The organism is Corynebacterium sp. MSK074 (assembly GCF_030229735.1).
GTDB lineage: Bacteria > Actinomycetota > Actinomycetes > Mycobacteriales > Mycobacteriaceae > Corynebacterium.
In genome coordinates, this window is record NZ_JASPIX010000015.1 from 1 (window position 1) to 46,346 (window position 46,346).

Consider the following 46,346-nt stretch of genomic DNA (forward strand, 5'->3'; position numbering starts at 1 on the left):
TAGAAACCGAGTACTATCTCACCCAGCCCATCAACACAGGGCCGTAAAAGAAGCGGAACTAAACCCAGGACGCTTCAGTTGCGGAATAACCTGGACTGGAACTGCTTGACGACCATCAACGTACTCAATTACCTGCATAAGCCTGTTATACAGCGCCACATCCGGGCCAGCCGGGACAAAAGGCACACGCCCGGTGGAAAGCTTAATGACACCTTTGTCTATATCAGCAGCATTACGCGGATGAATGCCACAGGCTAAAGCGGCATCTTTGCGCCCTAAAGCATTCGCACGCAGTTGCAGATAACTACACCGGCCAGTTGTGGCCGCAGCTTTTCGGCCATGCGGATTGCGCTTCCACAAACCAAGCTCAATACCGATCCGGTACACCGGAGAAGAGCCTATAGAAAGCTGGCGCGCAATATCCATCGGTGCCACACCTTCCAGCCACAGGCGAGCTATTTCCTCACTGTCATCCGAGCTAGTAGTCCTGCGGCGCTTGCGCGGCAAGTCCAACTCGCCAGCAAGCCGATAAGCCACCGACCGCGCTAAACCAACCACCCCAGCAGCCGCCCGTATTGAACTACCAGCCCGAACCAACGACGCAAACCGCGCCACAACAGCAGAATCCGGAACCCATTTCGACTCCACACAATCACCTAACCCATGTCAGGTGTTTCCACGACCACTAGAAATCAAGCAATGAACCGCAGGAAGAAGTTCCTTAGCATTGAAGAGCAAGTCAGTTTAATTCAACGCCGTGGGTTAATTCTTCCTTCCGAAAAATCTGCTAAAGATTTCCTTGAGCGTCAAAACTATTACCGCTTTTCGGGCTACATGCGGTACTTCCAAGAAAATTCAGCCGGTGACGAAGCCAAATTCTTTCCTGTTACCCAGTGGGATGAAATAGTTAATATCTACCGGTTGGACATCGAACTTCGTTCTCTTCTTCTCCGCGGGCTCCAAGAAGCAGAGCTTGCGGCCAGAACGGCCTTTGCTCTCAGCGAAGGTGAAATCCATTCTCCTTACGAGCAGTACCTTCAGCCCACTGCTTACCGGCGCCCATCAAATCCGGCCATGCCGCCCACACACGAACTAATTATCAGTGAGCTCAAGCGGTCTAAGGAGCCATACCTCCACAAATACAAAAAGGACTCAGGGTCCGATACTGAAAGGTGGGTTTACGATGTGCCAATTTGGGTGGCCGTCGAGGCGCTGTCCTTTGGTACGTTGTCGAAAGCAATAAGCTTCCGAAAAGACAACAACCAAGTTTACGCAAAGACTTGTTCCATTCTTGGCGTAAAGAAACAATATTTAGCGCGCCAATTGCGCTCTTTTACCTTCGTGAGAAATAAATGTGCCCACTCAGCTCGGTTATGGAACAGTTTCGTTTTGGACCAACCTTCAGTTTCTAGTGCTACGAAACGGCGTGCTGAGAAAGTTTTAGGTCAAAATTACGGCGAGAACTCGCTACTAGCAGTAATTGTAGCCCTTGATAACTTTCTCTTTCTTACTAATTCGTGGGATGGATTTTTGGATGAGTATATAGAGCTGGTCAAACGAACTCCGGCTTTCCACCAAGGTATAGCGAATCCTCATCATTCATAGCTTCCTCGCTGTATGAACACGCAATGGTATTCCAGCCCTTTTCTTGCGACCCCAGACACACATTTATGTGGGATTGACCCCCGCCCCTAAAAGCAATCTTAGCGAGAGTTCTCACCAGTAAAAACGACAACAGAATTCTGATAACCCGACCGAAAGAAATTAACATGTGAGTGTGACTGATAGATTCCGCCAACTCCCGGCCCCTGGCCCCGCGTGGGGAGGCAGCCTCATGGGCACCTCCATCGTTTCGCGCCTGCTCGTGGAAGAAGGAATGATGATCCTGGCCGGCATTTTTGCCGCCATCGCGTGCGTCATCTTTGTCGTTCTCACCGCGGGCTTCTTGCGCTACCGCCACCCTAGTTTTGAGCGCACCACTATGGCGGAATGGTCGATGTTTTTCATCGGAATCTTGGCGCTCGGCGCCGCGCTTTCCGGTCTGACGGATATCCCTACCTTCCGCCTCGTGGGCTTTTGGATCGGTGGCCCGGTTACAGTTATTACGTGGGCTATCCAACTCACGCGCTTTGATGGCGAACCGAGGTTCACTTGGGGCTTGCCACTGGTCGGCCCTATGATTTCGGCTTCCGTTTCCGGTTGGCTAGCTAATGATTACGGCCCGCTCTACCACGTGATGGGTACGGTATTTTTCTTCATGTCCCTGGTGACGGCGGTGCCCACCTTCGCCCGCGTGTATTGGGCCGCATGGCACGGCAAGGTGGATTTCACCGGCGCGAAATCAGCCACCGCATGGGTCCCGCTAGGCGTAGTGGGCCAGTCCACCACGGCAATGCAGATTCTCTTCCCTGGCCCCGTCTCCATCTATTACGGCGTTACGGCGCTTATTATCGCCATTCCGCTGTCCATCTACGCGATGTTTACCTTCTATCCCAATGTGGCACGGTGGGTTCCGTACTCCCCGGCTTGGTGGTCCTGCACGTTCCCGCCGGGCACTGTGAGCATGGGCGGCCACCAGCTGGCATTGGTCAATGGCTCTGAGCTTATCGACGCCATTGCGCTCACCATTCCCGTCCTCCTCACCGCCCACTGGATGCTGTGCTCCACCCGCTTCCTCAGCTGGGTGTGGGAAGGAAAGAAGGAAACCGGCCCTGAAGAGCCACTCATTAAGACTGGGCCCAAGAGGTAGCAAGGAGGCGCAGCCACTATGCGAGACGCCAGCTTCGAACGAGGCAAGCGCCGCACACGCCGACGCACGCATGCAGCGCGACCGCGGCGCGAGCACTGGAGCAGGGAATACGCAATCTATGCGGAAGATTCCTGGGGCATCGATGACTTAGGGTCCGAGGGCGGCGAGAATTCCGTGCGCACCTATTCCGGTGGCCGCGCAGATGGCAATCGTCGCCGGCGCCGCTGATGCATAATAGCTCCCCTATCACCTTCATCGCCTGGGAGCGCGCCAACCTGGCTGCGGTGAGAGACGTACTCGCTGGCCTGCAGCGAGACGGCATCTATCTGCGCCGCGACCACCTGCTGATGGAGACGTCGTGGCTTGGCACAGGCGCGCGGGACTTCTACGCCACGGCCTGGCGCTGGGGCGCACAAGACTGCCCGCTCTTTTATGACTTAGCCCGGCGCGGACAGCTCCTACTTACTATCGGCGATACCGTGATTGCGTGTGGCAACGGAGCTGATATCGACGCTGCGCGCGATTGCATTGCACAAGAGCTCATCGCCGCCCAGGATCCGCAGCAGTTGTGCGGGCTGCTTGCCGACGCCCCAGAAGACTAGCCCTACAGTCCCGGTTGCTCGCTGCGCTTCATCCAGCCCATGCGCGGGGCAAAACCGCGGGGATGCTTCATCTGCGCTACGGCGTCGGCAATCATGAGGCGGTGGCGGCGCGACACGCTATCGGGAAGCTTTGCCACGGAGAACCACCCTGCCTCGGTATTTTCTTCGTCGCTGATGACCGGCTCTGCGCCATCCGCTACTGATACGCGCAGCGCCGTTCCCATAAAGGTGCACTCATCACCGTTGGGGTAGGTCACTGGTCCGGACTGCCCCACGCCCAATAGCGCTTCCACCTTGGCGTCAAGGCCGACTTCCTCTTTGACTTCTCGCAGCGCGGTGGTGGTGATTTCCTCGCCTGGCTCGCAGATTCCTTCCACCGGGGTCCACGTACCGTTATCGGAACGCTTTACTAGGAGCACGGAGGGGACTTCCCAGAGTGCGGCGTCTGCCGGAACATCGCGGACGATGATGGCGCTACAGGCCGGCACAAAGATCTGATCGTGTCCAATCTTTTCGCGCAGCTGAACAATAAAATCTGGAGTCGGCATGCCACCTAGCGTAGACCAGTGCGGCGCACTTAGGCCATGGGCCCCAAGACCTCTTTAGCTAGAAGCTGAATATCGGTGGCCAACGTGAAAGATAGCTCCATGTCCGTCAGCGTGGTCTGGCAGGTATGACCTTCTTCGAGGCGCTGCGTCGTTCCGGAAACCACGCCCACGATGGTTTGTTTTCCTTCTACTTCGCCATATACCGGGCCACCGGAGTCGCCTTTGGTACTGCATACGCGCGCCCTAGCGGCAAGCGAATCCCGCTGGAGTCCCTCCGAATTCAGCTGCGCCATCTCTGCATCATGGGAAAGCGTGCCGCAGGTCTCATCGGTCACACGGCCAAGCTTGCACACCTGATGCGGCAGGTGAGCCAGGGAGGTGGCGACGCTATTGTCCACCGCCCCGGGGACATAGTACTCAGCGCTACCAGTGATCTCGATAAAGGCCACATCGAGGTCGTGGCTATCTTCGGAATAGAAATCAGAGTAGATGACCTCGCCGATAGGTTCGGCGGGGTAGCTAAAGTCGCCGTCGGCGGTTCCGGCCCAGACCTTATCGCCGGGTTTGCCGCAATGGGAAGCGGTAACGGCGATCGTGCGGGCGTCGGCAAGCGTAAATGACCATGCCGCGGTACAAGACTGGTAGTTGAAATAGGCGCCCGGCCGCGGTTCATCGCCGGAGAGATCCAAGGCGGTACCCGGAGCGAGCGGCGCCGTGGCCGGAGAATAGGACTCATTGGGAATGAGGTTTTTGTACGACAGCGCGGAGAAACTCGGTTCTTCCCCTCCCCGCACCGGGCTGCAGGCTGCAAGGAACGCGGCCGTGCACACTACAAAGACGCTAGTTGCTCTCCGCGTCCGCATTCCCGGCGTTGTCCTTGTTCTCTTCTTCCGCATCCATCTCCGCCTGGGCTTTGAGATCGCGGATGAACTTTTCCGGATCAAACTCGGTGTAGTGTTCCGGGCCGGCAAAATTTTCTAAGGCCATGGTCTAAACCTCCGTTTTCTGAATCGACGTGGTGATGTAATCCTTGACCGCCGCGGCATCATTAGGCAAGTCCTTGACGTGCCGCTCAGCATCGAGGATGCCGGCAAAGCGCTCGGGTGGCTCAGGGGCAGAGCCGATGGCTTCCGTGATCGTCTCGGCAAACTTCACCGGCAGCGCGGTCTCCAGACACACGATTGGAGTCTTTACCCCCTCGCGCTGTGCGCCACGAGCCACCTTGATGCCGTCGGCCGTGTGCGGATCCGCCAGGTAATCAAAGCGCTCGTGTACATCCTTGATGGTGGCTAGGCGATCGGCATGGCTGGAGGAACCGGACAGGAAACCATAGTCCTCGCGGGCAGCAGCAATCTTGTCGTGGTCGAGGCTAAAGCCGCCCTCTTTCACCTTGGTGCCGAATAGCTCCGCGGTTTCGGCTGCATCGCGGCCGAGCAAGTCGAACGCAAAGCGCTCAAAATTCGAGGCGCGCGAGATATCCATGGACGGCGAAGAGGTTGCCATGGTCTCTGCGGCTGGACGCGGCCGGTAGTTTCCGGTGCGGAAGAACTCATCCAGCACATCATTTTCATTGGTAGCCACGATAAGACGATCAATGGGAAGGCCCATCTGGCGAGCGATGTGGCCGGCACAGATATCGCCAAAGTTACCGGTGGGAACGCTAAAGGAAACCTTCTGATCGGCGGTCTCGGTGACCTTGAGCCAGCAGGAAATGTAGTAGACCACCTGGGCCATCAACCGTGCCCAGTTAATGGAATTGACCGCGCCAATGCGGTAGGCGGCCTTAAAGTCAGCATCTCCCGATACCGCCTTGACCACATCCTGGCAATCATCGAAAACGCCATCTAGAGCGATGTTGAAGATATTCGGGTCATCCAGCCCAAACATCTGCGCCTGCTGGAAGGCCGTCATTCGGCCGGCCGGGGTGAGCATAAAGACGCGAATGCCGTGGCGCCCACGCATCGCATACTCTGCAGAGGACCCCGTATCGCCGGAAGTGGCGCCCAGAATATTGAGGGTCTCACCGCGGCGGGCGAGCTCGTATTCAAAGAGCTCACCCAAAAGCTGCATGGCCATGTCCTTAAATGCTGCAGTAGGTCCTTCAGATAGATGGCCGATAAACAGGCCCTCGCCTAGTTCGGTGACGGGAACGATTTCCGGGTCCGCAAACTTGGGGCTGGTATAAGCGCGCGCGGCGATATCCTCGATGTCTTGCGCTGGAATATCGTCAATGAAAAGCTTAAGTACCTCGGCCGCAAGCGCCGCGTAGCCTTTGTCCGCTAGGAGCCTGCGCCATGAATTTAAAGTGGCGGAATCTAGCTGTGGGTAGCTCTCAGGCAGGTATAAACCGCCATCGGGGGCAAGCCCACCGAGGAGAATATCTGTAAAAGATGCGGGCTGACGGGCGGTATCGCGGGTCGAAATGTACTTCACACAAAAGAATCTTAGTAGTTAAGGCGTAAGGTATCAGCCATGTCGCATCCGAATCCCCGAGAAGTCATTACCACTCAGGCTTTAGGCATTTGGGTAGCCGCCATGGCGGTCTACCTCGTAGCGATTACCGGCCGTACCTCTTTTGGTGTGGCCGGTTTGGATGCCATTGAGCGCTTCGATGTCGATGCCGGCCGTATCGCGGTCTTTACCTCTGTGCAGTTGGGTGTGTATGCCCTAGCCCAAATCCCCACCGGCATCTTGATTGATAAATTTGGCCCGCGCCTACTCCTCGTGGTCGGCGCCGTCATTATGGGCATTGGCCAAGTGGTACTGGGCTTTACCACCAGCTATGGCGTAGCCATTGCCGCGCGCGTTCTCATCGGCGCGGGCGATGCCACGGCATTTCTCTCCGTGATGCGCATCCTGCCCTATTGGTTCCCACTGCACCGCACCCCCATGTTCACCCAGGTGACGTCGTCGCTGGGGCAAATGGGTCAGTTCATTTCCGCGGTGCCCTTCCTGTGGTTGCTGGGTGCGGCCGGATGGACAGCTGCCTTCGTTACCCTCGGCGCGGTGGGCATCCTGGTAGCCATCGCCGCCATCGTGGCAGTAGCAGACTCACCAGAGAAGTTGGGGATTATTCCCACGGAGAAGGAACCACCCAACTCGCAGGCCACCAGCATCCCCGCCCGCTTGAAAACGGTATTCCGCTCCCCGGTGGCCTGGCAGGCTTACTTCATCCACTACATCGGCATGCTCCCGCTCATCGTCTTTGTCATGCTCTGGGGCATGCCCATGATGACCCAGGGCATGGAGATGTCCAAGGCCAAGTCCAGCCTGGTACTTACCTTGCTGGCGGTATTCTTGGTCCTCGTCGGCCCCCTGCACGGCAAAATTTCCTCCCGCGCGCAGCATGTCCGCCCGTGGCTTAGCCTCGGGTTCGTAGCAATTCACGTACTGACCTGGCTGATTTTCTTTACCTTTGGCACCGACAGCGGTGTGGTCGCAATTTTGGTGGTGTCCTTCGTTACCGCACTGTGTACACCGACGGCTAACTATGGCTTCGATATCGTGCGTGAGCGCATGGACCGCTCCGTGGTAGCCACAGCTACGGGCTTGGGAAATATGGGTGGGTTTACCTCCGGCATGTTGGGCGCGCAGCTCTTCGGCATGGTGTTGGACCATTCCTCCGACGCCCCTGATTACTCCATGCCGGATTTCACTGCCGCCGCGGCTGCGGTGCTAGCCGTTTGGGTAGTAGGCATGATTGGTGTGATCATCACCCACTTCCTTCGCCGTCGCGCGGGCGAAGACGGGCCTTCGGTCACCATCGTGGAGGTTTCCTAGAAACCCTCGGTTGATCACTCCGGGTTGAGGATAAAGCGAATGGTCCCCTCAGGGTCCGCCAGAAGTTCCCGGGTCGCCGCCACGGCTTCCGCCTCGTCGAAGGCGATGCGTTCAAAGCCAGTATCGTTGAGCTCCACAATGTCCGCACCAGGGCAGGCCAGAAGAATCGGCGAGTGCGTGGCAATAATGACCTGTGCGCCGCGGTCAACTGCTTGGGCAATTTCCCCTACGAGGGCCAGCTGCCGGATAACGGACAGCCCAGATTCTGGCTCATCAAGGATGTAGACGCCTTGGCCATTGATGTGCTCATAGAGCAGGTCAAAGACGGATTGCCCGTGCGAGCGGCGGGACAAATCCACGTTCTGAGAAAGAGTCGAACGACCACCACGTTCGGCCGCTGAATCCCCACGTCCAATCAAGTACTCGTGCTTTTCGGCGCGCAGGAAATAGGCACGCTGGATCACTTCCTCCGTATCGCAGCGAATGGGGCTGCGAGGAACGATTTCATCTGGGTCATCCATGCGGCCGCCCGCAGGTGAACAGCCCAAATCACTAGCTACGCCAGCGAGCAAGCTCGATTTGCCAATGCCGTTTTCACCTACGAAGACGGTGACAGGGCTTCGCAACTTGAAGCTGCCCAAATCAACTAAGTAGTCGAAGACAGGCAGCTCGGCACGGTAGTCATCAGGCTTAAACTTCAGGCTTAGGGCATCAACCAGCATGGACCCTAGGTTAATTCAGTTCATCGAGTACGCGCAGCGCATCTTCCTGCGCTGCCGCCGCGCCAAAGTTTTTCAGGTGGCCACCCAAGTCGCCGGCCGGAACTGACTGGGCGATGGTATCGGCCGGCACGGTATTGACGGCATAAGCCACCCCTACCCCGCCGGTGATGGGGATGGCAATGGCGGCGAGTACTCCCGCCGCGGTCGACAGCGTGGTCTTGAAAGTCATAGTCTCCTCCAGAGGCTTCGGCACCGAGCACCCTGCCCGTTACCAATTTGTGATGTTTTACCTTAGGAAGAGTTACTGCCAAGGCCATGCCGCCTAGCTGCGGGTTGCCTGAATTTTCGCGCCCAGTTCGCGAGGAAATAAAGGGCTAGTTTGCTGGATAGCTCTCGGCCACGATGCCATCGCTGGCCGGCATCACAAGGCCTCGCTCAAATGCGACGAGGACTGCCTTTTCATCGGATTCGCTGATGTCACCAGACTCCACCGCACTGTTGAGCTCGCGCTCCAAGTAGACGCGCACATCGGATTTGCCGTTTTCCGTCTGGGTAATACCCCGCGGGACGGAATTGAGCGGGATGCCCAGCGCCTTCGCCAGGGAGGTCACGCGGTTGGCGTCGGTGGAATCATCGGCCTTGATGTCACCATTGACCTGTGCGGGCATGTCTTCTTGGACCACGCCACCTGCCACGGCCTCGCCCACCGTCTTCGTCCCCTTGGGGGGATTATCGCGATTGGTGGCCCACACCCCGACAGCGATAGCCACGATGACGGCCACGGCTACAAAGGCCCACAGGTAGATGAGCTTATGTCGATACACTCCGCTGATTTTAGCCATGGTACCCAGCGCTATCGCCGAAGGAACCGTAGTCATTGCCGCGAGGGTTCTCGCCGCGATCATTGAGGGCGTCGATGATGGAGCGGATGGTGGCCTCCCCTATGCGGTCGGCGCGCCCCCACGAGCGAGGGGCCTGGCGAGAATTGTGCGGTGCTGATTCTGGGCGCGGCGGCGCTGGCTTTTCCTCCCGCGGCGTAGAGACCTCGATGGTCAAGGTGGTGCCATCAAGGCGGAGGGCGTCACCATCGCGCACGCCCGCGGCGCGCGCTGCGGAAAGCAGCGCGGATAGTTCGCTCACCGTGGCGTTGTCCACATCGAGTTGCAGCTTAAAAGACATAACTAGCCAGTCCTTTCTTGTTCCCATCCCACTTTAGAGCCCGAAAGTGCAAAAAGTAAGGCCACAATGCGCGCATCGGGGACTTTCAAGGCTAACTCTAAGAATGCTCGAAGGATTCCTCCTCGCCCCAGAAGACCTCATCTACAACCTTCCGGGCATGGCGGGTAAGTTTCAGATAGTTTTCTAGAAACCCTTGGTTATCCTCCGGCGGCCAGCCAGCGGCACCGGCTACCTGGGCCAGCTGCGGACCGGGCCCGGGCAACTGGTCGACGCGCTTGCCGCGCACGAGCACCAGTGCATTGCGGGCGTCGGTAGCCATAAGCCAGGCTTCGCGCAGGTCCGAGACCTGCTCGGCAGAGAGGATTGCGTTTTCCTCCAAGGCATCGAGCACGCGGAGTGTGGACGGATCGTGCAGTTGGGCATACTCGTGAGCATGCATCATGGTCAGGAGCTGTACGGTCCATTCAATATCTGAGAGCGCACCGCGCCCCAGCTTGGTATGAGTATTGCGGTCCGCGCCGCGCGGCAGGCGCTCATTGTCCACGCGCGCCTTCATGCGCCGGATATCGCGAATGGTCGAGGCGCTCGCGCCGCCTTCTGGGTAGCGGAAGCTATCGACCATGGACATAAATCGCTCGCCTACTTCCTTGTCACCAGCCACGAAGGCCGCGCGCAACAAAGCCTGCAGCTCCCAAGACTCGCCCCACTCGCGGTAGTAACGCTCATAGGAGGAGATGGTGCGCGCCACCGCACCAGAGCGGCCCTCTGGGCGCAGGCCCAAATCGACGTCCAATGGTGGGTCGCCCGAAGGCTTAGACAGGCGGCGCCGAAGCTTATCGACGATCCCGATGGCCCACTTCACGGCCTCCCCTTCCGCACCAGAGTCACCGGGCGGTTCGCTAGGTTCTGCTACGACGAGCACATCCGCATCTGAGCCAAATCCCAGCTCCATACCTCCCAAACGGCCCATGCCAATGACGGCGATGCGCGCTGGCGGCTCTGCGTCCTCGTTAGCCAGGCGCCACGCGCGCACCTCAGCGCGAAGTGCGGCCTCAAGGACGGCATCCCAAATTGTGGATAGCTCGTGACACACCTGCTTGACCGGCATGAAGCCCAGCAAATCCGCACTGGCGATGCGGGCCAGCTCAACCCGGCGCAACGAGCGCGCCACCGCCACCGCTTTATCCGGGTCGGCGTGTCGCTTGCTGGAATTGACCAGCGCCTTGGAAACCTGTTCGGGCTTGGTTTCTAGCAGTTTGGGGCCAGTGGCGCCGTCGGAAAGCTGCTTAACCGAATCCGGTGCGCTAATAATCAGATCAGAAGTAAACGGCGAGGTACCCAGAATGTGCATGAGCCGCTGGCCCACAATTCCTTCATCGCGCAGCATGCGCAAGAACCACGACCTATCGTTCGCGGCCTCCGAGAGCTTGCGATAGTTCAACAGACCCATATCGGGGTCTGCGGTATCAGCCAGCCATTCCATCAAGGTAGGCAGCAAAATCGCCTGGATGCGTGCCTTGCGCGAGGTTCCCGCCGCCAAGGAGGTCAAGTGCTCGAATGCGCGGTCGGGGTGGTTATAGCCCAACGCGGCCAGCTGCAGCTTGGCGGCCTCCGGCGACAGCTTGAGCTCATCGGCGGACATGGTGACCACGGAATTAAGCAGCGGCCGGTAGAACAGGCGCGAGTGCAGCTCGGAGATCCGCAGACGGATTCGGCGCAGGTGCGAGAGCATGCGCTCGGCCGCCGACTTGGTGCCCTGCGGATAAAAGCCGGCGATGCGCGCCAGCCACTTCATCCCCTCTTCATCGTCCTTTTCCGGCAGCGTGTGTGTGCGGCGGAAGCGCTCCAATTGCAGGCGGTGCTCAAGCAGGCGCAAAAACTCATAGGCCTCAATGAGCTGGGTGCCGTCCTCGCGGCCGACGTACCCCGCTGAAATCAGTGCCTCCAGCGCCTCCACCGTGGAAAGCGCACGCAGCGTCTCATCGGAGCGCCCGTGCACCAATTGCAAGAGCTGGACAGCAAATTCGATATCGCGCAGGCCGCCCACGCCTAGCTTCAGCTCGCGATGCTTGAGTTCTGCGGGAACATTGGCCAGCACGCGGCGGCGCATGGCCTGTACGTCCTCAACAAAGGACTCGCGCTGCGACGCCGTCCACACCATCGGGCGAATCTGGTCCAAATAGTCCTGGCCTAGTGGGAGGTAGCCCGTCATGGCGCGCGCTTTAAGGAGCGCCTGGAATTCCCACGTCTCCGCCCATCGCTTGTAGTAGGCCACGTGGGATTCCAAAGTGCGCACCAACGCGCCCGACTTTCCCTCCGGGCGCAGGTTGGCATCCACCTCGAAAAAGGTGGTGGATCCAATGCGATTAAACTCCGCCGCCAGCCGCGTGGCCCTAGGGGTTGCCTCGCTGCCGACGAAGATGACGTCCACATCGGAGATATAGTTCAGCTCGCCTGCGCCACACTTGCCCATCGCCATGACGGCCAGCTGTGCATCCAAGGGTTCATCGCCGTAGATGGTGCGCACAGCGCAGGCAAGGGAGGCGGTTAAGGCGGCGTCGGCAAGCGCGGTGGTCAGAGCCGTAATCTGGCGGAATCCTATCTCCGGCTGCAGCCTGGTCTGGCCCTTGCGTGAATGGAAGGTGCCCGCCACATCACAGGCGGCAATGCGCATCATCAAAGTGCGGTAGGTCGTGCGCAGCGCCTTCTTATGCTCACCCTCGCCGGCACGGTAAGTACCCGCCGCGCTCAAGTCCTCGCGCGCCGGATCGGGCCGGTCCACGTCGTGAGCAAAGTCCGCAGGCTGGGCATCGACCGCACCAAGCAAGCTTTGCAGCATCTCTTCGGGCTGAGGAAGGGGTTTTTCTAATTCTCGCCACAGTTCAGGGTGTGCCGCGAGATGATCGCCAAAGGCGGTCGACGCCCCCAGTAAGGCGAAGAGGCGCACGCGCAAGGTTTCATTGGACCGCACGGCATCATCTAGCTCTGGGGCTTGCTCATAGATGCGGATCAGATTATTGAGAGCCAGGTCTGGGTCACCCACGGCAGCGAGGGTCCACAACAGATCCGCTGATTCCGGATTCTTCCACCCCAGCTGCTCAATATCCTGCGCAGCATGCGGGCGGGTAAGACCTAGTGTGGCCGGTGAAGGCACAGCAGCAGGACGCATTATTCTCCTAGAAGTTCAAGTTATTGCGCAGCTCAAAGGTGGTGATTTGGCTCTGATAGTGATGCCACTCATCCCACTTGGAGCGCAGGAAGAACTCAAAGACGTGCTCGCCCAGGACTTCGGCCATGAACTCGGATTTTTCAAATTCTCGCAAGGCCTGATCCAGGCTGGTGGGTAGATCCTTATAGCCCATTGCCCGGCGCTCGCGGCGGGTGAGCTGGTGGACATCGTCCTCGGCCGGTTCATCGAGCTCGTAGCCCTCGCGGATGCCTCGCAGGCCTGCTGCTAGTAGCACCGCATAGCCCAGGTAGGGGTTCATCGAGGCATCAATGGAGCGGATTTCTACCCGGCGCGATTCTTCCTTGGTCAGCCGGTAGGTGGGAACGCGGACCAGCGCGGAGCGATTCGATACTCCCCAGGTGGCTGCGCCCGGCGCCTCGTTGCCGAACATCAGGCGCTTATAAGAATTGGTCCACTGATTCACAATCGCGGACATCTCCGTGGAGTGCTCCAAGATGCCGGCGATGAACTGGCGGCCGGTCTGGGACAAAGAGAATTCATCATCCGGATCGTGGAAAGCATTGGATTGGCCTTCAAAAAGGCTCAAGTGGGTATGCATGCCAGAGCCCGGCAAATGTTCGAAGGGCTTAGGCATGAAGGTGGCGCGCACGTTGGAATTGGTGGCCACCTGCTTGATCACGTGCCGGAAAGTCATGATGTTATCGGCCATGGTGAGCACGTCCGCATGGCGCAGATCAATTTCTTGCTGGCCCGGCGCGGTTTCGTGGTGGCTAAACTCCGTGGCAATTCCCAGCGATTCCAGCGCTAACATTGCCTTCCTGCGGAAAAGCGGGGCGGTATCGTGCGTTGCTTGGTCGAAGTAACCGCCGTTATCCGTCGGTACCAAGTCAGTGAGTTCGCGGCCGCGCTCGAAAAGATAGAACTCGATTTCAGGCGAAGCCATGCAGGTAAATCCATCGTTGGCGGCCTCGGTGACCTGGCGGCGCAGGATATGGCGCGGGTCCACCATAGAGGGCTGGCCGTCTGGCTGTGCGATATCGCAAAACATGCGGGCCGATTGCAGGTCCGGCTCATCCATATCAAAGGGCAGAATCTGGAAGGTGGAGGGATCTGGCAGGGCGATCGTGTCAGACTCAGAGATGCGAGAAAAGCCCTCTACGGAAGAACCATCAAAGCCAACACCTTCTTCAAAGGCCGATTCCAGCTCGGACGGGCTCATGACCACGGATTTAAGGGCGCCCAGAATATCCGTAAACCACAGGCGGATAAAGCGGATATCGCGTTCCTCAACGGTGCGCAAGACAAATTCGTGTTGGCTATTCATGCTTTAGACCTTACCGGCTCTCCCCCGAGGGATGTGCAGTTCATGCGACAGTTTTTCCGGGGCGAAACGCGCAGGTCGCAAGAGTATCTAGGGGGTGGCCAGTGGGGGATTTTCCGGCAGGAGCCAGCTCCAGCGCATGCTTTGCTAAGTGGGCAAGCGAACACACGTACACCTCTTAAAGGACGAATCTTTATGACCACCCACTGCGATGACGGTCAAGTCCTGGGTAGTGGTGTATCTGTTTTCGAATCTGGGGTTAGTTTCATGGCGGTGGTTTAGGGGCCATCTCGGGGATAAGGGGTGAGGGTATTCACGCGGCGATCTCCTGGTTGTTGTCGCGGTCCTCGTCGATGACCCCAGCGGCGATGATCTCTTTGGTCTGTGCCAGGCTGGTCAGTGACATATAACGCTTCTGTTGGATCCAGTCATCGTGCTGTTCGGCCAACACCGCCCCAACAAGGCGCACAACAGCGTCTCGGTTTGGGAAGATTCCTACGACATCGGTACGCCGGCGGATCTCCCTATTGAGCCGTTCAGTGGGGTTATTCGACCAGATTTTGGTCCACACCGCTCTCGGCGCAGCGGTAAACGCCAACAGCTCGTCGAGACACTCCTCGAGGTAGGTGGCAACGTGAGGGAATTTCTGCTGGCAGAATTCAATAACCTCACGAGCTTGGGCCCACACACTAGCGGCATCGGGTTGCTGAAAGATTGTGTGAAACATCGCTGACAGAGTCGGCCATTGGGTTTTGGGAACCTGGGCCGAGAGGTTCTTCGCGAAGTGCGTTCGACACCGCTGCCAACTAGCCTGCGGCAGGCAGTCACCCACGGCTGCTTGAATACCAAGATGGGCATCACTAGTAACGAGGAATACCCCGGTCAGGCCACGGGCGATGAGGTCCCGAAAGAACCCGGTCCACGACGCGGTAGATTCCGCGGTGGCAACCTGCATGCCCAAAAGCTCTCGGTAGCCGTCAGCGTTGACACCTGTGGCCAGCAACACGCTGGTCTTTACGACACGTCCTCCTTCCCACACCTTCATTGTCAGCGCGTCGCAGGAGACAAAGTGGTAGGGGCCTTGGTCAAGCCGGCGGGTGCGGAAGTCATCGACCATGTCATCGAGTTCTTTGGCCATCTGGCTGACCTGAGACTTCGACAAGTTGTTGATCCCAAGGGTGGCCACCAGGTCGTTCATCCTGCGAGTGGAGACTCCTTTCAGGTAACAGGTGGCGATGACTGTGGTCAAGGCACGCTCGGTGCGGCTGCGGCGCTCTAGCAGCCAGTCAGGGAAAAATGCGCCGGTGCGTAGCTTCGGGATTGCCACATCAATGCTGCCGACTCGGGTATCAAGTTGGCGATGACGGTAGCCATTACGTGTGTTGGTGCGCTCGGCTGACACGGTGGCGTAATCAGCCCCGCAGACGGTGTCTGCTTGGGCGGAAAGAATCTGGTTGATGAAGTCAGTGAGCATTTGGCGCATCAAATCTGGGGACGCTTGAGTCAGCAGCTCTTCGAGATACGCGGTCGGATCGATATGATGAGGGTCAGCGGCCATCGCAGGGTACTTCCTTTCGAGGATAGGTAAGAGTTGATTCGAAAGGTACCCGCGATGGTCGCCTTCATGCACACCGGCACAAGACTTACCGCGGGCTACAGATACACCACGTTAGGGGACGCAACCTGCGATGACCTTTCTGCTCACGTAATCGAACGCCTCGTCACCGCCGCACAACAAGGCTGGGCGCCGGCGGACTTAGAACACGTCTTAGGCCCGCACGCCTACCCGATTATTTACCGTGCAAGCCCCCATGTGCCGGCACGAATTACCTCCCCTGCGCTGCGCAAAGCATGGCTACAGATGGCCCCTCCGCAGGAAAACTTCATTCCCCGCGATAAGTTGCGCGCCATTATTAAAGAGCTCATTCACCTACCGAAGCTGCGCGATACCGAGCTTTTAGCCTCCGGCGAATCCTTGCGGGAGGACGGGCTCAGCGATAAGCAACGCAAAATCCGCGAGAAGGTTCTAGGCCTTTTACGGAAAGCGGAATCTACCAGCTTTGAGGATGAGGCCGAGGTTCTCATTTCTAAGGCGCAGTCCCTGCAGCAGAAGTATCGCATCGAAGACCTGCTTACTTCCGAGCTGCCTCATCTCATTTCCCACCGCGTGCACATCCACCCGCCGTATATCAAGCACCAGGCTTCCCTATTAAGCACCATCTCTGACGCCAATGGATGCACCACTCTCCTGATTCATGACAAGGGTTTAGCCTGTGTGATTGGCGCTCCTGCCGACGCCGCCCATTGCGCCGACCTTTTTGCCTCCCTCAACCGTCAATGCGATTGGTTCATGCGCAATGGTGACGGCGCAGAAATTGCCCGCGCTACGGGCTCTACCGCCGCTTATCGCCGTAGCTTCCGGCTCTCTTATGCCGCCCGCATCGGTGAACTGCTCACTCAAGCAAATGAGGATGGAATCGCAGATAACCTGCGGGAATCCCAGTACTGCTCACACCATGCAGAGACTGTAGCTACCCAAACCCTTCCGGCGTTGCAGGCGCGCACCGATCATGCCATCGACACTCGCAATCGTCTTTTCCCCAACCTGACGGAAATGTCGCTTTCCATGAACAGCATGCACGGCATTAACGATGGCATTGCCGCTGCCGATAAATCTCACTTTGGCGGCGATGCTTCCGGGATCGGTTCGGTTCCAGAAATTACGCAGTAATTTTGCCCTGCTCAAGGCCATTCTTCCCTCCCGTTCCCTGCTAGCGAACGGGGGCGAGGAGCGACACCGAAACGAATGCTTAACGGGTAGGATCACCGGTGAGATATTGGTCTAGAAAGTAAAAGGTACGTGAATGTCTACACAGTCTTTTCTCGAAGTTGAAGCGAAATTCTCCGTAGCCGAGTCCACTCAGCTCCCTGAACTGACCCGCCTCGAGGGAGTTGACCACGTTGCAGACACGCGCCACCACGCGCTTTCTGCCATCTACTACGACACCGAAGACCTCCGCCTCACCCATGCAAAGGTCACCCTCCGCCGTCGCACCGGTGGTAATGATGATGGCTGGCATATCAAGATTCCTAGCGAGGCTGGCCGCACTGAAATCCACGCCGAGCTGGAAGAACCTGTAGATGGCCGCTACGAAGTACCTGAGGAGCTTCTCCACCAGGTCCGCTCCATTATCCGCCACAACGAACTCACCCCGATTGCTCAAGTAGACAACAAGCGCACCGAGATGGTCCTAGCGGATGCCGACAATAAACCGGTAGCAGAATTCTGCGATGACCACGTCACCGCCTTTTCCTTCCTTCCAGGTGGCCAGCAACAGTCGTGGCGCGAGTGGGAAGTAGAGCTCGCCGGTGAGCTTCCTGGCACTGAGGAAGGTACGCAATTCATTCGCCGTGCCACTTCCCTGCTCATCGGTGCCGGTGCGCGCGTTTCTTCCTCCCCATCCAAGCTGAAGACCGCCCTGGGTGATTCCTACGCCAATGCTCCGCTGCCTCCAGCCCTGGTATCGCCGGATGTAGACCCAGACTCCCCTGCCGCGGCCGTCATCACCGCACTCCAAGCCAACCGCGACAAGCTAGTTGATTATGACCCGCGCGTGCGCCGCGATGAGTGGGACTCGGTTCACCAGATGCGCGTCGCCACCCGCGAGCTGCGCAGCCACCTGCAGACCTTCCATGGCATCGTTGTCGGCCCAGAAATCGACAAGATCGAAGCCGAGCTCAAGGAGCTTGCCAGCATCTTGGGCGTTGCTCGCGATGCGGAAGTTGTGGAAGAGCGCTGGCAGAAGCTGCTGGAGTCCGAGGATTCTGACACCTTGGATGACTCCACCCGCGAGCACATTGCGCACGATATGGGCAACGCCTACCGCCGCGCGCACCGCCGCGTTATCGCAGCCCTAGATTCCGAGCGTTACCTCGAGCTGCTGGAGTCTCTCGATCGCCTGCTCGCAGACCCGCCAACGGCCGATAAGCAACAGGAGTCCGCCCCGGCAGCAAGCGATGCGGAGCAGACAGAGGAGCAGTCCTCTGCAGAAGATGACGCCGCTACCCCTACCGAATCCAGCGAGGACAGCGCACCTGCTGCAGAAAAGGCCGAAAAGAAGCCAGAGAAAAAGAAGTCCAAGGACAAGTCCGCCGACATGGATACCGTGATGGCGCAGCACCTTGAAAAGGCCTATAACAAGCTGGTCAAGCGCCATAAGAAGGCCGTGGAGAACTGGGATAACCAAGAATTGTCCCTGCACGAGCGCGAGGATTATTTCCACGATATGCGCAAGGCAGCAAAGAAGCTGCGCTATGCAGCTGAAGCAGCCGGTTCTGCCACCAACCTCAAGACCAAGCGCCTCTACAAGGCCTGCAAGCAGATGCAGTCGGTGCTCGGTGACTTCCAGGATTCCGTGACCTCGCGCGATAAGCTGCTCGAGCTGGCACAGTCCGCTCGCCGCCGTGGGGAGAATACCTTTGGCTACGGCCTGCTTTACCAGCGCGAGCGAACCCTTGGCCTAAAGGCTCTTGATGATTACGCCGAGTCTTTCAAAGACATCAAGGCCGCGTTTAAGCCGCTGCGCAAGAAACTAAAGTAGCCGCGCTCCCCGGGTAGGTGCCGGGAAACACGGCTTTAAAAGAGATGGCTGGGAGTTAGTTACTTCCAGTCATCTTCTTCGTCTGCGGCATCTGCCGCATCATTGCGGGCTTGGGCGATTTCGATGGCGTTTTCTGCCTCTTCGCGGGTGTCATACGGGCCCATTCGATTTTCCCAGCCGGAGGTTTTGCCTTGGCTGACTTCCTTAGTGGTGGGATCAAAGAACCACTTCTGGTCTGCATCGCTCATGAAACTATCCTCTCAGTCGTTGCATCAGCGGCACCGGCTAAGTGCTGCCGCTGATATGGTTTGTGCCCACACTACCCACGCTGTCCCATTGATGCCCGCTAGAATGTGGGGCAGCACAATTCTTTTATACGAATCCATGTCGTATTCCCCGCCACCGCGCACATAGGTGGCGGGCGTTCGTTGCTTTAAACGCGCCACCGCGTGTGTGGGGCAACGAAGACTACTGGTCCCAGAACCTGGAAAAGGAGCTTTAGCACCCATGCCACTGTGGTCAACGCCTGCAGAGCCCGTAGCCGAGCGCGCCGCCCGAGCACATACCGAACTCACAGGCAGCGCTCCAACGCATACCGCCAGCGCGCCGGCAACGTGGTCCCTCATTGGTGAACACATTGATCACTTCGGCGGCATTGTCGCCATGTGTGTGGGAAAGTTGCGCGCTGCAGCGGCGGTAAGCCCGCGCACCGACGGCGTGGTGGCCGTACATTTCCACCCAGCTCAGGGCGAGACTGCCCATGACTCGATTAGCCTGCAGGCGCTTGCAGAACTGGCAACGGCGCAACAGCCCACCACGGATGCGGAAGGCCAGCCAGTTATTCCGCCGGCACCACAAGGTGGGTTGGCGGCCCGTGTGGGCGGCATTGTCCACACGATGATTAATCGTCAGTTGCTCTCCCGGGAGACGGCCGGTGCGGATATCACCATCGCCTCCGATATTCCAGAAGGTACGGGTTTGGGCGCGGATGCCGCTGCGGACGTCGCGGTGGCGCTAGCGCTCATGGGCGCGGATGCGGACCTCGATGCGCCGCTGAGGGCCCGAGTGGCGGATGTCTGCGCCCAGGCCGTTTCCACCTTCGCAGCGCGGCCGCCACTGCGTGCACGCCACAGCGCAGCGCTGCGCAGCACGGGTGAGGGCGTGTGCATCATGGACTACGCCGATGGTTCTGTCACCCACGCCCCGCATGTGGTGGGCCGCGAGATGTCCGCCTTTGCGGTAGCAGTGCCGGAGGATTTTTCCGCGCAGGAGGAAAAGGCCATCGCCGATATCCGCCAGCGCCAGCGCTTTATCGATGATGCCTGCCACTCCTTTGGCACCGATTCGCTGCGCTTGCTTCCCGACGCCCAACAGCGCGTCCTCGACTGGCTCAAGGCCGTGCACAAGGTCTACGGCGAGGACGGCCGCCCGAGCATCAGCGCCGCCACGGAGTGGATGGCCTTTTATGAGGAAGAAACTGAGCGCGTAGAAAAGTTTGCGCGCTGCCTGCGCTCGCACCGCGGCGCGGAGCTCTTCCCTATCCTGTTGCAGTCACAGTCTTCCTTGGCCAATATCTACGGCTTGGATTCGGCAGAAAAACTCGCCGAATTGGTCACGGTTCGCGGTGCCGTAGCGGGTCGATCGGCGCATGCCGGCACCTCGAACGCGGTCATCGCTTATGTTCCGGCGAAAAGCGCGCACAATTTCGCAGCTGACTTGGCTGAAGACGGGCTGCTCGTCGTCGAACTGCAGCCAGGCGAGGCCGCCCACGGCGAAGGCTAGAAGCCCCGCCGGCTAGTCGGCCGGCCAGGCAAAGAGAACCTCGCGCGAATCGGTATTCGCCGTCACCAGTGAGACAGTGGTTTCACTTCCGGTTTCCGGTGCGCCCACGCATTGGGCGAAGACGGGTGGCTCCGGTACGAAAATCCGTGCCTTGTCCCGCTTCGGATCGCCGCGGACCACAGTGGCTGAGAAATTGGTACCGAGCCAAGGCCGCAGCACGGTGGCCTCAGTCAGGTTCAGGCAGGCCTTATCCACTTGGGAGGCGAGCTGCGACGTCGAACGCATCGCACCGATGACCTCCGTGGCGCTGCCCGTTACCCACTCGGGAACCTCATAACCGCCGCATAGCGCTAGGCAGACCTCCGTGGCGAACCTATCGGAAAGGCGCCGCAGCGGCGCGGTGACGTGGGCGTAGTAGCCACCAATACCGGCGTGTACCTGTGCCTCCTGCTCGCCGAGCCAGGCATAGTCGGCTCCGCGCAAAAGGCTTTGAGCTTCGCGCATGACGGCCATGCCGCGCGGGGAATCGGCGTCGACGGTGAGCAGGAATTGGGGAATGGGGGCGTCGCCAAGCGCAAAGCCTAGGGCCTGCGCCTCGGCGCGGAATTGGCGCTCATGCTCCGGTTCAGCCCCGGGCAGGGTGCGCAAGAAGCCCACGCCAGCTTCCTGCATGAGGCGCCCGGCGCACATGCCGGCGAGCAGCGAAATTTCGGAGTTATAGTCCATGACCTCATAACGCGGCTCGATGATGAGCTCAAAGGTACCGTCCTCGTTGTCCACCACCCGCTGGGAGGGCAGGCGCAAGGAAATGGCCTCGCGGCGCAGGGAGGATTCCTGGCGCAGCCGTCCGACCACTGGCAGCAGTGCAATAGATGGGTGGAGGTTGCCGGCCGCAAGATCCGCATGCGCGCCTTCATAATCCAGGCGGGCCTGGGAGTAAATGAGCGCGCGCTCGACGTGGAAGGACTCCACCTCGCCATTGCCATCCAAGTCAAAGGTCCACAACACGGCCGGCTTATCGGTGCCAGGCAGTAGCGAGGCTCGGTCCTCGGAAAGCTCTGGCGGGTGCAGGCGCGCGGGTTCATCGGGAAGATAGATGGTCTGGCCGCGGCGGAACGACTCGCGCTCCAGCTCGCTGCCGGGCTCGATGAAAGCAGCAACGTCCGCGATGGCATAAAAGACGCGGTACCCGCCCTCGCGTTCTTCGATGTAGACCGCCTGATCCAAGTCCATGGAACCGGCGGGATCCAGGGTCACGAAGGGAATGTCGCGGGCGTCGCGGCGCGAGTCGGCGTAGCGGTCCTGCGCGCGGGCGGCCTGGGCGGTGACCTCTGCCGGAAAATCGGTGGCCACCGAAAATTCTGTGGCAATGGCGCGGAAATCGAGCGGGGCGGCGTAGAGCTTCATGCCCACCACCATAAACGTAGTAGGGCGAATGAGCCGGCCTATAAGCCGGATTCTGTCTAACCGCGGCACTCCCTGGGAAGCACCGCGCGGTGAACATCCATCTAGACCAACCGTTGCCAGTTGGTTCCAGCAGCTACCTTCAGGCTCGAGCGAGCAGCCTTAAAACGCCTGATCGGGCCCCGCAACGTGGCGGGGCCGTGATGCCTTGCTCCCGGTGGGGTTTACCCAGCCACCGCCATCACTGACGGTGCTGGTGCGCTCTTAACGCACCGTTTCACCCTTACCTTGTGGCTCCAACTCGGCCGAAACCAAGTGGAGGTACAAGGCGGTCTACTTTCTGTTGCACTTGCCCGCGGGTTTCCCCGGGTTGCCGTTAGCAACCACCGTGCTCTGTGGAGTCCGGACTTTCCTCGGCGCCCACGCGGCAGCACGCGGCTGCCCGTATGAAGCGACGCGATCACCCGGCCGGCTCATTCGCGTTCCTTATTCTAGCGCAGGCCTGCCAGGTGGCCCACATCGTTAAATCCGTGCACCATAGAGCCGCCTTCCCAGAACTCCACCTGCGAAATGGCAGCCAGGTCGAGGAAGAGGTGCCCAAAGGTGGCTGGGCCGGCATCTAGCGCCTGGCGAATGAAGGACTTAATTGGATTGACGTGGCTGACCACCAGCACGGTCTTTCCTGCGAAGCGCTCTTGGAGCTCCTTGCGGGTGGTGCGCACGCGGCGGTTGACCGCCTGCAGCGATTCACCGCCCGGACAGGCGACGCTCGCATCATGCAGCCATTCCTCGTGTAATTCCGGATCGCGCTGGTGGGCCTCGGCTGCGGTCTTGCCTTCCCACGCACCGAAGTCCACCTCGATGAGGCCTTCGACGGTCTCTACCTCGATATCCCGGCCATTGGCCACGGCCGCCGCGGTCTCTTGGCAGCGGCGCAGGGGCGAGCAGACGATGGCGTCAAAGTCGGCGTCGGCAAGCGCTTGCGCCGCGGCGAGCGCCTGCTTTTGGCCAAGCTCGGTAAGGCCCGGATTGGCGCGCCCCGAGTACTGCTTGGCAGCCGACATCTCCGTCTGCCCATGGCGCAGCAGGATAAAGCGGGTGGTAGGTCCGCGGTCCCCCAGCCAATCGGTGGGGTGCGGCGCGGTGGTGTCCTGCTCCGCGGCTGGTGCTGGCTCGGAGTCTTCTTCGCCGGCAACGATGCCTTCGGGGTGCCCGGCGGCCGCGGCATCCATGGCGTCATTAGACAGGGCGTCTGCCACCTTGTTTTTGGCGCGCGGCACCCAGTCCAGGCTGAAAGAGGAAAAGCCGTTGATGTACTCGCGGGCGCGCAGGGCCAGCTTCTGCATATCGGGGTGCTTGATCTTCCAGCGGCCGTTGATTTGTTCCACCACCAGCTTGGAATCCATGTGGAATTCCACCTCGGTAGCGCCCATCTCGGTGGCAGCTTCGAGCCCGCGCAACAGGCCGTTGTATTCGGCGACGTTATTGGTTGACTTGGTACCTACCACGTAGACAATCTCGCGCAGGATGCGCTGCCCGCTGCCGTCATAGATAACGGTGCCGGAACCGGCTACTCCGGGGTTGCCGCGGGAGCCGCCATCGGCGTAGATGATGACCTTCATTAGACCAAGCGCACCAGGTAGGAGCCGCAATCGCCGCACTGCGGCAGCTCATCGGCCGGGGCATTGCGCACAGCGTTTTGCTCGGCCGGCGGCAAGACGATAAAGCAGCCGCCGCAGGCGCGGTTGGCCTTGAACTGGGCGGCGCCTACGCCATTTTCCTCGCGCTGGGTATCGTACTCGCTGAGCACTCCGGCGGGCAGTTGGTCGCGCAGCTCGCCGATGCGCACGGCCGGGTCTTCTTGATTGGCGGCCGCTTCCTTAGCAGCCTCGGCCGCACGGCGCAGCTTTTCCAGCTTGCGCTCGGAATCAGAAACGCGCGCGCCGTGGACGTCCAGATTGGAACGCAGCGCGTGCACCTCGTTATGCGCCTCCTGCAGCTCGCTCATGAGGTCTGCGATGCGGGACTTGGCCGCGTAGAGATCGTGCTCCAGATCCTTGCGGGTTTCTGGGTCCACTGCGGCGCCGAGCTGGCGCTTATCATCGCGCTCGCGCTGGCGCAGCTTGCGCTCATCGGCCTGGATGCGCAGGATTTCAGTCTCCATGTCATCGACGGCCATCTGCGCAGAACCGGAGGCATCTAGCAGGCGCTTGTGCTCCTCTTTGGCCTTGTCATACTCGGCTTGTTCCGGGATTTCCTTCTCGGCGCCATGGCCCTGCGAGCGTTCCAGGTTGGCCAGTTCCAGCAGTACCGGCTGTAGTTCTTGCGATAGTTTCACTTATGACTCCTTTGGGTGCGCAGAGATAGTCCACGGGTCGGTGCGCAGGCTAATAATTTCCGTATCCAGTTCTAAAGCATCCTCTACGATATCGCGCGCCTGGGCCGTCCACGGAAATTCGCTGGCCCAGTGGGCGGTATCGATAACAGCGGGGCCGCCGGCGCGCAGGTGCTCATCCACCGGGTGGTGGCGCAGATCCGAGGTAACGTACACGTCCACGCCTAGCTTCGCGGCCGCAGAGAGGAAAGAATCTCCCGAACCGGAAGACACGGCCACCGTACGCACTTTCCGGTCCGGATCGCCGGCGGCGCGGATACCCCAGGCGGTCTCCGGCAGGGCGTTGGCCACCTGCTGGGTGAACTCGCGCAGGGTCATCTCCTGCGGCAGCTCTCCCACACGGCCCAGGCCGAGCGCCGTATCCAGGTCCTGGTGGCCGGCGGTTTCCGTGATGTCGTAGGCCGGCACCTCATAAGGGTGGGCGGTGTGCAGGGCCTTCAGCAAGGAGGAGCGAAGTGCGGCTGGGGCGACGAACTCGACGCGGATTTCCTCGCCGCGGTGCAGCGCGCCGATCTCGCCCTCGGTGGGGTCAGCGCCCTCTTCCGGCTGGAATTGGCCCGTGCCCGCAATGTCGAAGGAGCAGTGAGAGTAGGCGCCGATGTGGCCCGCGCCGGCGTCGAAAAGCGCCTGCTTTACTTCCGCGGCCGCGGCGACCGGCACGTGCACGCCCCACTTATCCACACCCTGGGGTTCCGGCACGATGGGCCGGCCGGGGTTGATGCCTACCAGCTCCGCGAGCTTGTCGTTGACGCCCGGCCGCGCCTTATCCGCGTTGGTATGGGCTGCAAAGAGGGCAACGCCATTGCTGACCAGCGTGTGTACGACCTTGCCCTTGGGCGTATCGGCCGCCACGGATTCCACCCCGCGCAGCAGCAACGGGTGGTGGACCACGAGCATGTCCGTGCCGAGCTCCACCGCGCGCTCGGCCACCGCCTGGGTGCAGTCCAGAGCGAAGGTCACCCGCTTTACCTCCGCGGCCGGATCGCCGCAGATAAGCCCCACGGCATCCCACTTTTCCGCCAGGTGCGGCGGATAAGCCTCATCGAGTACGCGGCGGACATCGCCCACGCTCACAGCGGACATAGAGGTGCTCCTTTATGCTCGTTTCATGGAATAGTTACTACTGCTATATCCTATCTTCCGCACCACAGTACTATTCGCGCGAAGGGGTTTTCCGCATGACCGAATCCGATACCCGCTCCGGCCTTTACCTCGTCTTTGTCTGCACCGGAAATATCTGCCGCTCCCCCATGGCAGAAATCATCGTGCGCGATGAAATGGAAAAGGACATGCTAGACCTCGTCGCCACCGTAGATTCCTGCGGCCTAGGCGGCTGGCATGTGGGCCAAGGCGCAGATGAGCGCGCGATTGCCGAGCTGCGCCGCGGCGGCCACGATGGCGGTTCCCACCGCGCGGCCAAGCTAGGCGCCGAGCACATGGACGCTGATCTTTTCATTGCTATGGACAAGGGCCACCGCGAAGCCCTCATTGAGCACGGCATCGACCCAGCCAAGATTCGCTTGATGCGCAGCTTCGACCCCAACTCCCCGGAGGACGCGGACGTGGCAGACCCCTATTACGGTTCCACGGCGGATTTTGAAACCACACGCAAGAATATTGAGGCCGCCGTGCCTGGCCTGCTGGATTGGATTCGCGCTAACCGCGACTAAACTAGGCCCCATGCTAAAGACGTTCCTTAAGCCGGGTTGGGTTCTACTGCTGCTGTTCGTCGTGGCTTTTTCCTACCTGGCTTTTACCGTCCTTGCCCCGTGGCAGCTGGGCAAGGACGATGACATTGTGGAACGCAACGAGCTCATCACCCACGCCTACGAGGCCGCCCCACAGCCGGTGGAAGACCTCGTGGATGGCAACGGCGCCATCAAGGGCGATGAGTGGTCCCGCGCCACCCTGCACGGCCATTACCTGCCGCAGGATGAGGTGCTGCTGCGCCTGCGCCCGGTCGATTCCGGCCCGTCCTACCAATCCCTGGTTCCCTTCCGCACCGATTCCGGCCTGACCATCTTGGTCAACCGCGGCTGGGTCAAGGCCGGCGAGGCCAACGCCGTGCCGGATATCCCTGACGTTCCCTCGGGCGAGACCACGCTTACCGGCATGATCCGCGCCGATGAGGCCAAGCACCAGTCCGCCCCCATTAAGCAGGAGGGCTACCAGCAGGTCTACTCCATCCATACGGAGCAGATTGCCTCGCTTATCGACGCCCCCTTGGCCCACGACTACATCCAACTCTCCGCCGACCAGCCCGGCGTGCTCAATCCCATGCCTATCCCGCAGCTCGACCGTGGCAACCACCTCTCCTACGGCTACCAGTGGATTGCCTTCGGCATCATGGCCCCGCTGGGCTTGGGCTACTTCGTGTGGTCCGAAATCCGTGAGCGCCGCCGCCTGCGGGAGGAGGAAGAGGTCTTGGCCGCCCTCGACGCCGATGCCTCAACTCCATCCGAGCCCGCCGATGCCTCCAGTGCAAGCTCCGCACCGGTAGAAGCCCCGTCCCCCGCGACCTCCCGGCGCGACGCCCACGCGGCCGCTGACGACGCCACCGATACCGCCCCAGCCGTTCCCGCCGCGTCCTCCTCGCATGCCGCCAGCCGCCGCAATCGCTCGCGCTACGGCGACTCTAAGCCGGATCACTACGCCAAGCTGAACAAGCGCCGCCGCGAGCGCTACTAGGGCCTCTGCCTGCCTAGGCTATTTCTTGAACATCCGCCCAGGCCCCGAATCAGCCACGTTAATGCGTTATGCCCTCCCCTCTTGGGGCATAACGTGGCCACAAGTTGGCTATCGAGGTTTTAACTCCTTAACGCTGCCAGCCACCTAAGCCCACCAACACAAAATGTCGTTTAACTCGACACGCCGCAAAACAACACAAGCTGTCGTTTAGGCCTCGGATGTCGTGGGGGTTAAGGGTCAGAAAGTGTGTCTGGAAACGGGGATTTTTAGGCTCTGACCTTTGAGTTAACGTCAAATATACGCTTCGGGAGCATATATCTGGCCTTGGGACGCTAAAACCCCGGTGTGGCTGCCAATCTGTGGTAGAAGACGGTCGTTCGACCACACTGCTACTGCGGTGAAGATACAAAATGCAACAAATCGGACAGCCGAAGCTTCGACCGATGGCGGTTTTAACCAGGTGGCTCTCCGCCATCAAGATTCACTCCCGATGCCCCCAATGCAGCAGTATTTGCCCAGCCCATCGCCTGCTGCGCTGCGCCGACAACCTGAACGGAACTAGCTCAAAGAATTGGCTCTAGTGCCGCGCACGTTGGGACGGTTGCGTAGTAGAAGCTACCTAGCCGGTGTTTCCTAGCGCACCGTCGGCCGTACTGATTATCCCAACGACTAGGACTTCACTTACACCGTCTACGCCCAGTCAGCCGGCCTGGAAGCTGGCAAATCTAACCCCACCGACACGCCGAACCAGACACACATTTTGACCCTTAACCCTGTCGTGGCGTTGTCGTGGGTATATGAAAGAGCCCCTTTCCGATTTCTCGAAAAGGGGCTCTGACCTTGTGCGGCCTGAGGGGATCGAACCCCCGACCTATTGGGTGTAAACCAATTGCTCTTCCAGCTGAGCTAAAGCCGCATGCGCTCTTGCGCTGTTAGAAACAGTAGCGCAGGTTGCTAAAGCAACACAAATCGGCAGGTAAAGCCCTACTTCTTGGTGTAGCCGCGCTGCACCAAGCACGAGCCTTGCCACTCGCCTAGGCGCTCCGCCTTGGTCTGCACCAGGCCTGCCAGCTGAGCGGACTCAGAGATGAGCCCAGGCTCTACGGTTCCCGGCTTGCCGGCACCTGGAGTAAGCAGCCAGACTGCACCGTTATCGGCCAGCGGGCGGCTCGCGTCCACCAGTCCATCCACAAGGTCGCCGTCTTCTTCGCGCCACCAAAGAAGGACTACATCGCACAGCTCGTCATTTTCTTCTTCCAAGAAGTCATCGCCGAGCACGGCCTCGATCGATTCAGAGATTGCGGTATCGCAATCCTCGTCCCAACCAAGCTCCAGGGCGATTTGCCCTTCCTTGATTCCGAGCTTGACTGCAGCGTCAGCCACTATGCATTTCCTTCCTATTTTAGTGAATGTCTGGTCCGCGTATCACCCGCATCCTGCGGGTAAATCGCGGCTTAATAGAAGTATTTTAACGCCCACCGGCCCCTTTTACCCGCCTAAGGCCCGCAATTCCCCCATTTTGCAGGCCCTACCGCCAGCGCAGCTGGCTCCACAGAGTTAGCAAACTACCCTCTTTTACCCCACCGAATTTTACAAAGATACTGGTTATGGCGATGTAACGTACCGCACGTCCCCTTAAGTCGGACTTCACAACGACTGTGGATCTGTGAGCGCGTATCCTAGTAGGCAAACTGTGCAGACCCTTAAATAGGAGGTTTAAATGGCCGAGAAGGACGCCCACCAGGGCGACTCCAACTTCCCCCTCATCCGCGACGGCGTTGCATCGTATCTTCACGATAATGATCCAGAAGAGACCCGCGAGTGGATGGACTCCCTCGATGGTCTGCTGGACCACTCCGATCCGGAGCGCGCACGCTACTTGATGCTGCGCCTGCTCGAGCGCGCCACTGCGAAGCGCGTTGAGATGCCGTCGTTGACATCTACGGACTTCGTCAACACCATCCCCACCACCATGGAGCCGGAGTTCCCAGGTGATGAGGAGCTGGAAAAGCGCTACCGCCGCTGGATCCGCTGGAACGCAGCCATCATGGTGCACCGCGCACAGCGCCCGGGCATTGGCGTGGGCGGCCACATCTCCACCTACGCAGGCGCTGCTCCGCTGTATGAGGTCGGCCTGAACCACTTCTTCAAGGGCAAGGACGATCCTTCGGGCGGCGACCAAGTCTTCTTCCAAGGCCACGCTTCCCCAGGCATGTACGCGCGCGCATACATGGAAGGCCGCCTGACCGAAAAGGATCTGGATAGCTTCCGCCAAGAGGTCTCCCGCGGTGAGGGCGAGGGCCTGCCGTCCTACCCGCACCCGCGCCTGATGCCATGGTTCTGGGAATTCCCCACCGTGTCCATGGGCTTGGGCCCGATTAACGCTATCTACCAGGCACGCTTCAACAAGTACCTGGAGACCCGCGGCATCAAGGATACCTCCAAGCAGCACGTCTGGGCTTTCTTGGGCGATGGCGAGATGGACGAGCCAGAATCCCGCGGTTTGCTGCAGATCGCATCCCTCTACGAGCTGGATAACCTCACCTTCGTGGTCAACTGCAACCTGCAGCGCCTTGACGGCCCGGTTCGCGGTAATACCCAGATCATCCAGGAGCTGGAGTCTTTCTTCCGCGGTGCTGGCTGGGAGGTCATCAAGGTTATTTGGGGCCGCGGCTGGGATAAGCTGCTGGAAAAGGACACCGAGGGTGCCCTCGTCAACGTCATGAACACCACCTCCGACGGTGACTACCAGACCTTTAAGGCGAATGATGGCGCCTATGTGCGTGAGCACTTCTTCGGCCGCGATGAGCGCACGGCCAAGCTGGTAGAAGACATGTCCGATGATGAGATTTGGGCACTGCGCCGTGGCGGCCACGATTACCGCAAGGTCTACGCTGCCTACGCTCGCGCGCTGGAGAACAAGGGCACCGGCAAGCCAACCGTCATCCTGGCGCACACCATTAAGGGCTACGGCTTGGGCCACAACTTCGAGGGCCGCAACGCCACCCACCAGATGAAGAAGCTGACCCTGGATGACCTGAAGCGCTTCCGCGATAAGCAGGAGATTCCGTTCTCCGATGCGGAGCTGGAGAAGGATCCGTACCTGCCGCCGTACTACCACCCGGGCAAGGATTCCCCGGAGATCAAGTACATGCTGGAGCGTCGTAAAGAGCTCGGCGGCTTCCTGCCGGAGCGCCGTGAGGACTTCACCCCGCTTGAGGCACCTGCGCTGGATAAGCTGCGCTCCGTGCGCAAGGGCTCCGGCAAGCAGGAAGTAGCCACCACCATGGCCCTGGTGCGCACCTTCAAGGAGATCATGCGCAACAAGGAGCTGGGCAAGCGCGTTGTGCCGATCATTCCGGACGAGGCCCGCACCTTTGGTATGGACTCCTGGTTCCCCACCATGAAGATCTGGAACCCACGCGGCCAGAACTACGTGCCGGTTGACCATGACTTGATGCTGTCCTACCGCGAGGCTACCGACGGCCAGATCATGCACGAGGGCATTTCTGAGGCCGGCGCCGCCGCCTCCTTCACCGCGGCAGCTACGTCCTATGCCACCCAGGGCGAGGCCATGATTCCGCTGTACATCTTCTACTCGATGTTCGGCTTCCAGCGCACCGGCGACGCCTTCTGGGCGGCCGGTGACCAGATGGGCCGCGGCTTCATTATCGGCGCTACCGCCGGCCGCACCACCCTGACCGGTGAGGGCCTGCAGCACATGGACGGCCACTCCCCTGTCCTGGCCGCTACCAACCCGGCAGTGGTTTCTTATGACCCGGCCTTCGGCTACGAGGTGGCGCACCTGGTCACCCGCGGTATTGAGCGCATGTACGGCAAGGACCATGAGGCCATCATGTACTACCTCACCGTCTACAACGAGCCGGTGCACCAGCCGGCCGAGCCGGAGGACTTGGACGTGGAGGGCCTGCACAAGGGCATCTACCACTTCAACACCGCTGAGGGCGGCTCCATTGCTGCCAATATCTTGGCTTCCGGCGTGGGCGTGCACGAGGCGCTGCGCGCGCAGCAGCTGCTTGCCGACGACTTCGATGTCAAGGCCTCCATCTTCTCCGTCACCTCCTGGAACGAGCTGGCCCGCGACGGTGCCCGCCGCAACAAGGAGGCCCTGCGCAAGGGTGAGGAGCCGACCGAGGCATTTGCTACCTCCCAGCTCAAGGGCTACGAGGGCCCGTTCGTTGGCGTCTCTGACTTCACCACCGAGCTGCAGGAGCAGATCCGCCCGTACGTCCCAGGCACCTACATCACCTTGGGCGCGGATGGCTTCGGCTTCTCTGATACTCGCGAGGGCGCACGCCGCTACTTCAACATCGATGCCGAGTCCATCGTCGTCGCCGTACTCGATGGCCTGGCTCGCGAGGGCAAGATTGAGCGCTCCGTAGTGGAGAAGGCAGCCAAGGATCTCAAGCTGGATGATCCAACCGCTACCACCCACATCGAGGACTAATTCCCGCATTGGTGCGAGCTAAACCCGCACCAATGCGTTACAAGTAAGGCGCCGCCGGCTTTACCGCCGCGGCGCCTTTTCGTGCCTCGAGAGGCTCCTTCGAGACGCCTGCCTACACCGCGTCGAGAACGCGGCCGAGCGCCGCGGAGATGGCTTCAGGGTCTTCGAGAATCACCATATGTCCGGAGCCTTCTACCGTCTGCAGGCTCGCGGCGGGCCAATTCTCACAGAGCACTTCGGATTGCGAACGCGGGGTGACGATATCGGCGGTGCCCACCACTACCTCACCGTGGAGTTTGGCCAGTCGTTCTGCGGCACCATACTCGGCGTGATCCAAAAGGTCATCGAAGAAGCCAGAGTAGGAGGCCAAGGGGGTATCGAGAAGCATGGCAACATGGAACTGCAGCTTCTCCATCTGGGGAAAGCCGGCTAGGGTCACGGCAAAAAGCGGGGCAATAAAGCGGGCAACTTCGAAGCGGGCACTATCAACGCGCCCGGGCAGGCGCAGGCACAAGCGGTAGAGCGCGTGCAAGGACTTGGACTGCAAGATCTGGGCCACACCCTTGGCCGCAAAGCGACGCATAGAAGTAGAAATCAGCAACGCGCCCTTGATGCGCTCATACACCTCGGCCGGCGCACGGCGGATGAGGTTCAAGGCAACCATGCCGCCCAGGGAATGACCCACGATGACCAAGTTGCCGCGGGGAGCGCGCTCGCGGATGACGGCTAGGACGTCGTCGGCAGCCGCGTCAACGGTGCACTCTCCTGGGGCGACCGTGGAGGACTGCCCATGCCCACGCAGGTCCACCAAGAGTGCGCGGGCATTGCGGCCGCGCAGGTAATTGGCCTGGTCATAATAGGCTTCTGAAGACAGGCAATAGCCGTGAATAAACACCACCGTCACCGGGGCGTCCTGCTGGCCTACTTCATACCAGGCGATGTCTAGGCCACCGTGGTCCACGGTGCCGGACGCGCTGATGTGGGTAAGCCCCGGCTCGGTAGAGGGATCATGCAATCCGCCATAAAGCTTTTCTAGCTCGGCGCGGTGCGAGGGGCGCAGGCGCTTGAGCCAACTACGCGCCACAACGGAAGAACGTTTTCTCAATGCCATAACGGGATCAATACTAGACTGGTGGGCATGGCAAACGACCTCAGTGCCCAATTGCAGGCAAAGTTCAATGCGAGTGCGCCGGACAAGGAGCCGGAGCGAGATACTCTCGGCCAGCTCATCGCACTCATCCACAAGGTCACCGGGACCGAGGAAGACATGGGCCGCGAGACCCGCCTGAAAGATATCGGGATAGAGTCGCTCGATCTGGTGGAGCTCACCGTGCGCGCGGAAGAGGCCTTCCAAGTCCGCTTTTCTGAGGAAACGATGCTCAACAGCGAAACCATCGGCGATATCGCCGAGTATGTGGAGGATCACCAATGATTTCTTATCTATCAGACATGGACGGCGTGCTCATCAAAGAAGGTGAGATGATCCCTGGCGCCGATAAGTTTATCCAGGCACTTAAAGACAATGACATCGAGTACATGGTGCTGACCAATAACTCCATGTCTACCCCGCGGGACCTATCTGCCCGCCTGCGCAATACCGGCCTGGACATTCCCGCTGAGCGAATCTGGACCTCCGCTACCGCCACCGCGAACTTTCTTTCCAGCCAGGTAAGTTCCAGCAAGGCCTACGTAGTGGGCGAATCCGGCCTGACTACCGCCATGCATGAGGCGGGCTGGATCCTCACCAACGATGACCCGGACTTCGTGGTACTTGGTGAAACCCGCACTTATTCCTTTGAAGCCATCACCAATGCCATCAATCTCATCCGTAATGGCGCACGTTTTATCGCCACCAACCCGGATGTTACCGGCCCGGCTCCTGAGGGTGTACTGCCGGCCACCGGCGCGGTGGCCGCGTTGATTACCGCCGCCACCAACCGCGAGCCTTATTACGTGGGCAAGCCTAACCCGGTCATGATGCGTTCCGCGCTGAATACTATCGGCGCCCACTCGGAGCACACGGTTATGATTGGTGACCGCATGGATACAGACGTGAAGGCGGGCCTTGAGGCCGGTATGCGCACGGTGCTGGTGCGCTCCGGCATTTCCGATGACCACGAGATTTCCCGCTACCCGTACCGCCCGTCGGCCGTGCTGAAATCCGTGGCGGAGCTGCCAGACAAGATCCTGGATCCTTTCGCAGAGGCAGAATAGCCCGTTCCCGAGGAGACCATCGGGCGGCAAAAGCACAGGGTTGGCCAGCAGCAGCTGGCCCAACCCCTGTTGTGCTTTCTACGGCAGGCGCACTGCGGCACTAAAGCCGTGGCGCTGCGCGAGGTAGCGCACGACGCAATCAAGCGCGTCCAACTCCTCGCGGGTGCCGGTAAGCACCTGGTGGCAGCCAATACCGCTGCCTGCGTTGGCGCAGGCGCTGCCGCCTTGGGCAAGCGCCGCTACGGAAAGCCCATCCCGGAACCAACGAGTGCACCACTGAGCGGTCAGTGGGTCATCGCCCGGAATGATAAATTCCGACTCGGTACGGATGCACCGATCCATGGCGTGTTCAATCTCCGAGCGCAGCTTGCGCGGCATCCCGGAAATCTTGAGCACACCGGTGACCACGGTGGCGCCGCCGTTGACGGAGGGCCACGTGGAGGTGGAGGCCGGCTGTTCAACCGGCGCAGGGTTAACGCACGTATTCATAGCCGATTCTCCCTCGACATAGATCACCACCGCACGAGGCCTGCCGGCCCGGCGCGATGCAAGACGAGCTTCGTCTTCCCCAACGAACTGTCTGATGCGTCTGCTCACAATTTTCCTGCGTCACACCCCTCCCTACAACCCTCAACTTTCACTTCAACCCCCATTCGCTAAACCTCAACCCTAGGTACAGACTGGGACTAAAGTTGCAGGTGAAACCACTGTTACAAATGTGAAATTTGGAGTTTGCTGAGAAAATTCTGCCCCTCCTTGACGGCAGGCAACAGAAGCCCTGCTCACGCCCGGGAAAGCGCAACTAGGATCTCACGCAACCGCTGCCCGTGCGCTCACGCCGGCTTCCCGCGCAGGATGGCCACATTTCGCACGAAATTCCCCAATTTCTCCCCGCCCCACGGGGGAGCCTTCCACCACTCCACTTTCCCCAGTGGAAGGCGCTCGTTCCGCCGAAGCGGGCAGATTATAAAGAGTTCCAGATGTCGGTATTTGTATCGTGCCAGAGCGGCTTGCACCATTCGCCAAAGTCGCGGTTTGTGAGCGCGACCATGGCATAGTCGCCGGCGACCCAAAGGTAGGTGCCGGACATGCCGAAGTGGCCGACGGCGTCGGCAGGCAAGGCGCCCATCCAGTGATCCTTATCGCCGCGGATTTCAAAGCCTAGGCCCCAGGTGCAGTCTTTGAAGCTGCCATAGCCCGGAACGATGCCGCGCAATCCGTCGAAGTGAACGCGGCGCATGTCGGCCACGGTGGAAGGGTGCAGGAGTTGTGGGTGCTGAACTTCCGCAGCAAAGGCTGCGAGGTCCTCCACTGTGGAAACCAAACCGTGCCCGGCCGAGCCTTCCAGCCGGGTGGACTCCATGCCCAGCGGGGCCAAAATGCCTTCGCGCAGGTACTCGGCAAAGTCCATGCCCGTAGCTTCGGCCACGGTATCCGCGGCCCACTCATAACCGGCCGAGGAATAGATGCGGCGCTCACCCACCGGCTTCTGCGACTCCCGGGAATCAAAGGAAATGCCAGAGGCATGTGCAAGCAGGTGCTCGAGCGTGGAGCCTTCCGGGCCGGCTGGCTGCTCTAGCTCCACGGCTCCTTCTTCCACGGCCAGCATCACGCCGTAGGCCGCGACCAGCTTGGTTACCGATGCCACCGGAAACTCGCGGGCGGTATCCCCCACCGTTTCTTTCACTTCGCCGCGATGCACTAACGCACCGGCCACCGTATCCGCGGGCCACTGGCTAATTTGGCTAAATTCACTCATACCCTCTAGCCTACTGAGCCGCATTCGGAAGGACTGGACCGCTTTGGGCGCGCCTTTTCGAGCCGGTCACTCTTTTGGCCCACTGGGTCCCGCACACCTTAGGTCGAAGGTGATCGGGCCGATCTGAGCGAATGGACCCCTCAATTCAGCCCTAAAGGCCTCAAATCAGCCCGATCAGAATGGACCTAAGCCACAGAAGCCGGCGAAAGCCCCTCGAAACCGCCCAACCGCCAGACGCGGCAGGACCGCAGGAGGCCGCCCAAGTAAACCACCGGTTAAAACAACAAGAACATTTTATGGAATCGGGCAAGAAACGGTTGCACACCCATTAGACATGAGAAAACTTTCAACCATGTCTAATAATTCTAAGAACACGGGCAGCGCAGTTAACCGCCGCCGCTTCCTGCAATCCACCGGTACCGCCGGTGCCGCCATCGCTCTGTCCGGTGCAGCCGCCAACGCACAAAGCAGCCTCTCGCCGCGCGTGGAGCAGCACATGGTGGAGCCCAAGCTGGGCGAGCGGCCCTTCCTCCACGGTGTGGCCTCGGGCGACCCGATTCCGGACTCGGTCATCTTGTGGACCCGCGTGACCCCGGATGCCGATGCCATGCCGGGATCCGGACTAGGCGAGGCCACCCGGGTGGAGTGGGAAATTGCCAAGGATGAGGGCTTTGGGGACGTCGTCAAGCGGGGCGAGGTGACCACCGACGCCAGCCAGGATCACACCGTGCACGTGGACCCGCACGGCCTGGAGCCGGAGACCGTGTACTTCTTCCGCTTTAAGGCGCAGGATAAGTACTCGCCCGTCGGCCGCACCAAGACCGCCCCGGCGCTGAGCGCCTCCCCGGAAGAGCTCACCTTCGGCGTGGCTAGCTGCGCTAACTGGGAGTCCGGCTTCTTCAATGCCTATGGCGATATTGCCCAGCGCGGCCGCGCGGACCAGCTGGATTACATGATTTTCTTGGGCGACTATATCTACGAGTACCCGCAGCGCGAATACGCTGGCTATGGCCCGGTGCGCCTGCACCACCCGGCGCACGAGATTATCTCGCTGGAGGATTACCGCATCCGCTTCGGACGCTACCGCACCGATGAGAACCTGCAGGCCGCACACGGCGCGTTGCCGTGGGTTGTGGTGTGGGATGACCACGAGGTGGCCAACGATAACTGGCGCGAGGGCGCCGAGAACCACAGCGAAGGCGAGGAAGGAGCCTTCCTGGACCGCCGCAACGCCGCGATGCAGGCCTACTTCGAATGGATGCCGGTGCGCGCGACCAACCCATCCGAGCAGGGCCACCTCTACCGCAGCCTGACCTTCGGTGACCTAGTGGAGCTAACCATGATGGACCTGCGCACCTACCGCGATGAGCAGGTGCGCTTTGGCCCGCGCAAGATGGCCGCCGAAGGCCGCACGATGCTCGGCTCTGAGCAGTACAACTGGCTGCTCAATAAGATTGAGACCTCTTCTGCCAAGTGGAATATGCTGGGCAATTCCGTCATGTTCTCCCCCATGAACCTGGCTACCCTGCAACAAGAGGACAAGACCAAGCCGGTTTCTTCCTCGCTGTCTTCCAATATCACCGGCATTCCGGTCAATGGCGACCAGTGGGATGGCTACTCGGCGGAGCGCCGCTTGCTTATCGACGCCCTCTCAAAGCACGACTCCCACACCCTCTTTGTCACCGGCGATATCCACTCCGAGTGGGCGCACAATATCAGCAAGGACGGCCGCATCTTTGGCGCCGAGATGGTCTGCGCCTCCGTGTCTGCACCCAACGTGAACGAGCAGCTGAAGCTGCCGGAGGGCAATGAGCTTTCCAAGCTGGCCGAGCGCTACTTGATGGGCGCCAACCCGCACACCCGCCACGTGGATCTGGACCACCACGGCTACAGCTATGTCACCGTGCGCCCGGATTCGGCGGAAATGCACTGGTTGCGCGTGGATAACCTGCTCACCGCCAAGTCCCCGGTGCGCGAGGCCGTGACCATGACCTGGCGCCCGGGTGAGGGCTACACCAAGTAGTTGTAAGTTCTGTCACATGACAGGTACTCGGTGTTAACGAACGAGTAGTACACCTTCGATAGGGATAGTGAAAGACCCTCTCTGGGGAATTTCACTACCTATCACTCGCCCGCCTGTCGGGCCCCCTTTGGTGCCGCGGATTCTTCCCTAGTCCGCGGCATACTCATAGTCGATGTAGCCGCGCTCGCCGCCCAGGTAGAACGTATCCTGGTCCGGCTCGTTAAGCTCGAGGCCCTCGCGCCAGCGGCGCACCAAGTCCGGGTTAGCGATAAGCTGGCGGCCCACCACTGCGGCGTCCACATAATCCAGCTCGATTTCGCGCTGGGCATCCTCCTTGGAGGTAATCGTGGGGAAGCCATCATTCATGAGCACCTTGGTCACGCCGTTTGCGCGTGCCTTCTGCGCCAGCGTGGCGATGAGCTCGCTGTCCGGCTCGCCATGCAGCAGGGATACATAGGCCAAGTTCAGCGGTGCTAGGGCGTCGAGAAGCCCGCCGTAGGTGGCCAGCATGTCTTCCTGATCGTCTTCGATAACACCCTGCACATTGTGTGCCGGGGAGAAACGCACGCCCACGCGGTCGGCCCCGATTTCCTCTACCACGGCGCGAATGACCATCTCTGGCAGGCGCCAGCGATTTTCCGGGCTGCCGCCAAATTCATCCTCGCGCTTATTGGACGAGGCCGCCATAAACTCGTGCAGCAGGTAGCCATTCGCGTTATGGATCTCCACTCCGTCGACACCGGCATCAATAGCCCGGCGCGCACCCTGGCGGAATTCATCCACGATGCGCGGCAGCTCTTCCTTCTTCAGCTCGCGCGGCACCGGCGCATCCATCTTGCCAGCGAAGCCACGCACGGTTCCGTCCCAATCGAAGGCGCTGGGCGCCTCCGGGTTCGCCCCATCAATCAGGTCTGGGTGGCTCGTGCGGCCGCCGTGCATGATCTGCATGAACAGGGTGCCTCCTTCCTCGTGCACGCGGTCTGCGACGGCGCGCCAGCCTTCTGCCTGCTCGTCGGTGGCAATGCCTGCCTGGCCCGGGAATGCGCGGTTGGTCCACGCCGGGAAGGTTCCCTCCGTAACCACCAGACCGGCCGTGGCACGCTGCGAGTAGTACTTCTGGTGCAGCTCGGTGGGTACACCGCTTTCGCCTGCACGCTGGCGGGTCAGCGCCGCCATGGTGACGCGGTTATCTAGCTTGAATCGGCCAAGTTCCAGTGGTTCGAAAAGTGAAGTCATGCCCAGTGCAACGCGCAGCCGGGCTGCACTATTTCACCACTGTCAAAAGGATAATGACACCAGCGTGTATGCCAGCTTTACCTCGCCCAATAATGAGCGCTGGACGGACCGGCTTACTGTAGAAGCCTTACTAGCGCGGCTCTGCCGGGATCTCTTGGCCGGTGCTACCTGCGGTTCCGGAAGCTTGGGTGCCGTCGCCAGCGTCGCTTCCGGCAGTGGGCGCAGTGCCGGCCCCGTTGCCGGAATCGGTCCCGCCGTTGGCGGCGCTCGGGGCGGGCGAGGCATTACCTGTAGCACCAGTTTCCTGGCCACCGCCACCACCGCTGCCGGCAGGCGAATCGGTCGCGCCAGCGCCATCAGAGCCTTGCGGGTTAGCGGTCTCCGTGGCAGCAGAGCTGTCTTCTGTCGGCTCGGACTGCGTGCCGGTCTCGGTGGTTTCGGGGGTGGGGTTGGTGGAGGGGGCGTCGGAAAGCTGCGAGGAAGAGGCCTCCGCGCCGCTATCGCGCCAATGCTCGGGCGAAAGCCAGCCCGCATCCGCATTTTCGGGATTGCTCGAGGCCAGGGCCAAGGCACCGACGACGAGCAGAGCCAGGATGAGGCCCGTGGTAGAGGCGCGGACCCGGCCGCCAATGGTGGCGATCTTCTGGAACTTGGAATTAGTCTCCAGCGCGCGCCAGATGCCTTGGGTGGGCTCGGGCTCGTGGTCCTCCTCATCCGGCAGCGCGGGCTTTCCGGGGCCGTCGCTATCCGGGCCATCCACCTCGGGCGACTGGTGCTCCGGCTGGGAATCGGGGCGCGATCCCTCCCCTGCCGCGGAGGCATCCTTGACGGACTCTTGTGCCGCGGCATTGTCGCCCACCGGAAGAAGCGGGCGCTGGATTTCGTCCAAGTCGGTCACGTTGTAGTGATCCCAGAACTCGGAAAGCAGCGCGGAGCGAATGGCGCGCTCCACCGCCCACTGGCGGGCGGGGTTTACGGTAACCAGCACGCGGTAGGTCACGTGCCAGGACTGGCCGGCCGCCTGCGGGGCAACCAACTGGGTGGCCGGCAGCACCTCGAGCTCGCCATTGACGTCCACGGCGATGGACGGTTCCTGGATGGCTTGTTTGGAAATCGTGCGCACCCGGCGCGTGATTTCTGGCAGGGTCTCGCCTTCTTGTACCGGCACATCAAAGTTGACCACGGCGCGCGACCACTCTTGGGAGTAGTTAGTGACCGCGCCGGCCGAGCTATTGGGCACGGTGACCAGCTCGCCGGTAGGCGTGCGCACCTTAGTGGTGCGCAGGGTCAGCATCACCACGGTGCCTTCCACGTCAGTCACGCCATCGAAGCTGACATAGTCGCCCACGCCAAATTGCTTTTCCGAAAGGATGAAGAAGCCGGAGAGAAAGTCCGCAATGATGGACTGGGCGCCAAAGCCCACGGCGGCCGAGACTATCGTCGCCGGCACCGCCGCACCTACCGCTGGCACGCCGAGATTGGTCAGCGCGGCCCAGATGATAAGGAAGTACGCTGCTGCCTGCACGATGTAGACCAGCGCACCGGTCAGCGCCAAGCGCGCCTTGGTGGCTTCTTCCTCTTCATCGAGGCGGTGCTCCATGATGCGGATGGCCAGCCTGCCGATGCGCGGGATCAAAATGCCTATCAGCAATAGCGCGATAAGCGGCAAGCCATGGTCAACAAAAAGGCTCCACAGCTCGTAGAAGTAATACTTCAGATTCATGCCTCTAGATTAGGCCGCATGCCTGAAAACTGGATGCCAGTTGGCTGCCAGCAACCGTGCAAGCACCCGATGGATCGAGCGCGGATTGCCCGGCCTCTAGTCGCGGGAGTTATAACGCTTCATAAGGCGGTCAATGAGCTCATCGGTCAGCTTGTCATCTTCCAAGATGGTATCCAGCAGGCGCTGGGATTCCTCGTGGGAGTCTTGTTCTTCCGCCTCATAGGAGTCACCGCTAAGGTCCACGCCAATGTCGGTGTTCTCGGTCTCCGCGGTCTGGGCGCTGAGCTGATCGACGTCCGATTCAAACGACTCCATAAACTCGCTGGCCTCCGCGGCGGCCTCCTTGCGGCGTTTGCCGGATCGCACTTCCTTTTCGATGCGCCGCTGCAGCGCGGCCTCCATCTGACGGTGGCGCCACGAGCGCACGCGGTGCGGCTCCAAGCGGCGGCCCACCGCGCGGCTCTTATTCTCGGCCTTCTTGGCCAACACCTTCACCTGGGCGGCGGTGTCATTAATCGGCGCCCATTCCTGGTATGCCGGCACGCGCCAACCGGCCCAAATACCCAGCAGCGCCAAAAAGATGGAAACCAGCGGCCCAATAATCATGCCCACGGCCATCATGTCATAGTGATGCCCCACCAAGACGATGATTGCGCAGGCCACAGCCGGGATGACCGTCGGCTGGTTATCGCCAAAGACGCTAGGCTCGCGCCCCATGACAATGTCACGAATCATGGATCCGCCCGTGGCAGTGAACACGCCCATCATGATGCACGGGATAAGCGGCAGCCCATAAGTAATGGCCTTGACGGCGCCGGTGGCAGCCCAGAGGCCGGATACGACGGCATCGCCATGCGCTTGCAGATAGTCCCAGGTCTTGCCCTTGAAGTAGACAAAACGGGCAATGAGCGCACCAGCAAAGGCCAGGTAAAGATACTCCGGCTGGCTCATGGCCGCCACGGTGCCGCGGTTGATGAGCACGTCGCGCACCATGCCGCCGCCCAGGGAAGAAAACATCGCGATGAAGAAAAAGCCGATGATGTCATAGCCGCGCTTGCGCGCCATGGTGCCGCCGATGATTCCCATCAGCAGCACGCCGCTGATATCGGACCAGCGGTAGAGAGATTCAATGAGCGGATCCACTTCAACCATATGGTTATTAGACTTCACCGCCCGCCACCGCGCAATTAGCACACCCAAATGCGCGCCCAGGCACGAGAAAAGGCGCCGGCATTGCTTGCCGACGCCTCCCTCTCACCGTGGGGCCACCGGGGCCCCACGTCTACAACGACAGTAGTGCAGGTCAGAGGCATTTTCCCAGAAACCAGAGTAGGACCATTCCCTATTCCTTCCCTAATAGCACCAGGAAAGGGCCACCATGACCACCCCCGAAACCACCACCCAGCCGGCGCGCCGGGGCACCAACACGCCACGCTTGCGGCATCTCGTTCACCACATCGAACCACACGGGGTAATCCACACTCTATGCGGCCAGCGCCTCTACAAGCACAAGGGTGCCACCACCGGGGCGCACACCAACAAACAGAACTGCCCCGCATGTGATGCCGCTGCCTTCCTCTACGAGGTGACACTGTGAGCATCCAACAACTCAACGAGACCATGCAGGAACTGAAGGCCAATCTTGAATTGCTGGAGAGCATCAACCAGCAGTGCCAGAACTGCACCCCATCCGAATACCGGCGGCTAGACCAACAGGCGCTGCGAATCATGCGGGCCAACACACGCCTAACACGCGCCATCCGCAACCTCACCAACGAGCTAACAGGGGAACCACAATGAGCACGCACCAACTGCCCACAGCAGACCAACCAGACAACTACACCGGCATCTGGAACCGGCACCGGGTGCGCTACCTCTATGCGGACACCACCACCGGCCTATGGCACCTATGCGCTGGCACACCCCACGAGGGCAGTTACTGCACGCACATGAATCCCATGCGGTGTGTTGACCTAGCCGGGGTCAGGCTCCACTACAAAGGCGGCGGCTATGTGGTGGTGCCACGTGCCGGGATAACTGTTGGTGACCTCATGCCAGAGACACTAACGCGGCGCTCCCCCATGACCTACGAGGAACAGCACCTAGAGGTGTGCCCCAACTGTTTAAGCATGGCTGCTGTGCAAGCGGAGATGTTAGGCCAGCGCACCTACCCGCTCAGGCAGCTGTTAAACGAGTTGGAGGGTACCAACACCCCTTGCCGGTGAGTTCATCGCCTTAAACGGCGATATTGAACAGGCAAAACGCGGGCAGTTCCGGCAATCTCCAACTGTAGAAACAGGGACGGCCCGGCCGGGGCGTTCGGGGGGGGGAATCGCCACACTGAAGCGTCCCGGGTTTAGTTCCGCTTCTTTTACGCCCCTGTGTTGATGGGCTGGGTTAGATAGTACTCGGTTTCGACTTCTTGTGGGGTGGCGTAGTCCAATGCCCTCATGAAGCCACTTGGTGTTCCACCAATGCGACCACCGCAAGGTGGCCAGTTCGACTTCCCCAACCGATGTCCACGGTCCTTGGGCATGAATCAGTTCCGCCTTGTAGAGACCATTGACTGTTTCAGCTAGAGCATTGTCATAATGAATCGCCGACTGTTCCAACACTTGGCCGGATTCCGGATTCGGCTAGCGCGGTGGAATACTTCAGTGACACGTACTGGCTGCCCCGATCGCTATGGTGAATTAACTGTTTTCCATGAATTCGCCCTGCAGTCGTTAACACATCTTCCAAGGCCTCCATGGGCAGCGCATCGGTACGCATCGTCGAGCGTGTAGCAACACCAACAATTTTTCGGCTGTAAACATCCACGACAAACGCGGTGTAGGCGAATCCTGAGAGGGTACGAACGTAGGTAATGTCGGCAACTCACAACCTGCCTGGCGCTTGTGCACGAAAGTTTCGCTGCACTAGGTCCGGGCGATGATCCGGTGTCTTCGGGCTAATCGTTGTCACGGGGGTTCGCCCACGTCTGCGGCCAGACACACCTGCTAGCCTCATCAGACGTGCGGTCTTATCGCGACCAATATGAAAGCCTTCACGGTTCATAGCGTGCCACATTTTGCGGATGCCGTAGACGGAGAAGTTCTCTGCATGCACGCGCTGTATTTCTGGGATGAGCAGGCTATCGCTTAATCCTCTTGCACTGGGAACGCGTGTGGTGGCTTTGCGGTAACCGCGTGAGGTGATGAATCCACGATCTGCTTGTTTAAGGACTCGGCAGATGGCCCCGGGCCCAAATTGATCTTTATACGCGTCGATGTGGGAGACCATTTGGTCGTGGGTCGGTCGAGTTCCGCTGCGAAAAAAGCCGAAGCAATCTTAAGAATCCCGTTTGCTCGTTTCAGCTCGCGGTTCTCACGGCGCAGACGCTTGAGCTCTTCTTCCATTGTCCCGCCGCCTGAAACCTCAGAGTCATCACGTATTGAAGCGCTGTCACGGTACCAAGCCCGCAACGTATGGTGAGATACCCCAAGCAGCTCACCGGCCTCCGTGTAGGCGCGCTGCAGTGAGCAGGACTCCAGGCGGACCATTTCGAAGATCTGATGGACCGCCTTCTCCTTGAACTCGACGGAATACTTCCTAGGCATAGTTCAATCCCTGAGGTAGGAACTAAACCCAAGACGCTTCACCGAGCTGAGGCCATCCCTTGCCCTCAGGGTCGCGGAGCTGAGACCAGGTATGCTCCCACGTGTCGAACCACGGCTTGAAGAAACCGCTGACGTAGCCGGTCAAGAATTTGGTGAATTTGTCATAGGTCACGGTGCTCTCCTTCGGAGGTACAACAGCCGGTGCATCGAGCTGGCCCTACTTGTTGATGTTGTCGATGTGTTGCTGAACCGGGGCACGTTGGTGATTCATTTCCATGACCGCACCAGCGACGCCATTACCACGGCCGGGGTCCCACTTTCCTTGAGCTTGCATGGAGTATTCCCAGTGGCCAATCATGTGCTCGATAGTCGCCGGATGACCCAGGAACCAGAGGATGCCAGCCGAAGCCCGGCGCGCGGTGTCGAGTTGTCGCTCATCCCAGGTGTCGGTGCCGTTGTACTGCATTTCGAATCCAACACTGACAGGGGTCGTGTTATTTGTTGCCCAGCCTTGGCCCCAGCCAGGGCCGGCGTGATACGCGATACCAATACCGCAGAACGTCGGCGTTCCATCGGGCGCGATGTGAAGCAGGCCCGAGAGTGCTCCACCGAGACCGGCATTACGGGCGATGTACTCGGCGCTGGTACTGCGTGAGCCGGTGTGGTGCCAGAAGTCACCTTGGATGGAAGCGAAGTCCCCCATTCCTAGAACTCCCAGCCGGGTAGTTCTTTGAAGTTGATGCCGAAGTGTTTGAAAAGTTCTGGCAGGAAAGAGGGGACTCCCCACCAAGCTGGATTTGGTTTCATATTCCCTCCTTAATTTGGGCATGAAAAAGCCCCAACGAGGGGGCTTGGCGTAAAAATTCCCTTCGGCTATGGAGGCCACAGGGAATCGGGATCGAGAAAACCCGCACCAACACTTGGCATGGGTTGGGTTCGGTTAAAGCCTGAGCAGGCTTAGACGATTAAACGGGAAGTGAATTTTCTAAGGAATCTAGGATCTTCGCTGCCACGTTCACCGCTTTCCCATAGGCAGGATAATGATGGACGGCGATGTTAGCGGAGGTGTTAGCTTCGAGAACAATAGCTTCGCTGTCATCATCTAATCCTGAGACCATCAGGTCTATTCCGGCAACGGTCAGACCTGGAATCGCCCTTGCTGCAGTTTCTGCAATATCAATGAAATGCGCAGGCATGCGGTCAGTAAGGTCCACGTTGATTCCCCCTTGGTGGAGGTTATAAACAAGGCTTAAGACCTGTATCTTGCCAGCCTCGAGGATTGTGTCTTCGTTAATGCCGATTCGGTCGAGCCATTCATAATCTGGGTGGCTTGGCATCCGTTTAAGGTATGCATTGGTTTTGCGTTCAACCTGTGATGCCTTCACAAGCTCTCCGAAGGTAGTAGCTCCGTCGCCTACGACAAACCCGGGTACCCTGCTGCTAGCTGCGACATATTTCCCGCCAGCGATCATGACTCGAATATCAATACCGGAGAATTGGTCTTCAATGAGTACTGTTCCTCCGGCTGTCTTGCCGGCAGAAATTGTTGACCAGGCATTGTCGAAGTCTTCAGCTGTCATCACTTCCGTAACAACGTCGGTTCCAGCAGCTCCACGGTCTGGCTTCATGACGACTGGAGACCTGCGACTTGCCACGTATTCTGCGGCCTCTTCCCGCTCTTTGAGGCTAAAGCTTCTGCCTTCTGCAACTGGGACACCAGCGCGCTGAAAATGCTCTTTTGCAACATGTTTCCTGGTACAGACCGCGACTGCACTGCTGCTAGTTGCCGAGGTCAGCATTTGTTTAAGAGTTCCTACTGGATGGCCAGTTTCGTTATAGATACCTATAATCCCGTCGCCCATAGGCGTTGTTACCCATCCGCGTTTTTGTGCTTCATCTTGAAGGAGCTGCGGATGGGTGCGGAAATTTTTAGCTAGCTGGAATTGTAGGTTGGTCTCTAGGATTTCCTTGCGGATAAAATTCTCGATGTTCGTGGTAGGCAAGTAACTGTCTCCTAGCATTTGTTTGTATATTTCCTGTATACAATACGACCTTTGCCAGGTTTTGCCCAGTTGAGGCTGCCCTCGTTTAGTGGACACCCTATTTGTACGGATCTTGTGCCCGTAGGAGAGGATGTTCATTGTGAGTCAACAGCGCAAGAAGTACACGCCCGAGTACCGGTGTGAAGCTGCAAACCTGGTAATCGAGTCAGAGCGACCGATCGCTCACGTGGCTAAGGAAATCGGTGTTTCCGCCGGGCTTTATCCCAGTAATGTCCTTTAGGCGGAGAGTGTCCGTTTCTTTGTGTGCGGGGGCTTGGTTTACAAGTAATCCGCGAATCGGTTGGGGTAAGCCACGGCTAG

The 46,346-nt window shown here is 59.8% G+C and carries 43 protein-coding genes, 1 tRNA gene, 1 other RNA gene and 2 pseudogenes; 17 read left to right on the forward strand and 30 right to left on the reverse strand.

Features of this window, described 5'->3' with window-relative positions; all coding sequences use genetic code 11:
* Positions 1-78 precede the first annotated feature (78 nt).
* Positions 79-648: pseudogene (locus tag QP965_RS11615) on the reverse strand (IS30 family transposase); the annotation flags it as partial.
* 51 nt (positions 649-699) lie between these two features.
* Between QP965_RS11615 and QP965_RS10370 the strand changes: the two are divergent.
* The 4 genes from QP965_RS10370 (at position 700) to QP965_RS10385 (ending at position 3,351) form a co-directional block, all read left to right on the forward strand.
* Positions 700-1,605: an Abi family protein gene (locus QP965_RS10370; RefSeq protein ID WP_284844943.1), complete on the forward strand. Its 906-nt coding sequence runs from the start codon at positions 700-702 to the stop codon at positions 1,603-1,605.
* Between the two features lie 172 nt (positions 1,606-1,777).
* On the forward strand, positions 1,778-2,749 hold the full coding sequence (locus tag QP965_RS10375) for a TDT family transporter (protein WP_284791521.1): 972 nt from the start codon (positions 1,778-1,780) through the stop codon (positions 2,747-2,749).
* An 18-nt stretch (positions 2,750-2,767) separates the two neighbouring features.
* Positions 2,768-2,977, forward strand: coding sequence for a hypothetical protein (locus QP965_RS10380; protein WP_284844944.1), 210 nt, complete (start codon positions 2,768-2,770; stop codon positions 2,975-2,977).
* Complete coding sequence (locus QP965_RS10385) at positions 2,977-3,351, forward strand: hypothetical protein (protein WP_284791520.1); 375 nt, start codon at positions 2,977-2,979, stop codon at positions 3,349-3,351. Before QP965_RS10380 ends, QP965_RS10385 begins: the two co-directional genes overlap by 1 nt.
* Before the next feature lie 2 nt (positions 3,352-3,353).
* Here QP965_RS10385 and QP965_RS10390 read toward each other — a convergent pair whose 3' ends face one another.
* From QP965_RS10390 to thrC, 4 genes are read right to left on the reverse strand one after another with little or no spacing between them, the layout of a single operon-like run.
* A complete protein-coding gene (locus QP965_RS10390; RefSeq protein WP_284844945.1) occupies positions 3,354-3,899 on the reverse strand; it encodes an NUDIX hydrolase in 546 nt (181 codons plus the stop codon).
* A 29-nt stretch (positions 3,900-3,928) separates the two neighbouring features.
* Positions 3,929-4,729 (reverse strand): trypsin-like serine protease, encoded by an 801-nt coding sequence (locus QP965_RS10395; RefSeq protein WP_284844946.1) that lies wholly within the window; start codon positions 4,727-4,729, stop codon positions 3,929-3,931.
* Between the two features lie 10 nt (positions 4,730-4,739).
* Positions 4,740-4,886, reverse strand: a complete 147-nt coding sequence (locus QP965_RS10400; protein ID WP_225746679.1) for a hypothetical protein — start codon at positions 4,884-4,886, stop codon at positions 4,740-4,742.
* A gap of 3 nt (positions 4,887-4,889) precedes the next feature.
* Positions 4,890-6,332: a threonine synthase gene (thrC, locus tag QP965_RS10405; RefSeq protein WP_269953178.1), complete on the reverse strand. Its 1,443-nt coding sequence runs from the start codon at positions 6,330-6,332 to the stop codon at positions 4,890-4,892.
* Between the two features lie 39 nt (positions 6,333-6,371).
* On the opposite strand from thrC, the gene QP965_RS10410 reads away from it, so the two are divergent.
* The gene (locus QP965_RS10410) at positions 6,372-7,679 is read left to right on the forward strand and encodes an MFS transporter (RefSeq protein ID WP_284815306.1); all 1,308 of its coding nucleotides are present in this window, start codon (positions 6,372-6,374) and stop codon (positions 7,677-7,679) included.
* 14 nt (positions 7,680-7,693) lie between these two features.
* Here the strand turns inward: QP965_RS10410 and QP965_RS10415 are convergent, their stop codons facing one another.
* The 7 genes from QP965_RS10415 to QP965_RS10445 form a co-directional block, all read right to left on the reverse strand.
* Entirely contained in the window at positions 7,694-8,401 is a 708-nt protein-coding gene (locus QP965_RS10415; RefSeq protein WP_284791516.1) for an AAA family ATPase, read from the reverse strand.
* 10 nt (positions 8,402-8,411) lie between these two features.
* Positions 8,412-8,630, reverse strand: a complete 219-nt coding sequence (locus QP965_RS10420) for a hypothetical protein (protein ID WP_040425194.1) — start codon at positions 8,628-8,630, stop codon at positions 8,412-8,414.
* Between the two features lie 145 nt (positions 8,631-8,775).
* Positions 8,776-9,225, reverse strand: a complete 450-nt coding sequence (locus tag QP965_RS10425) for a hypothetical protein (protein ID WP_284844947.1) — start codon at positions 9,223-9,225, stop codon at positions 8,776-8,778.
* Between the two features lie 10 nt (positions 9,226-9,235).
* Positions 9,236-9,580, reverse strand: a complete 345-nt coding sequence (locus tag QP965_RS10430; protein WP_225746674.1) for a Cgl2226 family protein — start codon at positions 9,578-9,580, stop codon at positions 9,236-9,238.
* Between the two features lie 97 nt (positions 9,581-9,677).
* A complete protein-coding gene (locus QP965_RS10435; protein ID WP_284844948.1) occupies positions 9,678-12,749 on the reverse strand; it encodes a bifunctional [glutamine synthetase] adenylyltransferase/[glutamine synthetase]-adenylyl-L-tyrosine phosphorylase in 3,072 nt (1,023 codons plus the stop codon).
* Positions 12,750-12,756: 7 nt separating this feature from the next.
* Entirely contained in the window at positions 12,757-14,094 is a 1,338-nt protein-coding gene (locus tag QP965_RS10440; RefSeq protein ID WP_225746672.1) for a glutamine synthetase family protein, read from the reverse strand.
* A gap of 310 nt (positions 14,095-14,404) precedes the next feature.
* The gene (locus QP965_RS10445; RefSeq protein ID WP_284852694.1) at positions 14,405-15,649 is read right to left on the reverse strand and encodes an IS256 family transposase; all 1,245 of its coding nucleotides are present in this window, start codon (positions 15,647-15,649) and stop codon (positions 14,405-14,407) included.
* 54 nt (positions 15,650-15,703) lie between these two features.
* Between QP965_RS10445 and QP965_RS10450 the strand changes: the two genes are divergently transcribed.
* Both QP965_RS10450 and QP965_RS10455 read left to right on the forward strand, forming a co-directional pair.
* Positions 15,704-16,822 (forward strand): DUF2786 domain-containing protein, encoded by a 1,119-nt coding sequence (locus tag QP965_RS10450; protein WP_284844896.1) that lies wholly within the window; start codon positions 15,704-15,706, stop codon positions 16,820-16,822.
* 133 nt (positions 16,823-16,955) lie between these two features.
* Entirely contained in the window at positions 16,956-18,692 is a 1,737-nt protein-coding gene (locus QP965_RS10455; RefSeq protein ID WP_284844895.1) for a CYTH and CHAD domain-containing protein, read from the forward strand.
* Between the two features lie 59 nt (positions 18,693-18,751).
* Here the strand turns inward: QP965_RS10455 and QP965_RS10460 are convergent, their stop codons facing one another.
* Positions 18,752-18,940, reverse strand: coding sequence for a hypothetical protein (locus tag QP965_RS10460; protein WP_250410194.1), 189 nt, complete (start codon positions 18,938-18,940; stop codon positions 18,752-18,754).
* 259 nt (positions 18,941-19,199) lie between these two features.
* Between QP965_RS10460 and QP965_RS10465 the strand changes: the two genes are divergently transcribed.
* Positions 19,200-20,474 carry a galactokinase family protein gene (locus QP965_RS10465; RefSeq protein ID WP_284844894.1) on the forward strand — a complete coding sequence of 425 codons (1,275 nt, stop codon included), beginning with the start codon at positions 19,200-19,202 and terminating at the stop codon, positions 20,472-20,474.
* 12 nt (positions 20,475-20,486) lie between these two features.
* On the opposite strand, the gene QP965_RS10470 is transcribed toward QP965_RS10465, so the two are convergent.
* The 5 genes from QP965_RS10470 to QP965_RS10490 all read right to left on the reverse strand — a co-directional run bounded on the left by QP965_RS10470 (position 20,487) and on the right by QP965_RS10490 (position 25,356).
* Positions 20,487-21,881, reverse strand: coding sequence for an RNB domain-containing ribonuclease (locus QP965_RS10470; protein ID WP_284844893.1), 1,395 nt, complete (start codon positions 21,879-21,881; stop codon positions 20,487-20,489).
* Between the two features lie 25 nt (positions 21,882-21,906).
* Positions 21,907-22,354, reverse strand: an RNA gene (gene rnpB, locus QP965_RS10475) — RNase P RNA component class A.
* 15 nt (positions 22,355-22,369) lie between these two features.
* Complete coding sequence (locus QP965_RS10480) at positions 22,370-23,500, reverse strand: bifunctional RNase H/acid phosphatase (protein ID WP_284844892.1); 1,131 nt, start codon at positions 23,498-23,500, stop codon at positions 22,370-22,372.
* Complete coding sequence (locus QP965_RS10485; protein WP_005324390.1) at positions 23,500-24,216, reverse strand: zinc ribbon domain-containing protein; 717 nt, start codon at positions 24,214-24,216, stop codon at positions 23,500-23,502. Before QP965_RS10485 ends, QP965_RS10480 begins: the two co-directional genes overlap by 1 nt.
* On the reverse strand, positions 24,217-25,356 hold the full coding sequence (locus QP965_RS10490) for a Nif3-like dinuclear metal center hexameric protein (RefSeq protein ID WP_284844891.1): 1,140 nt from the start codon (positions 25,354-25,356) through the stop codon (positions 24,217-24,219).
* A gap of 95 nt (positions 25,357-25,451) precedes the next feature.
* On the opposite strand from QP965_RS10490, the gene QP965_RS10495 reads away from it, so the two are divergent.
* Both QP965_RS10495 and QP965_RS10500 read left to right on the forward strand, forming a co-directional pair.
* Entirely contained in the window at positions 25,452-25,943 is a 492-nt protein-coding gene (locus QP965_RS10495; RefSeq protein WP_239228280.1) for a low molecular weight protein-tyrosine-phosphatase, read from the forward strand.
* A 10-nt stretch (positions 25,944-25,953) separates the two neighbouring features.
* A complete protein-coding gene (locus QP965_RS10500; RefSeq protein ID WP_284844890.1) occupies positions 25,954-26,961 on the forward strand; it encodes an SURF1 family cytochrome oxidase biogenesis protein in 1,008 nt (335 codons plus the stop codon).
* A gap of 843 nt (positions 26,962-27,804) precedes the next feature.
* On the opposite strand, the gene QP965_RS10505 is transcribed toward QP965_RS10500, so the two are convergent.
* Together QP965_RS10505 and QP965_RS10510 are read right to left on the reverse strand one after the other, a co-directional pair.
* Positions 27,805-27,877: transfer RNA gene (locus QP965_RS10505), tRNA-Val, on the reverse strand.
* A 68-nt stretch (positions 27,878-27,945) separates the two neighbouring features.
* Positions 27,946-28,344: a DUF3052 domain-containing protein gene (locus QP965_RS10510; protein ID WP_005324380.1), complete on the reverse strand. Its 399-nt coding sequence runs from the start codon at positions 28,342-28,344 to the stop codon at positions 27,946-27,948.
* 337 nt (positions 28,345-28,681) lie between these two features.
* Here QP965_RS10510 and aceE point away from each other — a divergent pair, with 337 nt between their 5' ends.
* The gene (gene aceE, locus QP965_RS10515) at positions 28,682-31,429 is read left to right on the forward strand and encodes a pyruvate dehydrogenase (acetyl-transferring), homodimeric type (RefSeq protein ID WP_225746658.1); all 2,748 of its coding nucleotides are present in this window, start codon (positions 28,682-28,684) and stop codon (positions 31,427-31,429) included.
* Between the two features lie 112 nt (positions 31,430-31,541).
* Here the strand turns inward: aceE and QP965_RS10520 are convergent, their stop codons facing one another.
* Entirely contained in the window at positions 31,542-32,540 is a 999-nt protein-coding gene (locus QP965_RS10520; protein ID WP_284844889.1) for an alpha/beta fold hydrolase, read from the reverse strand.
* 27 nt (positions 32,541-32,567) lie between these two features.
* On the opposite strand from QP965_RS10520, the gene QP965_RS10525 reads away from it, so the two are divergent.
* Together QP965_RS10525 and QP965_RS10530 are read left to right on the forward strand one after the other, a co-directional pair.
* Positions 32,568-32,861 (forward strand): acyl carrier protein, encoded by a 294-nt coding sequence (locus QP965_RS10525; protein ID WP_284844888.1) that lies wholly within the window; start codon positions 32,568-32,570, stop codon positions 32,859-32,861.
* A complete protein-coding gene (locus tag QP965_RS10530; protein ID WP_284844887.1) occupies positions 32,858-33,643 on the forward strand; it encodes an HAD-IIA family hydrolase in 786 nt (261 codons plus the stop codon). Before QP965_RS10525 ends, QP965_RS10530 begins: the two co-directional genes overlap by 4 nt.
* 78 nt (positions 33,644-33,721) lie before the next feature.
* On the opposite strand, the gene QP965_RS10535 is transcribed toward QP965_RS10530, so the two are convergent.
* Both QP965_RS10535 and QP965_RS10540 read right to left on the reverse strand, forming a co-directional pair.
* On the reverse strand, positions 33,722-34,132 hold the full coding sequence (locus QP965_RS10535; RefSeq protein ID WP_200435398.1) for a hypothetical protein: 411 nt from the start codon (positions 34,130-34,132) through the stop codon (positions 33,722-33,724).
* A 475-nt stretch (positions 34,133-34,607) separates the two neighbouring features.
* Positions 34,608-35,402 (reverse strand): serine hydrolase domain-containing protein, encoded by a 795-nt coding sequence (locus QP965_RS10540; protein WP_284844886.1) that lies wholly within the window; start codon positions 35,400-35,402, stop codon positions 34,608-34,610.
* Positions 35,403-35,754: 352 nt separating this feature from the next.
* Here QP965_RS10540 and QP965_RS10545 point away from each other — a divergent pair, with 352 nt between their 5' ends.
* Positions 35,755-37,425 carry an alkaline phosphatase D family protein gene (locus QP965_RS10545; protein WP_284844885.1) on the forward strand — a complete coding sequence of 557 codons (1,671 nt, stop codon included), beginning with the start codon at positions 35,755-35,757 and terminating at the stop codon, positions 37,423-37,425.
* Between the two features lie 147 nt (positions 37,426-37,572).
* Here QP965_RS10545 and QP965_RS10550 read toward each other — a convergent pair whose 3' ends face one another.
* From QP965_RS10550 to QP965_RS10560, 3 genes are all read right to left on the reverse strand, one after another.
* Positions 37,573-38,661, reverse strand: coding sequence for an alkene reductase (locus QP965_RS10550; RefSeq protein ID WP_284844884.1), 1,089 nt, complete (start codon positions 38,659-38,661; stop codon positions 37,573-37,575).
* A gap of 130 nt (positions 38,662-38,791) precedes the next feature.
* The gene (locus QP965_RS10555; protein ID WP_284844883.1) at positions 38,792-40,384 is read right to left on the reverse strand and encodes a mechanosensitive ion channel family protein; all 1,593 of its coding nucleotides are present in this window, start codon (positions 40,382-40,384) and stop codon (positions 38,792-38,794) included.
* 96 nt (positions 40,385-40,480) lie between these two features.
* A complete protein-coding gene (locus tag QP965_RS10560; RefSeq protein WP_284844882.1) occupies positions 40,481-41,536 on the reverse strand; it encodes a TRIC cation channel family protein in 1,056 nt (351 codons plus the stop codon).
* A 226-nt stretch (positions 41,537-41,762) separates the two neighbouring features.
* On the opposite strand from QP965_RS10560, the gene QP965_RS10565 reads away from it, so the two are divergent.
* Together QP965_RS10565 and QP965_RS10570 are read left to right on the forward strand one after the other, a co-directional pair.
* Positions 41,763-41,981: a hypothetical protein gene (locus tag QP965_RS10565; RefSeq protein WP_284844881.1), complete on the forward strand. Its 219-nt coding sequence runs from the start codon at positions 41,763-41,765 to the stop codon at positions 41,979-41,981.
* Complete coding sequence (locus tag QP965_RS10570) at positions 41,978-42,184, forward strand: hypothetical protein (RefSeq protein WP_284844880.1); 207 nt, start codon at positions 41,978-41,980, stop codon at positions 42,182-42,184. Before QP965_RS10565 ends, QP965_RS10570 begins: the two co-directional genes overlap by 4 nt.
* Before the next feature lie 571 nt (positions 42,185-42,755).
* Here QP965_RS10570 and QP965_RS10575 read toward each other — a convergent pair.
* The 4 genes and pseudogenes from QP965_RS10575 to QP965_RS10590 form a co-directional block, all read right to left on the reverse strand.
* Positions 42,756-43,983 (reverse strand): annotated as a pseudogene (locus QP965_RS10575) (IS3 family transposase).
* A gap of 22 nt (positions 43,984-44,005) precedes the next feature.
* Complete coding sequence (locus QP965_RS10580) at positions 44,006-44,155, reverse strand: hypothetical protein (RefSeq protein WP_284844879.1); 150 nt, start codon at positions 44,153-44,155, stop codon at positions 44,006-44,008.
* A gap of 45 nt (positions 44,156-44,200) precedes the next feature.
* Positions 44,201-44,686, reverse strand: coding sequence for a peptidoglycan recognition protein family protein (locus tag QP965_RS10585; RefSeq protein WP_284844878.1), 486 nt, complete (start codon positions 44,684-44,686; stop codon positions 44,201-44,203).
* A 262-nt stretch (positions 44,687-44,948) separates the two neighbouring features.
* A complete protein-coding gene (locus QP965_RS10590) occupies positions 44,949-45,986 on the reverse strand; it encodes a hypothetical protein (protein WP_284844877.1) in 1,038 nt (345 codons plus the stop codon).
* A gap of 130 nt (positions 45,987-46,116) precedes the next feature.
* On the opposite strand from QP965_RS10590, the gene QP965_RS11565 reads away from it, so the two are divergent.
* The gene (locus QP965_RS11565) at positions 46,117-46,266 is read left to right on the forward strand and encodes a transposase (protein ID WP_350309241.1); all 150 of its coding nucleotides are present in this window, start codon (positions 46,117-46,119) and stop codon (positions 46,264-46,266) included.
* Positions 46,267-46,346: the final 80 nt, after the last annotated feature.

Coding starts and splice junctions, on each gene's coding strand:
- QP965_RS10370 (WP_284844943.1), top strand. CDS start 700: ATGAACCGCAGGAAGAAGTTCCTTAGCATTGAAGAGCAAGTCAGTTTA.
- QP965_RS10380 (WP_284844944.1), top strand. CDS start 2,768: ATGCGAGACGCCAGCTTCGAACGAGGCAAGCGCCGCACACGCCGACGC.
- QP965_RS10385 (WP_284791520.1), top strand. CDS start 2,977: ATGCATAATAGCTCCCCTATCACCTTCATCGCCTGGGAGCGCGCCAAC.
- QP965_RS10390 (WP_284844945.1), bottom strand. CDS start 3,899: ATGCCGACTCCAGATTTTATTGTTCAGCTGCGCGAAAAGATTGGACAC.
- QP965_RS10400 (WP_225746679.1), bottom strand. CDS start 4,886: ATGGCCTTAGAAAATTTTGCCGGCCCGGAACACTACACCGAGTTTGAT.
- QP965_RS10410 (WP_284815306.1), top strand. CDS start 6,372: ATGTCGCATCCGAATCCCCGAGAAGTCATTACCACTCAGGCTTTAGGC.
- QP965_RS10415 (WP_284791516.1), bottom strand. CDS start 8,401: ATGCTGGTTGATGCCCTAAGCCTGAAGTTTAAGCCTGATGACTACCGT.
- QP965_RS10420 (WP_040425194.1), bottom strand. CDS start 8,630: ATGACTTTCAAGACCACGCTGTCGACCGCGGCGGGAGTACTCGCCGCC.
- QP965_RS10430 (WP_225746674.1), bottom strand. CDS start 9,580: ATGTCTTTTAAGCTGCAACTCGATGTGGACAACGCCACGGTGAGCGAA.
- QP965_RS10435 (WP_284844948.1), bottom strand. CDS start 12,749: ATGCGTCCTGCTGCTGTGCCTTCACCGGCCACACTAGGTCTTACCCGC.
- QP965_RS10440 (WP_225746672.1), bottom strand. CDS start 14,094: ATGAATAGCCAACACGAATTTGTCTTGCGCACCGTTGAGGAACGCGAT.
- QP965_RS10445 (WP_284852694.1), bottom strand. CDS start 15,649: ATGGCCGCTGACCCTCATCATATCGATCCGACCGCGTATCTCGAAGAG.
- QP965_RS10450 (WP_284844896.1), top strand. CDS start 15,704: ATGGTCGCCTTCATGCACACCGGCACAAGACTTACCGCGGGCTACAGA.
- QP965_RS10455 (WP_284844895.1), top strand. CDS start 16,956: ATGTCTACACAGTCTTTTCTCGAAGTTGAAGCGAAATTCTCCGTAGCC.
- QP965_RS10460 (WP_250410194.1), bottom strand. CDS start 18,940: ATGAGCGATGCAGACCAGAAGTGGTTCTTTGATCCCACCACTAAGGAA.
- QP965_RS10465 (WP_284844894.1), top strand. CDS start 19,200: ATGCCACTGTGGTCAACGCCTGCAGAGCCCGTAGCCGAGCGCGCCGCC.
- QP965_RS10470 (WP_284844893.1), bottom strand. CDS start 21,881: ATGAAGCTCTACGCCGCCCCGCTCGATTTCCGCGCCATTGCCACAGAA.
- QP965_RS10480 (WP_284844892.1), bottom strand. CDS start 23,500: ATGAAGGTCATCATCTACGCCGATGGCGGCTCCCGCGGCAACCCCGGA.
- QP965_RS10490 (WP_284844891.1), bottom strand. CDS start 25,356: ATGTCCGCTGTGAGCGTGGGCGATGTCCGCCGCGTACTCGATGAGGCT.
- QP965_RS10495 (WP_239228280.1), top strand. CDS start 25,452: ATGACCGAATCCGATACCCGCTCCGGCCTTTACCTCGTCTTTGTCTGC.
- QP965_RS10500 (WP_284844890.1), top strand. CDS start 25,954: ATGCTAAAGACGTTCCTTAAGCCGGGTTGGGTTCTACTGCTGCTGTTC.
- aceE (WP_225746658.1), top strand. CDS start 28,682: ATGGCCGAGAAGGACGCCCACCAGGGCGACTCCAACTTCCCCCTCATC.
- QP965_RS10520 (WP_284844889.1), bottom strand. CDS start 32,540: ATGGCATTGAGAAAACGTTCTTCCGTTGTGGCGCGTAGTTGGCTCAAG.
- QP965_RS10525 (WP_284844888.1), top strand. CDS start 32,568: ATGGCAAACGACCTCAGTGCCCAATTGCAGGCAAAGTTCAATGCGAGT.
- QP965_RS10530 (WP_284844887.1), top strand. CDS start 32,858: ATGATTTCTTATCTATCAGACATGGACGGCGTGCTCATCAAAGAAGGT.
- QP965_RS10535 (WP_200435398.1), bottom strand. CDS start 34,132: ATGAATACGTGCGTTAACCCTGCGCCGGTTGAACAGCCGGCCTCCACC.
- QP965_RS10540 (WP_284844886.1), bottom strand. CDS start 35,402: ATGAGTGAATTTAGCCAAATTAGCCAGTGGCCCGCGGATACGGTGGCC.
- QP965_RS10545 (WP_284844885.1), top strand. CDS start 35,755: ATGTCTAATAATTCTAAGAACACGGGCAGCGCAGTTAACCGCCGCCGC.
- QP965_RS10550 (WP_284844884.1), bottom strand. CDS start 38,661: ATGACTTCACTTTTCGAACCACTGGAACTTGGCCGATTCAAGCTAGAT.
- QP965_RS10555 (WP_284844883.1), bottom strand. CDS start 40,384: ATGAATCTGAAGTATTACTTCTACGAGCTGTGGAGCCTTTTTGTTGAC.
- QP965_RS10560 (WP_284844882.1), bottom strand. CDS start 41,536: ATGGTTGAAGTGGATCCGCTCATTGAATCTCTCTACCGCTGGTCCGAT.
- QP965_RS10565 (WP_284844881.1), top strand. CDS start 41,763: ATGACCACCCCCGAAACCACCACCCAGCCGGCGCGCCGGGGCACCAAC.
- QP965_RS10585 (WP_284844878.1), bottom strand. CDS start 44,686: ATGGGGGACTTCGCTTCCATCCAAGGTGACTTCTGGCACCACACCGGC.
- QP965_RS11565 (WP_350309241.1), top strand. CDS start 46,117: ATGTTCATTGTGAGTCAACAGCGCAAGAAGTACACGCCCGAGTACCGG.